This is a genomic window from Streptomyces sp. NPDC023573 (assembly GCF_055559735.1).
The window spans coordinates 284,233-339,827 of record NZ_JBVHKB010000010.1 but is presented as its reverse complement, the minus strand read 5'-3'; the positions used below and the strand labels follow the sequence as shown (position 1 = coordinate 339,827).

Annotated in this window: 55 protein-coding genes, 1 pseudogene and 1 riboswitch (2 of these 57 only partly in view); of the genes and pseudogenes, 31 read left to right on the top strand and 25 right to left on the bottom strand. The window is 71.1% G+C overall.

Annotated elements, in window-relative coordinates; genetic code table 11:
• From ACZ32T_RS29640 to ACZ32T_RS29615, 6 genes are all read left to right on the top strand, one after another.
• Nucleotides 1–527 carry the 3' portion of a DUF881 domain-containing protein gene (locus ACZ32T_RS29640; RefSeq protein ID WP_467370008.1) on the top strand. 343 nt of this gene lie to the left of the window's left edge, so only the last 527 of its 870 coding nucleotides appear in the window; the start codon falls outside the window, past its left edge; it ends in the stop codon at nt 525–527.
• Nucleotides 528–717: 190 nt separating this feature from the next.
• Nucleotides 718–1,491 carry an FHA domain-containing protein gene (locus ACZ32T_RS29635; protein WP_467274417.1) on the top strand — a complete coding sequence of 258 codons (774 nt, stop codon included), beginning with the start codon at nt 718–720 and terminating at the stop codon, nt 1,489–1,491.
• 41 nt (nt 1,492–1,532) lie between these two features.
• Nucleotides 1,533–2,267: a transcriptional regulator FtsR gene (gene ftsR / locus ACZ32T_RS29630; protein WP_467274416.1), complete on the top strand. Its 735-nt coding sequence runs from the start codon at nt 1,533–1,535 to the stop codon at nt 2,265–2,267.
• Between the two features lie 53 nt (nt 2,268–2,320).
• On the top strand, nt 2,321–2,794 hold the full coding sequence (locus ACZ32T_RS29625; RefSeq protein WP_006123076.1) for a bifunctional nuclease family protein: 474 nt from the start codon (nt 2,321–2,323) through the stop codon (nt 2,792–2,794).
• A gap of 167 nt (nt 2,795–2,961) precedes the next feature.
• Complete coding sequence (locus tag ACZ32T_RS29620) at nt 2,962–3,579, top strand: MerR family transcriptional regulator (protein ID WP_104790518.1); 618 nt, start codon at nt 2,962–2,964, stop codon at nt 3,577–3,579.
• A gap of 80 nt (nt 3,580–3,659) precedes the next feature.
• The gene (locus ACZ32T_RS29615) at nt 3,660–5,135 is read left to right on the top strand and encodes a DNA polymerase IV (protein ID WP_467370006.1); all 1,476 of its coding nucleotides are present in this window, start codon (nt 3,660–3,662) and stop codon (nt 5,133–5,135) included.
• On the opposite strand, the gene ACZ32T_RS29610 is transcribed toward ACZ32T_RS29615, so the two are convergent.
• Complete coding sequence (locus ACZ32T_RS29610; RefSeq protein ID WP_467274414.1) at nt 5,057–5,428, bottom strand: PRC-barrel domain-containing protein; 372 nt, start codon at nt 5,426–5,428, stop codon at nt 5,057–5,059. The genes ACZ32T_RS29615 and ACZ32T_RS29610 overlap by 79 nt on opposite strands.
• 133 nt (nt 5,429–5,561) lie before the next feature.
• Nucleotides 5,562–5,657, top strand: a riboswitch (glycine riboswitch).
• Between the two features lie 193 nt (nt 5,658–5,850).
• Between ACZ32T_RS29610 and gcvP the strand changes: the two genes are divergently transcribed.
• Nucleotides 5,851–8,736 (top strand): aminomethyl-transferring glycine dehydrogenase, encoded by a 2,886-nt coding sequence (gcvP, locus tag ACZ32T_RS29605; protein ID WP_467274413.1) that lies wholly within the window; start codon nt 5,851–5,853, stop codon nt 8,734–8,736.
• A gap of 66 nt (nt 8,737–8,802) precedes the next feature.
• Here the strand turns inward: gcvP and ACZ32T_RS29600 are convergent, their stop codons facing one another.
• Entirely contained in the window at nt 8,803–9,009 is a 207-nt protein-coding gene (locus ACZ32T_RS29600; RefSeq protein WP_467274411.1) for a DUF5999 family protein, read from the bottom strand.
• 288 nt (nt 9,010–9,297) lie between these two features.
• The gene (locus ACZ32T_RS29595; RefSeq protein ID WP_467370004.1) at nt 9,298–9,912 is read right to left on the bottom strand and encodes a hypothetical protein; all 615 of its coding nucleotides are present in this window, start codon (nt 9,910–9,912) and stop codon (nt 9,298–9,300) included.
• 492 nt (nt 9,913–10,404) lie between these two features.
• On the opposite strand from ACZ32T_RS29595, the gene ACZ32T_RS29590 reads away from it, so the two are divergent.
• Together ACZ32T_RS29590 and ACZ32T_RS29585 are read left to right on the top strand one after the other, a co-directional pair.
• Nucleotides 10,405–11,910: a glutamate-cysteine ligase family protein gene (locus ACZ32T_RS29590; protein WP_467370002.1), complete on the top strand. Its 1,506-nt coding sequence runs from the start codon at nt 10,405–10,407 to the stop codon at nt 11,908–11,910.
• Between the two features lie 64 nt (nt 11,911–11,974).
• Nucleotides 11,975–12,784 carry a CPBP family intramembrane glutamic endopeptidase gene (locus tag ACZ32T_RS29585; protein ID WP_467370000.1) on the top strand — a complete coding sequence of 270 codons (810 nt, stop codon included), beginning with the start codon at nt 11,975–11,977 and terminating at the stop codon, nt 12,782–12,784.
• Between the two features lie 22 nt (nt 12,785–12,806).
• Here the strand turns inward: ACZ32T_RS29585 and ACZ32T_RS29580 are convergent, their stop codons facing one another.
• From ACZ32T_RS29580 to ACZ32T_RS29570, 3 genes are all read right to left on the bottom strand, one after another.
• Nucleotides 12,807–13,628, bottom strand: coding sequence for a PhzF family phenazine biosynthesis protein (locus ACZ32T_RS29580; RefSeq protein ID WP_467369998.1), 822 nt, complete (start codon nt 13,626–13,628; stop codon nt 12,807–12,809).
• A 98-nt stretch (nt 13,629–13,726) separates the two neighbouring features.
• A complete protein-coding gene (locus tag ACZ32T_RS29575) occupies nt 13,727–14,386 on the bottom strand; it encodes a class I SAM-dependent methyltransferase (protein WP_467271325.1) in 660 nt (219 codons plus the stop codon).
• 512 nt (nt 14,387–14,898) lie between these two features.
• Nucleotides 14,899–15,468, bottom strand: a complete 570-nt coding sequence (locus ACZ32T_RS29570) for a DinB family protein (protein WP_467271323.1) — start codon at nt 15,466–15,468, stop codon at nt 14,899–14,901.
• A gap of 268 nt (nt 15,469–15,736) precedes the next feature.
• Here ACZ32T_RS29570 and ACZ32T_RS29565 point away from each other — a divergent pair, with 268 nt between their 5' ends.
• The 4 genes from ACZ32T_RS29565 to ACZ32T_RS29550 all read left to right on the top strand — a co-directional run bounded on the left by ACZ32T_RS29565 (nt 15,737) and on the right by ACZ32T_RS29550 (nt 19,299).
• Nucleotides 15,737–16,342 (top strand): PadR family transcriptional regulator, encoded by a 606-nt coding sequence (locus ACZ32T_RS29565; protein WP_467369996.1) that lies wholly within the window; start codon nt 15,737–15,739, stop codon nt 16,340–16,342.
• 209 nt (nt 16,343–16,551) lie between these two features.
• Complete coding sequence (locus tag ACZ32T_RS29560) at nt 16,552–17,100, top strand: peptidase (protein ID WP_467271319.1); 549 nt, start codon at nt 16,552–16,554, stop codon at nt 17,098–17,100.
• 67 nt (nt 17,101–17,167) lie between these two features.
• A complete protein-coding gene (locus ACZ32T_RS29555) occupies nt 17,168–18,187 on the top strand; it encodes an EamA family transporter (protein WP_467369994.1) in 1,020 nt (339 codons plus the stop codon).
• Nucleotides 18,188–18,342: 155 nt separating this feature from the next.
• A complete protein-coding gene (locus ACZ32T_RS29550) occupies nt 18,343–19,299 on the top strand; it encodes a DMT family transporter (protein WP_467369992.1) in 957 nt (318 codons plus the stop codon).
• A 9-nt stretch (nt 19,300–19,308) separates the two neighbouring features.
• Here ACZ32T_RS29550 and ACZ32T_RS29545 read toward each other — a convergent pair whose 3' ends face one another.
• Nucleotides 19,309–20,037 carry a pyridoxamine 5'-phosphate oxidase family protein gene (locus ACZ32T_RS29545; RefSeq protein ID WP_467369990.1) on the bottom strand — a complete coding sequence of 243 codons (729 nt, stop codon included), beginning with the start codon at nt 20,035–20,037 and terminating at the stop codon, nt 19,309–19,311.
• A 35-nt stretch (nt 20,038–20,072) separates the two neighbouring features.
• Here ACZ32T_RS29545 and ACZ32T_RS29540 point away from each other — a divergent pair, with 35 nt between their 5' ends.
• Entirely contained in the window at nt 20,073–21,404 is a 1,332-nt protein-coding gene (locus ACZ32T_RS29540) for an aminotransferase class I/II-fold pyridoxal phosphate-dependent enzyme (RefSeq protein ID WP_467271310.1), read from the top strand.
• Here ACZ32T_RS29540 and ACZ32T_RS29535 read toward each other — a convergent pair.
• Nucleotides 21,321–21,739 (bottom strand): annotated as a pseudogene (locus ACZ32T_RS29535) (DMT family transporter); the annotation flags it as partial. The gene ACZ32T_RS29540 and the pseudogene ACZ32T_RS29535 sit on opposite strands and share 84 nt — an antisense overlap.
• Nucleotides 21,740–21,871: 132 nt before the next feature.
• Between ACZ32T_RS29535 and ACZ32T_RS29530 the strand changes: the two are divergent.
• Nucleotides 21,872–22,795, top strand: coding sequence for a LysR substrate-binding domain-containing protein (locus tag ACZ32T_RS29530; protein ID WP_467271308.1), 924 nt, complete (start codon nt 21,872–21,874; stop codon nt 22,793–22,795).
• 135 nt (nt 22,796–22,930) lie between these two features.
• Here ACZ32T_RS29530 and ACZ32T_RS29525 read toward each other — a convergent pair whose 3' ends face one another.
• Both ACZ32T_RS29525 and ACZ32T_RS29520 read right to left on the bottom strand, forming a co-directional pair.
• Nucleotides 22,931–23,383 carry a Rieske (2Fe-2S) protein gene (locus ACZ32T_RS29525; protein ID WP_467369988.1) on the bottom strand — a complete coding sequence of 151 codons (453 nt, stop codon included), beginning with the start codon at nt 23,381–23,383 and terminating at the stop codon, nt 22,931–22,933.
• A gap of 173 nt (nt 23,384–23,556) precedes the next feature.
• The gene (locus tag ACZ32T_RS29520; RefSeq protein WP_467369986.1) at nt 23,557–24,132 is read right to left on the bottom strand and encodes a TetR/AcrR family transcriptional regulator; all 576 of its coding nucleotides are present in this window, start codon (nt 24,130–24,132) and stop codon (nt 23,557–23,559) included.
• Nucleotides 24,133–24,206: 74 nt separating this feature from the next.
• On the opposite strand from ACZ32T_RS29520, the gene ACZ32T_RS29515 reads away from it, so the two are divergent.
• A complete protein-coding gene (locus ACZ32T_RS29515; RefSeq protein WP_467369984.1) occupies nt 24,207–25,256 on the top strand; it encodes a zinc-binding dehydrogenase in 1,050 nt (349 codons plus the stop codon).
• Between the two features lie 92 nt (nt 25,257–25,348).
• On the opposite strand, the gene ACZ32T_RS29510 is transcribed toward ACZ32T_RS29515, so the two are convergent.
• Both ACZ32T_RS29510 and ACZ32T_RS29505 read right to left on the bottom strand, forming a co-directional pair.
• The gene (locus ACZ32T_RS29510; protein WP_467369981.1) at nt 25,349–26,839 is read right to left on the bottom strand and encodes a carboxylesterase/lipase family protein; all 1,491 of its coding nucleotides are present in this window, start codon (nt 26,837–26,839) and stop codon (nt 25,349–25,351) included.
• 21 nt (nt 26,840–26,860) lie between these two features.
• Nucleotides 26,861–27,775, bottom strand: a complete 915-nt coding sequence (locus tag ACZ32T_RS29505; RefSeq protein WP_467271299.1) for an MBL fold metallo-hydrolase — start codon at nt 27,773–27,775, stop codon at nt 26,861–26,863.
• Nucleotides 27,776–27,972: 197 nt separating this feature from the next.
• On the opposite strand from ACZ32T_RS29505, the gene ACZ32T_RS29500 reads away from it, so the two are divergent.
• Nucleotides 27,973–30,786 (top strand): helix-turn-helix transcriptional regulator, encoded by a 2,814-nt coding sequence (locus ACZ32T_RS29500; protein ID WP_467369979.1) that lies wholly within the window; start codon nt 27,973–27,975, stop codon nt 30,784–30,786.
• Between the two features lie 316 nt (nt 30,787–31,102).
• Here ACZ32T_RS29500 and ACZ32T_RS29495 read toward each other — a convergent pair whose 3' ends face one another.
• Nucleotides 31,103–31,924, bottom strand: a complete 822-nt coding sequence (locus ACZ32T_RS29495) for an SDR family NAD(P)-dependent oxidoreductase (RefSeq protein WP_467369977.1) — start codon at nt 31,922–31,924, stop codon at nt 31,103–31,105.
• A gap of 188 nt (nt 31,925–32,112) precedes the next feature.
• Between ACZ32T_RS29495 and ACZ32T_RS29490 the strand changes: the two genes are divergently transcribed.
• The 8 genes from ACZ32T_RS29490 (at nt 32,113) to ACZ32T_RS29455 (ending at nt 38,999) form a co-directional block, all read left to right on the top strand.
• Nucleotides 32,113–32,568, top strand: coding sequence for a MarR family winged helix-turn-helix transcriptional regulator (locus ACZ32T_RS29490; RefSeq protein ID WP_467369975.1), 456 nt, complete (start codon nt 32,113–32,115; stop codon nt 32,566–32,568).
• A 306-nt stretch (nt 32,569–32,874) separates the two neighbouring features.
• On the top strand, nt 32,875–33,756 hold the full coding sequence (locus ACZ32T_RS29485; protein ID WP_467271292.1) for a HipA family kinase: 882 nt from the start codon (nt 32,875–32,877) through the stop codon (nt 33,754–33,756).
• The gene (locus tag ACZ32T_RS29480; RefSeq protein WP_356717137.1) at nt 33,753–34,136 is read left to right on the top strand and encodes a DUF3037 domain-containing protein; all 384 of its coding nucleotides are present in this window, start codon (nt 33,753–33,755) and stop codon (nt 34,134–34,136) included. The genes ACZ32T_RS29485 and ACZ32T_RS29480 overlap by 4 nt, the downstream gene beginning before the upstream one ends.
• Before the next feature lie 202 nt (nt 34,137–34,338).
• Complete coding sequence (gene fabG / locus ACZ32T_RS29475) at nt 34,339–35,100, top strand: 3-oxoacyl-ACP reductase FabG (protein WP_037831334.1); 762 nt, start codon at nt 34,339–34,341, stop codon at nt 35,098–35,100.
• A 22-nt stretch (nt 35,101–35,122) separates the two neighbouring features.
• Nucleotides 35,123–35,878, top strand: a complete 756-nt coding sequence (locus ACZ32T_RS29470; RefSeq protein WP_356717139.1) for an SDR family oxidoreductase — start codon at nt 35,123–35,125, stop codon at nt 35,876–35,878.
• 117 nt (nt 35,879–35,995) lie between these two features.
• Nucleotides 35,996–37,576 (top strand): ABC transporter substrate-binding protein, encoded by a 1,581-nt coding sequence (locus tag ACZ32T_RS29465; RefSeq protein ID WP_467271289.1) that lies wholly within the window; start codon nt 35,996–35,998, stop codon nt 37,574–37,576.
• 90 nt (nt 37,577–37,666) lie between these two features.
• Nucleotides 37,667–38,386, top strand: coding sequence for a uracil-DNA glycosylase (locus tag ACZ32T_RS29460; RefSeq protein ID WP_467271287.1), 720 nt, complete (start codon nt 37,667–37,669; stop codon nt 38,384–38,386).
• 76 nt (nt 38,387–38,462) lie between these two features.
• Nucleotides 38,463–38,999 carry a hypothetical protein gene (locus ACZ32T_RS29455; RefSeq protein ID WP_467271285.1) on the top strand — a complete coding sequence of 179 codons (537 nt, stop codon included), beginning with the start codon at nt 38,463–38,465 and terminating at the stop codon, nt 38,997–38,999.
• 34 nt (nt 39,000–39,033) lie between these two features.
• Here the strand turns inward: ACZ32T_RS29455 and ACZ32T_RS29450 are convergent, their stop codons facing one another.
• Nucleotides 39,034–39,546, bottom strand: coding sequence for a DinB family protein (locus ACZ32T_RS29450; RefSeq protein WP_467271283.1), 513 nt, complete (start codon nt 39,544–39,546; stop codon nt 39,034–39,036).
• Nucleotides 39,547–39,587: 41 nt separating this feature from the next.
• Nucleotides 39,588–40,226, bottom strand: a complete 639-nt coding sequence (locus tag ACZ32T_RS29445; protein WP_467369973.1) for a TetR/AcrR family transcriptional regulator — start codon at nt 40,224–40,226, stop codon at nt 39,588–39,590.
• 81 nt (nt 40,227–40,307) lie between these two features.
• On the opposite strand from ACZ32T_RS29445, the gene ACZ32T_RS29440 reads away from it, so the two are divergent.
• Together ACZ32T_RS29440 and ACZ32T_RS29435 are read left to right on the top strand one after the other, a co-directional pair.
• Nucleotides 40,308–41,519: an FAD-dependent oxidoreductase gene (locus tag ACZ32T_RS29440; RefSeq protein WP_467369971.1), complete on the top strand. Its 1,212-nt coding sequence runs from the start codon at nt 40,308–40,310 to the stop codon at nt 41,517–41,519.
• A 33-nt stretch (nt 41,520–41,552) separates the two neighbouring features.
• Nucleotides 41,553–42,458: a Gfo/Idh/MocA family protein gene (locus ACZ32T_RS29435; protein ID WP_467369969.1), complete on the top strand. Its 906-nt coding sequence runs from the start codon at nt 41,553–41,555 to the stop codon at nt 42,456–42,458.
• On the opposite strand, the gene lnt is transcribed toward ACZ32T_RS29435, so the two are convergent.
• From lnt to ACZ32T_RS29400, 7 genes are all read right to left on the bottom strand, one after another.
• Nucleotides 42,382–44,010, bottom strand: a complete 1,629-nt coding sequence (gene lnt / locus ACZ32T_RS29430; protein WP_467271277.1) for an apolipoprotein N-acyltransferase — start codon at nt 44,008–44,010, stop codon at nt 42,382–42,384. The two genes, ACZ32T_RS29435 and lnt, sit on opposite strands and share 77 nt — an antisense overlap.
• 108 nt (nt 44,011–44,118) lie before the next feature.
• Nucleotides 44,119–44,589, bottom strand: a complete 471-nt coding sequence (locus ACZ32T_RS29425; RefSeq protein ID WP_467271275.1) for a nuclear transport factor 2 family protein — start codon at nt 44,587–44,589, stop codon at nt 44,119–44,121.
• Nucleotides 44,590–44,655: 66 nt separating this feature from the next.
• Nucleotides 44,656–45,519, bottom strand: a complete 864-nt coding sequence (locus ACZ32T_RS29420; RefSeq protein WP_467369967.1) for a universal stress protein — start codon at nt 45,517–45,519, stop codon at nt 44,656–44,658.
• A 109-nt stretch (nt 45,520–45,628) separates the two neighbouring features.
• Nucleotides 45,629–45,871 carry a hypothetical protein gene (locus ACZ32T_RS29415; RefSeq protein ID WP_467271271.1) on the bottom strand — a complete coding sequence of 81 codons (243 nt, stop codon included), beginning with the start codon at nt 45,869–45,871 and terminating at the stop codon, nt 45,629–45,631.
• Between the two features lie 158 nt (nt 45,872–46,029).
• Nucleotides 46,030–47,025, bottom strand: a complete 996-nt coding sequence (locus ACZ32T_RS29410; protein ID WP_467369965.1) for an alpha/beta hydrolase — start codon at nt 47,023–47,025, stop codon at nt 46,030–46,032.
• 88 nt (nt 47,026–47,113) lie between these two features.
• A complete protein-coding gene (locus ACZ32T_RS29405) occupies nt 47,114–47,896 on the bottom strand; it encodes an SGNH/GDSL hydrolase family protein (protein WP_467369963.1) in 783 nt (260 codons plus the stop codon).
• A 234-nt stretch (nt 47,897–48,130) separates the two neighbouring features.
• Nucleotides 48,131–49,039, bottom strand: a complete 909-nt coding sequence (locus ACZ32T_RS29400; RefSeq protein WP_467271265.1) for an aldo/keto reductase — start codon at nt 49,037–49,039, stop codon at nt 48,131–48,133.
• Between the two features lie 67 nt (nt 49,040–49,106).
• On the opposite strand from ACZ32T_RS29400, the gene ACZ32T_RS29395 reads away from it, so the two are divergent.
• Nucleotides 49,107–50,105: an ArsR/SmtB family transcription factor gene (locus ACZ32T_RS29395; protein ID WP_467369961.1), complete on the top strand. Its 999-nt coding sequence runs from the start codon at nt 49,107–49,109 to the stop codon at nt 50,103–50,105.
• A gap of 98 nt (nt 50,106–50,203) precedes the next feature.
• Here ACZ32T_RS29395 and ACZ32T_RS29390 read toward each other — a convergent pair whose 3' ends face one another.
• Nucleotides 50,204–51,076: an undecaprenyl-diphosphate phosphatase gene (locus tag ACZ32T_RS29390; RefSeq protein WP_467271261.1), complete on the bottom strand. Its 873-nt coding sequence runs from the start codon at nt 51,074–51,076 to the stop codon at nt 50,204–50,206.
• 171 nt (nt 51,077–51,247) lie between these two features.
• Nucleotides 51,248–51,994, bottom strand: a complete 747-nt coding sequence (locus ACZ32T_RS29385; RefSeq protein ID WP_356715082.1) for a TVP38/TMEM64 family protein — start codon at nt 51,992–51,994, stop codon at nt 51,248–51,250.
• A 409-nt stretch (nt 51,995–52,403) separates the two neighbouring features.
• On the opposite strand from ACZ32T_RS29385, the gene tuf reads away from it, so the two are divergent.
• The 3 genes from tuf to ACZ32T_RS29370 all read left to right on the top strand — a co-directional run bounded on the left by tuf (nt 52,404) and on the right by ACZ32T_RS29370 (nt 55,486).
• Nucleotides 52,404–53,573: an elongation factor Tu gene (gene tuf, locus ACZ32T_RS29380; RefSeq protein ID WP_467369959.1), complete on the top strand. Its 1,170-nt coding sequence runs from the start codon at nt 52,404–52,406 to the stop codon at nt 53,571–53,573.
• Between the two features lie 68 nt (nt 53,574–53,641).
• Complete coding sequence (locus ACZ32T_RS29375; protein ID WP_467369957.1) at nt 53,642–54,496, top strand: patatin-like phospholipase family protein; 855 nt, start codon at nt 53,642–53,644, stop codon at nt 54,494–54,496.
• Between the two features lie 144 nt (nt 54,497–54,640).
• Nucleotides 54,641–55,486: a spermidine synthase gene (locus ACZ32T_RS29370; protein ID WP_467369955.1), complete on the top strand. Its 846-nt coding sequence runs from the start codon at nt 54,641–54,643 to the stop codon at nt 55,484–55,486.
• Here ACZ32T_RS29370 and ACZ32T_RS29365 read toward each other — a convergent pair.
• Nucleotides 55,448–55,595, bottom strand: the end of a protein-coding gene (locus tag ACZ32T_RS29365; protein WP_467271252.1) for an MFS transporter. It continues 1,163 nt past the right edge of the window; 148 of the gene's 1,311 nt are visible here — the last part of the coding sequence; its start codon lies beyond the right edge, outside the window — the gene reads right to left on this strand; it ends in the stop codon at nt 55,448–55,450. The genes ACZ32T_RS29370 and ACZ32T_RS29365 overlap by 39 nt on opposite strands.

The window sequence follows — 55,595 nt, the reverse complement described above, 5'->3', positions numbered from 1 at the left end:
GGACCCAGCGCCTGGAGGACGAAAAGCAGCGTCTCGACGACCAGCGCACGGAACTGGAGAACAGCTCCGACCAGGCGGAGGAAGCCCGCAAGCAGACGCTCGAGAAGGAGCGGCAGCTCGGTATCCTGGCAGGTACCGTCGCCGCACACGGTCCCGGGATCACTCTGACCATCAGTGACCCGGCCGGTGCGGTGGAGGCCGACATGCTCCTCGACACCATCCAGGAGCTGCGCGCGGCAGGCGCCGAGGCCATCGAGATCAACGGCGTGCGGGTGGTGGCGAACACATATTTCTCCGGGGACGGGGGAGAGTTGAGAGTCGACGGCCGGAAGGTCGAGTCCCCCTACGCGTTCAAGGTCATCGGCAAGCCGCAGGACCTGGAGCCGGCTCTGAACATTCCCGGCGGTGTGGTGCAGACGCTCGAGAAGGAGCAGGCCACGGTGGAGGTGGCGCGCGCCGACGACATCGTCGTGGACGCCTTGCGACCCCCGAAGCAGCCTGATCACGCTCGGTCGTCGCCCCAGTGAGGCGGCGGTGCGTCGGAGTCGAAGGACACGGGCGCCGGGTTGCGGGGGGTCGGCGCAACGGATCGGTGACGTGTGGTGGAAACTGTCGGGTGGATACGGACGTTGTGAGGATGTCCGGGTCGGCAGGTGTGGTCATTCAGGGTTCGTCCTGCCCCACGGGCGGGTCTATTTCGGTCAAGGGGAAACGCCCGTGAAGTTGTTTGCGAAGTTGTTCGGAAAGAGCGCCCGCGAGGACAGCAACAGCGCTGCCCGTCACCGCGCTCCGCGTCAGGGCGCCGAGGAGCAGGGTGCGGAGCGCCCGCTCTTCCGCGACGAGGTCCAGGGAGGCGCCGGCGCGTCGTCCGTTGACCCTGGAGGTGCAGGGCGCATAGGTTTCGGGGAGCCATCGACCTCGAGTACGGGTGGAGGGTTCGCCCCCGCTCCGGAGGGCTCGTCCATGCCGGTTTGTACGAGGTGCGGGCATCGCAATGCCGAGGCCAGCCGCTTCTGCTCCAACTGTGGTGCGCCGCTGAGGGGCGGAGTGCCCGAGCGTGCCTCCGAGACGACCTCGACCATCTCGATCTCCGGTATCGAGGCGTACGAGGCGGAGGCGACAGGCCAGACGGCCGTTCCGTCGCTCTCCCCGGAGGCCCAGGCCGCCGTCGACGCCCTGCCGGCGGGTTCCGCGCTGCTGGTGGTGCGACGCGGCCCGAACTCCGGCAGTCGCTTCCTGCTGGACGGTGACCTGACGACGGCCGGCCGTCATCCGCAGAGCGACATCTTCCTCGACGACGTGACCGTGTCGCGGCGTCATGTGGAGTTCCACAGGAACCCGGACGGTAGTTTCACCGTGGGAGACGTCGGCAGCCTCAACGGCACCTATGTCAACCGCGAGCGCATCGATTCCGTCGCGCTGACCAACGGCGACGAAGTCCAGATCGGAAAGTACCGGCTGGTCTTCTACGCGAGCCAGCGGGGCGTGTGACCCTCCCCCGGGCAGTGTCCGGGGGGACCCCAGGAAGGTCCATGCTGCGAACACCGACAGGCGGTGCCGGTCACGGCACCGCCGCCGCCGGTCAGCGCGCGATGAGCATCGGCACGGTGCTTCTGCAGCTGCGCGACGAATTTCCCGAAGTCACCATCTCCAAGATCCGCTTCCTGGAGACGGAGGGGCTCATCGAGCCCCAGCGGACGCCGTCGGGCTACCGGAAGTTCAGCCCCGCCGACGTCGAGCGGCTGACGCAGGTGCTGCGCATGCAGCGCGACCACTACCTGCCGCTCAAGGTCATCCGTGAGCACCTGGAGGCCCTCGCACGCGGTGAGCAGGTGGCACTGCCGCACGGAGGCCCGGGTGATCCCGCCGACGCCCTCCGGGACCAGGGGCAGGCCACCGCCGCCCGTATCGGACGCTCCGAGCTCCTGGCGGCCACCGAGGCGACCGAGGAGCAGCTCGACGAGTGGGAGTCGTACGGGCTGATCGTGCCGGCCGCCGGCGGGAGCTACGACGCCGAGGCGGTGAATGTGGCACGGCTGGTGGCGGACCTGGGCAGATTCGGTCTCGAACCTCGGCATCTGCGGGCCGTCAAGGCGGCCGCGGAGCGTGAGGCAGGGCTGGTCGAACAGGTGGTCGCGCCGCTGCGCCGGCACCGGAATCCGCAGACCAGGGCGCATGCGGAGGCCACTGCGAAGGAGCTCGCGGACCTCTCCGTCCGGCTCCACGCCGCGCTGGTGCAGAGCGCTCTGAAGGCCGGCTTCCACTGAGGGCGGGGGAGCCCGACTATCCAAACATGGCGGGCACGTCCTAGGGTTGCTGTGTGAACGAGCTCGACGTTGTGGGTGTCCGGGTGGAAATGCCCTCCAACCAACCGATCGTGCTCCTGCGTGAAGTGGGAGGCGACCGGTACCTCCCTATTTGGATCGGCCCTGGGGAAGCGACCGCGATCGCCTTCGCCCAGCAGGGCATGGCTCCGGCCAGGCCGCTGACCCATGATCTCTTCAAGGATGTGCTCGAGGCCGTAGGCCAGGAGCTCACCGAGGTCCGCATCACGGACCTGCGAGAAGGGGTTTTCTACGCGGAGCTGGTCTTTGCCAGCGGGGTCGAGGTGAGCGCGCGGCCGTCCGACGCCATAGCGCTCGCCCTGCGCACCGGCACGCCCATCTACGGCAGTGACGGGGTGCTGGACGACGCGGGAATCGCCATCCCGGACGAGCAGGAGGACGAGGTGGAGAAGTTCCGCGAGTTCCTCGACCAGATCTCGCCGGAGGACTTCGGTACCAACAGCCAGTGACCTTCCGCGGAGGCTGTGTCAGCGCATCCGACAAGCCGTTCCCGTAAATCAGTCACGGGAAACCACCCTCAGGGTGATTATCACTCGGCGTGCCGAGTGTGGCGATCGTTGACGCACCCCTGGTGACTGCCTACCTTCGAGGTGGCAGGTCAAGGACGGAGGTCGGCGTGAGAAGCAGCGGCGACGGTACGGCTGCGGGTGGGCCGTACCGGCAGCACGGCAGTGCGGCCGACCACTCCATCAGACAGCCGGTTCAGCCGGCTGTGGTGGCAGCGGACGGTGTGGGAGTGGCAGGGGACATCGGCTATCGGGGGCCGACAGCGTGCGCGGCGGCCGGCATCACCTACCGGCAGCTCGACTACTGGGCGCGTACAGGGCTGGTGGAGCCGAGCGTGCGTCCGGCGTACGGGTCGGGGACGCAGCGTCTCTACAGTTTCCGGGACGTGGTCCTCCTCAAGATCGTCAAGCGGTTCCTGGACACGGGGGTCGCTCTGCAGAACATCCGGACCACCGTGCAGCACCTCAGGGCGCGCGGATTCACGGATCTCGAGCGGATGACGCTGATGAGCGACGGTGCGACGGTCTACGAGTGCTCCTCGCCCGACGAGGTCGTGAATCTCCTCCAGGGCGGCCAGGGTGTCTTCGGTATCGCCGTCGGTGTCGTCTGGCGGGATGTCGACGCGGCGCTGTCCCAGCTCCACGGAGAGCGTGTCGACACGGGGGAGACCCTGATCGGCCACAACCCCGCCGACGAACTGGCGCGTCGGCGCAATCGCGCGGGCTGAGTCACCGGGGCGGGACGGGACGGCACAGTGCGTGCGCCGGGCGGGGCGGTTGTCAGTGGCATAGGGCAGCATCGGTCCATGTGAGAGCCGCGCCCACCATTCTGCATCTGGACATGGATGCCTTCTACGCCTCGGCCGAGCAGGCGTCGAAGCCGAGCCTGCGCGGCAAGCCGGTGGTGGTGGGCGGCCTGGGGACGCGTGGCGTGGTCGCCACCGCGTCCTACGAGGCCAGGCGTCTCGGCGTGCATTCGGCGATGCCGATGGCGCAGGCGAGGCGCCTCGCGCCCAACGCGGCCTATCTGGTCCCGCGCTTCGCGCTCTACCGGACGGTGAGCGACCAGGTGATGGAGCTGCTCGGGCGGCTGTCACCGCTCGTCGAGCCGCTCAGCCTGGACGAGGCCTTCGTCGACCTGGAGGCCGGCGGGGTCGCCGACGACTCGGAGTCCGCGCGGGCGATCGGCGGGCAGTTGCGCACCGTTATCGGAGCCGTCACCGGACTCAGCGGTTCCGTCGGCCTGGCAGGATCCAAGATGCTGGCCAAGATCGCCTCCGAGGAGGCGAAACCGGACGGGCTGCTGCTGATCGAGCCCGGCACCGAGCGTGAGCTCCTGGCGCCCATGTCCGTGCGCATCCTCCCGGGCGTGGGTCCCGCCACAGGTGACCATCTCCGGCGCGCCGGAATGACCCTCGTCAGTCACCTGGCGGAGGCGGGCGAGGCGGAGCTCGTGCGGCTGCTGGGCAAGGCGCACGGTGTCGCGCTTCACCGCATGGCGCAGGGGTACGACGACCGTCCCGTCGTCGCGGAGAGGGACGCCAAGTCCGTGTCGGTCGAGGACACCTTCGACGTCGACCTGCACGACCGGGTGCGCGTGAGGGCGGAGGTCGAGCGGCTCGCGGACCGGTGCGTGCGGCGGCTGCGGGGCGCCGGCCGTTCCGGGCGCACCGTCGTCCTCAAGGTGCGCCGCTACGACTTCTCGACGCTCACCAGGTCCGAGACCCTGCGCGGCCCCACGGACGACCCCACGGTGGTCAGGGAGGCCGCTGCGCGGCTCCTGGAGGCCGTGGACACGACCGGCGGCGTCCGGCTGCTCGGCGTCGGTGTCACGGGGCTGGCGGACTTCACGCAGGAGGACCTCTTCGCGCAGGCCGCCGACGCGGAGCACGCCGCCGGGGAATCCGCCGCGGCCGCGGTCGCGGCGGACGCCGCGGCGGTCGAGGGGCGGCCAGGGGCGGAGGAGGAGCCCGGCGGGGAGACCGGGGGGAGCGAGGAGCATCTGGCCGCGCGGCGCTGGCCGGCCGGCCACGACGTACGGCACGAGGTCCACGGGCACGGCTGGGTGCAGGGCAGCGGCGTCGGCCGGGTCACCGTGCGCTTCGAGGAACCGTGGACGCCGCCAGGCCGGGTGCGGACCTTCCGGATCGACGATCCGCAGCTGCAGCCGGCCGATCCGCTCCGCCTGGTCCGGGAGCCGGCGGACTACTCCTCGTGGCCCGCGAGCCTGCCGAAGTCCCTGTCCGGAGCCGGGCCGGCCGAGGGGGAGGAGTCCAGTCCGTAATGGCGGTAGAGCTGCAACTCCTGCTCGGGAGAGAGATGGCGGCCCACGCCGAAGTCCGGCGCGTCCTTGATCAGGGCCCGGTCGAAGGGGATCACGAGTGCGCCGTCGACGAATTCGCTCGGTTCCAGCGGGACGAACGCGTCCCTGGTGAAGAGACCGGTGCGGACGGCGGCCCACTCGGGGACCCCGGTCGCGTCGTCGAGATAGACCTCGTCCACCGTTCCGATCTTGGCACCTTGGCGGTCGAAGGCCTTGCGGCCGATCAGGCTGCGCGGATCGATGTCGGTCTGCACGGTGCCTCCCACTGGTCACAACTGCATCAGGTGGTCGCGGCTGCTCCACAGGCACTACGAAATGCCAGATCCGGGAGCTCGGCCACTCGAGACGGCCCGCCCCGGCCCCGCTGGTAGGCTGGAGCACGGCTGCTGACCCTGTGCGGGAGAGTCCTCCGGAGCGATTCGGAGGCGCCGAAGGAGCAACTCCTCCCCGGAATCTCTCAGGCCCCCGTACCGCACGGACGAGGTCACTCTGGAAAGCAGGGCGGGATCCGTACGGCACATGCCGCGACGGGGACCACCCTCACCGACGGTGAAAGCCGGTATGCCCCGGGGCGTGCCGGTGAAGCTCTCAGGTCGAGATGACAGATGGGGAGGCCGTTCGGGCAGCCACGCCGTGGCGCCCCTCGCAGGTCGTGACAGACCAGGAGGCCTCCATCATGACCCCCCGTCGCACTCCGCTCTCCCAGCTGGAGCAGGGCATTCCGTTCGAGCAGCGCCACATCGGGCCCGATGCCGAGGCCCAGGCGAAGATGCTGGCCCAGGTCGGCTACGGCTCCCTCGACGAGCTCACCGCCGCGGCGGTGCCCGACGTGATCCGGAGTGCCGAGGCACTGAACCTCCCCGAGGCCCGCACGGAGGCCGAGGTCCTGGCCGAGCTGCGCAGCCTCGCCGACCGTAACCAGGTGCTCGCACCGATGATCGGGCTCGGCTACTACGGCACGTTCACCCCGCCGGTGATCCTGCGCAACGTCATGGAGAACCCTGCCTGGTACACGGCCTACACGCCGTACCAGCCCGAGATCTCCCAGGGGCGGCTCGAAGCCCTCCTGAACTTCCAGACGATGGTCGCCGACCTCACCGGCCTGCCGACCTCCGGCGCCTCGCTCCTGGACGAGGGCACCGCGGCGGCCGAGGCCATGGCTCTGGCACGGCGGGTCGGCAAGGTGAAGGGCGGCGTCTTCCTGGTCGACTCCGACACCCTGCCGCAGACCGTCGCCGTGATCGAGACCCGCGCCGAGCCGACCGGTGTCGAGGTGGTCGTCGCCGACCTCGCCGAGGGCATCCCCGCCGAGATCGCCGAGCGGGGCGTCTTCGGCGTGCTGCTCCAGTACCCGGGCGCCTCCGGCGCCGTGCGCGACATCAAGCCCGTCATCGACCAGGCGCACGAGCTGGGCGCGATCGTGTCCGTCGCGGCCGACCTGCTGGCCCTGACCCTGCTCACCTCGCCCGGCGAGCTGGGCGCGGACATCGCCGTGGGCACCACCCAGCGCTTCGGTGTCCCGATGGGCTTCGGCGGACCGCACGCCGGCTTCATGGCCGTGCGCGAGAAGTTCGCCCGCAGCCTGCCCGGACGCCTCGTCGGGGTCTCCGTCGACGCGGACGGTGACAAGGCCTACCGGCTGGCGCTGCAGACCCGCGAGCAGCACATCCGCCGTGAGAAGGCCACCAGCAACATCTGCACCGCCCAGGTGCTGCTCGCCGTCATGGCCGGTATGTACGCCGTCTACCACGGCCCCGAGGGGCTGCGGACGATCGCCCGGCGCACCCACCGGTTCGCCGCCATCCTGGCTGAAGGGCTGCGCGGAGCCGGGACCGAGGTCGTGCACGACGCGTACTTCGACACCCTCACCGTCCGCGTTCCCGAGGGAGCGGCCGGTGTGGTCGCCGACGCGCGTGAGCGCGGGGTGAACCTGCGGCTCGTCGACGCCGACCACGTCTCCGTCGCCTGCGACGAGACCACGACCCGCACCCAGGTGGCCGCCGTCTGGGCGGCCTTCGGGGCCGGGGGCGACATCGACGCCCTGGACGCCGGAACGGCCGACGCGCTGCCCGAGGGGCTGCTGCGCGACGACGAGATCCTCACCCACCCGGTCTTCCACCGGTACCGCTCCGAGACGGCGATGCTGCGCTACCTGCGCAAGCTCGCCGACCGTGACTACGCGCTGGACCGCGGCATGATCCCGCTCGGATCCTGCACGATGAAGCTCAACGCGACCGCCGAGATGGAGTCGATCACCTGGCCCGAATTCGGTGCGCTGCACCCCTTCGCGCCGGCCGAGCAGGCGCAGGGCTTCCTCACCCTCATCCGGGAGCTCGAGGAGCGCCTTGCCGAGGTCACCGGGTACGACGCCGTCTCCATCCAGCCCAACGCCGGCTCGCAGGGCGAATTCGCCGGCCTGCTGGCCGTGCGCGCCTACCACCGGGCCAACGGGGACCACGCACGCACGGTCTGCCTGATCCCGTCCTCCGCCCACGGCACCAACGCCGCGAGCGCCGTGATGGCCGGCATGAAGGTCGTCGTGGTGAAGACCGCCGACGACGGCGAGGTCGACATAGAGGATCTCCGGGCCAAGATCGCGACCCACCGCGACGAGCTCGCCGTCCTCATGATCACCTACCCCTCCACGCACGGGGTCTTCGAGGAGCACGTCGCGGACATCTGCGGGGAGGTGCACGACGCCGGCGGCCAGGTGTACGTGGACGGCGCCAACCTCAACGCGCTGGTCGGTCTCGCCAAGCCGGGCCACTTCGGCGGCGACGTCTCCCACCTGAACCTGCACAAGACCTTCTGCATCCCGCACGGCGGCGGCGGTCCGGGTGTCGGCCCGGTCGGAGTGCGCGCCCACCTGGCGCCGTACCTCCCCAACCACCCCCTCCAGCCCGCGGCGGGCCCGGAGACCGGCGTCGGGCCGATCTCGGCCGCTCCGTGGGGATCGGCGGGCATCCTGCCGATCTCATGGGCGTACGTACGCCTCATGGGGGGCGAGGGTCTCAAGCGTGCGACGCAGGTCGCCGTACTCGCGGCCAACTACATCGCCAAGCGCCTCGAACCGCACTTCCCGGTCCTCTACAACGGCCCGGCCGGCCTGGTCGCGCACGAGTGCATCGTGGACCTGCGGCCGGTCTCCAAGGCGACCGGGGTCAGCATCGACGACATCGCCAAGCGGCTGATCGACTACGGCTTCCACTCGCCGACCATGTCGTTCCCCGTGGCCGGGACGCTGATGATCGAGCCGACGGAGAGCGAGGACCTGGCCGAGCTCGACAGGTTCTGCGACACGATGATCGCCATCCGCGGCGAGATCGACAAGGTCGCCTCCGGCGAGTGGAGCGGGGACGACAACCCGCTGCGCAACGCCCCGCACACGGCGGCGGCGCTCGGTGGCGAGTGGACCCACGCCTACAGCCGCGAGGAGGCGGTCTTCCCCGCCGGCGTCACGCCTTCGGACAAGTACTGGCCGCCGGTGCGCCGGATCGACGGTGCGTTCGGTGACCGCAACCTCGTCTGCTCCTGCCCGCCCCTGGACGAGTACGACCAGTAAGCAGGGACGCGTCGGGGCCGGTGTGGAGACTTCTCCGGGCCGGCCCCCGTGTTCCGTCTGCCGCGGTCAGGCGGCCCTCACCACCTGACCGCTCTTCAGCGGGCGGTGAGGGGCGATGACCTGCCCGTCGGGGAGCAGCTCACCGGTGTCCTCGAAGAGCAGGACGCCGTTGCACAGCAGGCTCCAGCCCTGTTCCGGGTGGTGGGCCATCAGACGTGCGGCTTCCCGGTCGTTGGAGTCAGCGGTCGGACAGGGTGGCTGGTGCTGGCACATGGGTGGGTTCTTTCGCTGCGTCGATTCGAGTGTCCTGCGGCTGGACGAATGGCTCATGGCCGCCCCCGTATCAAGTCGGTCCGGTCCCAGTGTTGCCCTACGGGCGTCTCTCCGCAGGGATTTCGCGGCAGCTGCTGTTCTCCTCCCCTGACGCATCACCCGGCCGGACGGTTCGATCCAACTGGGCTGTCCGTTCGGATGGTTCGGGGGGACCTGACCGGACTAGTCCGGACGGGTGCGGGCGCGCCCCCGCCGAGCAGCTCGGCGGGGGCGCGTCGGTCAGGGGTGTCAGGCCGGCGACCCGAGGAGGCCGGGGAGTTCGGGAAGGTCCGGCAGAGGCGCCGGGGCGACACGCAGTGTCATGACCGGGAGCAGCTCCGCGACGTGGTGCGGACGGTGGGCCGTGATGCCCGGGGGAGCGGGTGCCAGGGGCACCAGCACATCGGTCGGAGCGAGCGTGCCGGCGCCGGCGTCGGCCTCGATGTCGTGGTGCAGCCACAGCGTGAACATGTAGAGCTCGGGCATCGACAGCAGCCGTGGCTGGTAATGCGTCGTCGCCGACTCCGCCTGGCGTAGGGCGAGTTCGGTGGAGACGATGTACGGGCCCTCGAAGAAGTGCGAGAAGGTCCAGCCGTCGGCGGTGAGCATGGTGTCCGCGGCGGCGACGGCACGCTCACCGCTGCGGATCAGGAAGCGCCAGCCGGCGAGGCGGGTGCGCGGTGCGGCGTCGTTCGGCACGATCCGGTCCAGTACATGGACGGGGAGCGGGAGTTCGGGGCTCAGCGGTCCCTGGACGGACCGGAGAGCGGGCGTATGGGCCTCGCGGACTGCGGTGGGAGAACCGAGTGCCGCGAGAACGCTGCGCAGTGCGGGCGCGGGGGCCGGAGAAACATGCAGCGGCATAGTGGGTCGCCTCTCACTTCGGAGACACGGTGGTGCGTGGGCGGGTGCAGACGGCGCTGTCGGCGTGCGGGGCCAGAGGAAGGCCGGTGACGGGGCGGACGGGCCGATGCGTCAACTCTCTGCCTCGTTCGCAGAGTTTATACGACAAATGTTCACACGATGTTTCGGCTAGCCGACCCGCATATTGCCCGCAAGGGGGATTCGAGACTTTGAATTGCGAGTTTTCTGTGGATTCGGGCCGCTCCCGACCCGCGTCGCCAGGTACTTTCCCGGCGCGGCGGTAGGCTGAAACGCGTCGGCGTTTCAGCCGGGCAACCCGATCGGGCAAACTGCATATGCCCCATGCCTTCGGAATGTGCCTCCGGCTCCAGTCACCAGACTACTGGGTGCCCATCGGTCGTGGGGACGTTACGGATCATCTCGTCGGGGCATTATCGATCGTGATACGAGCGGCCTGTGCCGCGGGCCGCCCACTCGAGGAGGGACCCTTCGATGGGCGAGAAGGTCGAGGCGGGCGCCTTTGCCGCGTCCGATCGGCAGACGTACCGCGAGAAGCTCACCCAGTGCCTGACGGGACTGGAGAGGCTCCTGTCGGAGCGGAGGTTCGATCGTCCCAGGAATCTCATGGGGCTGGAGATCGAGCTGAATCTCGCGGGACCGGACGGCATGCCGAGGATGCGGAATGCGGAGGTGCTCCAGCGCATCGCCAGCCGGGATTTCCAGACCGAACTGGGGATGTTCAACCTGGAAGTGAATATTCTTCCCCACCGGCTGAGCGGCCGGGTATTCGATCAGCTGGCCGAGGAGCTGCGCACAGGGCTCGCCTATGCCCACCGCAAGGCCGCGGAGGTCGACGCCGGGATCGTCATGATCGGCATCCTGCCGACCCTCGGCCGGGACGACGTGGTTTCTGCGAACCTCTCGGACGTCGACCGTTACACGCTCCTCAACGACCAAATGGCCGCCGCGCGCGGCGAGGAATTCGTCCTCGATATCGAAGGTGTCGAGCGATTGGTCTCGACCTCCGCCTCGATCGCCCCCGAGTCGGCCTGTACCTCGGTCCAGTTGCACCTGCAGGTGACGCCGGACCGCTTCGCCGACGTCTGGAACGCGGCGCAGGCCATCGCTTCCGTGCAGATCGCACTCGGCGCCAACTCCCCCTTCCTGTTCGGCAAGGAGCTGTGGCGCGAGTCGAGGCCGCCGCTGTTCCAGCAGGCCACGGACGTGCGGCCGCCCGAACTGCGGAACCAGGGGGTGCGCCCGAGGACCTGGTTCGGGGAGCGCTGGATCAGTTCGGCGTACGAGCTCTTCGAGGAGAACCTGCGCTACTACCCGCCTCTGCTGCCGATCTGCGACGAGGAGGACCCCCTGCGGGTCCTCGACGAGGGCGGTGTGCCGGCCCTGGCCGAGCTCGTCCTGCACAACGGCACGGTCTACCGGTGGAACCGGCCGGTGTACGGGCTGGCCGACGGCGTGCCCCACCTGAGGGTGGAGAACCGGGTCCTGCCCGCCGGCCCCACGGTCGATGACGTGATCGCCAATGCCGCCTTCTACTACGGGCTGGTGCGCGCGCTCGCCGACGAATCCCGGCCGGTGTGGTCCAGGCTGCCCTTCGAGGCGGCAGCCGAGAACTTCGACGCCGCATGCCGCCACGGGATCGACGCCGAGCTGCTCTGGCCGCGCCCCGGCCGCTCCGGCGGCGTGGCGAAGGTGCCGGCCGTCAAGCTCGTACGCGAGGAACTGCTGCCGCTCGCGGCCGCCGGGCTGGACGCGTGGAACATCGAGCCCTCGGACCGGGACCGCTACCTCGGCGTCATCGAGGAGCGCTGCAGGCTCAGGGTGAACGGCGCCTCCTGGCAGGTCGACACCTATCACCGCGCTCTGGACGCGGGGCTGGAACGGGAGGGCGCGCTGGCAGCCACCACCCGGCGCTACGGCGAGCTGATGCAGGTGGGTGAGCCGGTGCACACCTGGCCCGTCGGCTTCCCCGCGCCCTGAGAGGACGCCGCCCGGTGTCCCGCCGCCCCGGCCCCGTCGGGCAAGCTATGACGACGCATAGCTGATGGCAGGTGTACAGGTGGAGGCGGGGCGCGTGGCTGAATCCATTCCTCACGAGGGGGTGTCCCGGCGGACCCTCCGGTCGGAGACCCTCCTCGTGCTGGCTCTCTCGCTCGGGGCCAGCGGAGTCTCCGCCCTGATCAGCTTCATCGGGTCGCTGACGAAACCCGGGGGCCTCAAGGACCAGGCGGCGACGCTCAACGGCTCGTACGCCCCCGGGCGGCCCTGGCTGGACCTGGCCTGGCAGCTGTTCGGCATCGCCTCCGCCCTGGTGCCGGTCGCGCTGGTGGCACACCTGCTGCTCCGGGAGCGGGCCGGACTGCGGAGCCTCGGTCTCGACCGCACCAGGCCATGGCCCGACCTGGGTAGGGGGACCGTCGTCGCGGCGGGGATCGGCAGTGTGGGGCTGGCGTTCTACCTGGTGGCGCGGGCCGCGGGATTCAACCTGACGGTCGTGCCTGAGTCACTGCCCGACGTGTGGTGGAAGTTCCCCGTACTGATCCTCTCCGCGGTGCAGAACTCCCTCGTGGAGGAAGTCATCGTCGTGGGCTATCTCCTGCGCCGACTCGGGCAGTTGGGGTGGACGCCCATGGCCGCACTGGTGGCGAGCTCCGTGCTGCGCGGCTCGTACCACCTGTACCAGGGGATCGGCGGCTTCATCGGGAACATGGCCATGGGCGTCGTCTTCGTGCTGCTGTACCGGCGCTGGGGGCGGGTCGGGCCGCTGGTCGTCGCGCACGCCCTGCTCGACATCGGGGCGTTCGTCGGATACGCGCTGCTCGCCGGGAAGGTGGGCTGGCTGCCCACCCCGTGAGCGGGGCCCGCTGCCGCCGTTGTCAGAGCCCGGCGAGCAGTTCCCCGTCGATCACGGTGACCGCGCTGCCCGTCAGCAGGGTGCGCTCGCCGCGCAGTGAGGTGCGGACCAGGCCGGAGCGGGCGGAGGCCTGGAGGCCGATGAGATCGTCACGGCCGAGCCTGGCCGACCAGAACGGGGCCAGGGCGGTGTGGGCGCTGCCGGTCACCGGATCTTCGTCGATGCCGACCCGGGGGAAGAATCCCCGCGACACGTAGTCGTACGCCCCGGCGGGGTCCTCGGCCGCCGCCGTGGCGATGACGCCCCGCCGGGAGCAGGAGGCGAGTGCGGCAAAGTCGGGCTTCAGGGCCCGTACGGCCGCTTCGTCGGCGAGCTCCACCAGGAGGTCGCCGACGTGCTTCCCCGTGTCGTGGAGGGAGAGGGGTGAGGCGCCGAGTGCTTCCGCGAGCCCGGGCGGTGCCGTCGCGGGGGTGAGCGGCGCGGTCGGGAAGTCCAGCGTCAGGCTGCCGTCGTCATGGGCGGTCGTGCACAGGACACCGGAACGGGTGGCGTGGCGCACCGTGCCGCGCGCGACGTGGGTCGTGTCCAGGACATGGGCGGTGGCGAGTGTCGCGTGCCCGCAGAGATCGATCTCGGTGGTGGGGGTGAACCAGCGCAGCGCCCAGTCCGCCTCGCCGCCCGGCGGCAGGGGATGGGCGAAGGCCGTCTCCGAGAGATTGACCTCGGAGGCGATGCGCTGGAGGCGGTCCGCCTCCGGGAAGGGGCCGGAGTCCAGGATCACGACTCCGGCGGGGTTGCCGGCGAAGGGGCGGTCGGTGAACGCGTCGACGATGCGGATCTTCATGAAGCCGACCGTAGGCGGGGCCGTTCCGCGTCGTCCAAGGCCAATCGCGGGTGCGCGGCCCCGGCTGACAGGGGCCGGGCGCGGCGCCCGGAACCCGCTCAGTGCCCTTCGGGTTTACGGGCGAAGAACGTGCCGGCCGCCCTCTTCGACCCTGCGCCGGGCTCCTCCAGCAGGCGCGCGGTGACGACGAGGCCCGCCTGTTCCAGGAGGGCGACGATCTTTTCCGGCTCCACCAGATGGGACTCGAAGGAGACCGGATGGCCTCCGTACGCCTGCGTCGGACGCAGGCGCTCGCCGTTGCCCACGTGGCCGGCCATCATCAGGTGCCCGCCGGGCGCTAGCGTGCGCCGGAATTCGGCGAACACGACGGGCAGCATCTCCGGCGGCGTGTGGTGGGTCGAGTAGTAGGCCAGGATGCCGCCGAGCTCGCCGTCCCCGATCGGGGGCGCCGTCATCGAGCCGACCGTGAAGCGCAGACTCGGATGGGCCCGCCGGGCCAGCTCGATCATCTTCGGGGACACGTCGACGCCGAAGGCGGACAGCCCTAGTCCGGTCAGATGCGCCGTGACCTTGCCGGGCCCGCATCCCAGATCCGCGACCGGTCCGTGCCCGGCCGTCCGGACGACCTCGGCGAACGTGGCCAGCATCGCGCGTGAGAGCGGATCGAGCTCAGCGGGGGCTTTGACCTGCGCCGCGTAGTCGGCGGCGACAGTGTCGTAGGAGTCCCGGACCGCGGCGAGGTAGGAGGGCTCAGTCATGCGGGCGACCTTAGACCGTCCGGGGCACCCGGAACGGCACTGAGCTGTGCCAGTGATCGCTGATCTGAGGCGTCTTCGAACCCGGAGGACGACTCATCGTCGGTCTGTCCGGTCTGCGAAGGCTCCTTGACGCCGAGCCCCGCGAAGAGCCGATGACGCACGTGCTCGCAACGCTGTCGTCAGTCCGCCTACCGCTGGAGAACAAGACCACCCCGTCCCCCCGCCCCATCCCGGTTTCCGGGACCTGCGGCTCCACCCAAAACGGTCGGGGGAAGGGCTGACGCCCTCGCCCAGACCCGCAACGAACCCCTTGAAGCACCACGCTGCCCAGTCCGCTCAGGTCCTATGCCAGAAGGAAATCGCAGGTCACAGCGCCGGACATGCTCCCAGCGCTGCCGCCAGAATGCATATCGACGACGGGAGACGACGCTGTCCTGCCCCGAAGAGAACGTGGGGAAGGCTGAAAGGCCTCTCGGCGGCATTTCCGAAGCTCGATCGCCGGTTACCGAGAGTTATATTCGGCGCGGTCCGGCTCCGTCATGCCAGCGGTAGAGGTCGCGCAGCAGGGAAATCTCGGCGCCGTGATGGATCAGCTCCCTGTTGACGTGCAGGACCCTGTTCTCCATGGGAAACCGCTCGGGACCCACCGTGGGCGGATTGTCCAGGTCAGCGTCCGAGAGTTCGCGGACCCCCGCGTTCCATCGCCCGTACATCTCATCGAGCTGTTTCAGCGCCTCGTCAGCGGTCCCCGCGTAGGCGAACGCCTCGGAGTCGAAGTCCCGGCCGCCGAAGTACCACTCGACCCGATAGGCCAGGCACGAGACGATGATGTGCCCAAGGCGCCAGGCGATCGTGGTCACCGGCGCCGGCTCCGGCACCAGGTCGGGGGACGCGTAGTCCAGCGTCCATTCCCCCGAACCGTCCGACATCGGTGCGGCCGACGTGCCACGTGGGCGGATGCTCCAGCAGCCGCCCACCGGCTCCCAGAAGTACTCCTCGTCGGTGAGACCGTCCAGCCGTGGCCGCAGGTTCTTGCGCCAGTACCAGTGCAACTGCTCCGCGAGCCGCTCGCTTCGTGTCATCGCCGCACACTACAGACCCGTCGAGCAGAGTGATCGTCGCCTTCCGCGGTCATCCTCCACTGCCACAAACCACGCAGGCAGTCCTCCCTGATTGGCGCAGAAGCCAATCGATCGGCCTTCGCCGGCAATCGATCAGCACCCACTGACACAGGTCAACGGCACCGCTCGTCGAGATGCTTGCCAGGCGATAGCTTCCGATATATCGTTGAGGCATCGCGACCGTTCAATGAAGAGTCGCGGTGACAGCGACGCAGAGAGGAGCGCAGTCATGCGTTCACATGGACACGACCACGGAAACAACCACGGTTACGGCCCCGGGCGCCGAGGCGCCGGCAGGGGAGACTTCGAAGGTCGCGCGGCCTTCGGCCCGTTCGGGCCGCCGTTCGGCGGCGGGCCCTTCGGCGGCGGACGCGGCCGTGGAGGCGGTCGGGGAAGGGCCAGGCGCGGTGACGTACGCGCCTCCATCCTCGCCCTGCTCAAGGACCGCTCGATGCACGGCTACGAGATGATCCAGGAGATCGGCGAGCGCAGTGGAGGGGCCTGGAAGCCCAGCCCCGGCTCGGTCTACCCGACCCTCCAGCTGCTGGAGGACGAGGGCCTGATCGTCAGCGCCAGCGAGGGCGGCAAGAAGCTGTTCACCCTCACCGACCTAGGCCGCGGCGAGGCCGAGTCCGGCCCCGAGGCTCCCTGGGAAGAGGCGGGGCGCGGTGTCGACTGGGAGGGCGTCAACGAGATCCGGCAGGCCGGCTTCGGTCTGATGGAGGCGTTCGGTCAGGTCTGGAAGACCGGCTCGGCCGACCAGCAGCAGAAGGCGCTCACGGTGATCAACGACGCCCGCAAGAAGCTGTACCTGATCCTCGCCGACGAGAACTGAGCCGTGCGGTACGCGCAAGCGGAGAAGGGCCCCTCGTGGGGCCCTTCTTCCGTCCTCCGTACGGACCGGCGCACCGCTGCCTCACCGCGTGCGACGGTGCGATCTCATCCCCAGGGATGAGGAACCCGCCGCGGTCCCCGCCTTCCGCGGGATGCCGGATGGGCCGCGCCGGGGATGTTTTGGCTCCCCGGGACTGATGGGGTGGAGATGTGCAGAACCGGACATCAGGGATCCCCGAACAAGTGACTGTGACACCGAACCACCCGTGGGCCGGTGCCGGGCCGAGTGCCGCGATGGCCGCCGTGGTGACGGGGGCGCGCCGGCGGGCGGTGCGCGACGGCGACCGGCATGTCGACACGGCTCACCTCCTGCACTCCCTGATCGAGTCCGATCCCGAGGTCCGGCAGGCCTTCGACGGCGGTCCGCAGCTGGCCAGGGTGCTCGGATATCTCGTACAGCGCAGCATCGGGTACGGCCTGCGCTGGCAGGGGACGCAGGAGGATTCGGGTGCGTTCCCGGCCATACGGGAACCAGCGGGCGAAGGGTGGTCGCCCTCGGCGGAGGCAGCCATGGACCGTGCCGTCGGGAGCGCGCTGCTGCGCGGGGAGCTTCACGCCGACGGGCTCGATCTGCTGGCGGCACTCGTCGCGGACCCCCGGTGCCGTGCGGTCGAGGTGCTGGAACGGGCCGGGGTCACGGTCGAGCCACTGCGCGTCCGAGCGGCGGACCGTACGGCCGCGGAGGGCCCGCAGGGGTGATCATGAACACGCGGTGGACAGGTGTGACGGGGGTGACGCTGCTGACGCCTGCTGCCATGATGTGCCGATGCACGCGACTCAGGGGAGAAGTGCCGGTCTGGGCCTGGCCCTTGCCTCGGCCCTCGCATTCGGTGGTTCGGGGGTTGCGGCCAAGCCGCTGATCGAGGCGGGGCTCGACCCGCTGCACGTGGTGTGGCTGCGGGTGACCGGTGCCGCCCTCGTCATGCTGCCGGTCGCCTGGCGGCACCGGAATCTGGTACGGGAGCGGCCCGTACTCCTGGCCGGTTTCGGGCTGTTCGCCGTGGCCGGGGTGCAGGCCTTCTACTTCGCCTCGATCTCACGCATCCCGGTCGGCGTCGCCCTCCTCATCGAGTATCTGGCACCCGCCCTCGTCCTCGGCTGGGTGCGTTTCGTGCAGCGGCGGCCCGTCACCCGCGCCGCAGCGGCCGGTGTGGTGCTCGCGGTCGGCGGGCTCGCCTGTGTCGTCGAGGTGTGGGCCGGCCTGAGCTTCGACGCGGTCGGACTGCTGCTCGCCCTCGGCGCGGCCTGCTGCCAGGTGGGCTACTTCGTCCTGTCGGACCAGGGCGCCGGCCACGGGGACACGGCGGACGCCGAACCTCCGCACCCCGTGGGCGTGATCGCGTACGGACTGCTGGCGGGCGCGGCCGTACTCACCGTGGTCGCGGGTCCCTGGGCCATGGACTGGGCGGTGCTCGGGGGGACGGCGGACATGGACGGGCACGAGGTGCCCGCCTGGCTGCTCCTCGGATGGATCGTGCTCCTCGCGACCGTGCTGGCCTACGCCACCGGTGTCGTGTCCGTGCGACTGCTGTCACCCCAGGTCGCCGGCGTCGTCGCCTGCCTGGAGGCGGTCATCGCGACCGTGCTCGCCTGGGTGCTGCTGGGGGAGCACCTCTCCGCGCCCCAGCTCGTGGGCGGCGGCGTGGTGCTGCTCGGCGCCCTGATCGCGCAGTCGTCCGCGCCCAAGCCGCCGTCAGGGCCGGTGGCATCGGGGCCGGGGGTGCCGGCGGGCCGCGAGCCGGCCGGTTCCGGAAGTGAGTTGTCCCGGCCTCCCGCCTCGCCGTAAGGTGCCGATCATGCTGCTGACCGTACTTCCGCCTCCCGCCGCCTAGCGCGAGGCGGCCACTCCGGACGAAGACCGCGCTCGGGTACGCCCCGAGCGGTTCGTCGCTGCCCGCGCGCGGAGCCGAGCGACCACCACCCCTTCTTCTGGAGAGTCACGTGTCCCACCCTGTTTCCGGCCTGCCCGTCGGGCGGAGCCTCATCTATCTCGTCGTCGCCGGTCTCGCCTGGGGTACGGCCGGCGCGGCCGCCTCGCTCCTCTTCCGGATCAGCGATCTCGGACCGATCGCCCTGTCGTTCTGGCGCTGCGCCGGCGGACTCGCCCTGCTGGGCGGGGTGCTCGCGCTGCGCCCCCGCCGGCCGCGTACTCCCACCGAGCCGCACCGTCGGCGGCTGCTCCGCATCCTGGGGACCGGCATCGGCCTGACGGTGTTCCAGAGCGCGTACTTCGCGGCGGTCGAGGCGACCGGACTCGCGGTCGCAACCGTCGTCACGCTGGGCGCGGGCCCCGTCCTCATCGCGGTCGGTGCGCGGCTGACCGTGGGGGAGCGGCTGGGCGGGGGCGGGCTCGCCGCCGTGGCGGGCGCGCTCATCGGTCTCGCCGTGCTGGTGCTCGGCGGCGAGCCGGCCGAAGTGCGGCCCGTCGGACTGCTGCTGGCCGTGCTGTCCGCCGCGGGGTACGCGGCGATCACGCTGCTGACCCGGTGGCTCGGCCGGGACGGTGCGACCGGTGACTCCCTGTCCACCAGTGCGTGGGCCTTCGGTATCGGCGCCGTGTGCCTGCTGCCCATGGCGGCGGCCGAAGGCCTCGTGCCGCACACCGTCGAGACGGGGCAGGTCCTGTGGCTGCTCGTCTACGTGGCGGCGGTGCCGACGGCGCTCGCCTACGCGCTCTACTTCGCGGGCGCCGCGGTGGTCCGCTCGGCGACCGTGTCCGTGATCATGCTTCTCGAACCGGTGAGCGCCGCCGTCATCGCGGTGACCGTGCTGCGGGAGCGGCTCACCGCGGCCACGGTCATCGGCACGCTGCTCCTGCTCGCCGCCGTGGCCGGACTGGCCTTCTCGGAGACGCGTGGTGCCGCCGCCGCCCGTCGGCGGGCCGCCGTGGCGGCCTGACCGACGAGGTCACCGGCGGGGGGCAGGCGGCTGCTCCGGAGGCCGGAGAGCGGTGAGGTAGTCCGGCACCTGGACCGACGGGTCCAGGTCGCCGGACGGCACCGGCGCCGCGTATCCGTGGTTCAGGGGAACCACGCCCGCCCAGTACGGCAGCGAGAGGTCCTCGGGGTCGTCGTTCGGCCCGCCCGTACGGGACTTGGCGGAGACCTCGTCGAGGTCCAGTCGGATCACCGCGGTCGCGGCGAGCTCCTTCGCGTCGGCGGGGCGGGAGTCCTTCGACCTGCCCGGCACGACCTGGTCGACGATGGCGTCGAGCGCGATACGCCGCTCCTCCGGGTCGGTCACCGTGCGGGCGGTGCCGTGGACCACCACGGAGCGGTAGTTCATCGAGTGATGGAAGGCCGAACGGGCCAGCACCAGGCCGTCCACGTGCGTCACGGTCAGGCAGACGGCGAGACCCGGATCGGCCGCGCCCGTCGCGCGCAGCGGGCGTGATCCGGTCGAGCCGTGCACGTACAGCCGCTTCCCGACCCGGGCGAAGAGGGTCGGGAGGACGACGGGCGCGCCGTCGCGGATGAAGCCGAGGTGGCAGAGGTAGGCCGTGTCGAGTATCGAGTGGACCGTCTCGTGGTCGTACGAGGCGCGCTCCCTGGACCGGCTCGGGACCGTGCGCTCGGTCCGCTCGTAGGCAGCGGCTCCCGGGAGGCCGGTGCTGTCGGGCGTGGCGGTGTCCGGCATTGCGTACTCCATTGCACTAGTGCATACTCTTGTTTGTGCTAGGAGAGTATCGGATCAGTGGGCGGCGTGCATCCGACATCGCCGCGAGTGTGGAGCGAGGCGTCGCGTCGGGTGATCTCGCGCCCGGCCATGTCCTGCCGCCCATGCGGGAGTTGGCCACTCTGCTGGGAGTGAACCCGAACACGGTGGCCGCGGCCTACCGGACCCTTCGCGAGCGTGGAGTGATCGAGACCGCGGGGCGCCGGGGCAGCCGGGTGCGGCCGCGGCCCGCGAGCACGGCGCGTGGATCGCTCCGGGTGGAGGCCCCTCCGGGTGTCCGTGACCTGGGTGACGGCAACCCCGACCCCGCCCTGCTGCCCGGCCTCGGGGAGGCGCTGGCCGCGGCGGCGGAGGCGTACGCGCGAGAGCCCGGTCTCTACGGGGACACGGCGGTGGTCCCCCGCCTCGGGGACCTCGCGCGGGCGGGACTGGACGCCGACGGTGTTCCCGCCGGGCCGGTGGCGGTCACCTCGGGGTCCCTCGACGCGATCGAGCGTGTGCTCGCCGCGCACCTCAGGCCCGGTGACGCGGTTGCCGTCGAGGATCCGGGGTGGGGCGCGTTGCTCGATCTCGTCCCGGCGCTCGGAATGCGCGTCGTCCCGGTCGCCCTGGACGACGACGGCCCTCTTCCCGGCGAGGTGGAGCGTGCCCTGCGGGCCGGTGCCAGGGCCCTGGTGGTCACCGACCGGGCGCAGAACCCGACCGGTGCGGCGGTGGGCGCCGGGAGGGCCGCAGAGCTGCGGTCGGTCCTCGCGGAGCACCCTGGTGTGCTCCTGATCGAGGACGACCACGGCCACGCCATCGTCGACCTGCCGGTGTACCCCCTCGCCGGCGTCACGGAGCGCTGGGCCTTCGTGCGGTCGGTATCCAAGGCGTACGGACCCGACCTGCGTCTCGCGGTGCTCACCGGTGACGGGCTCACCGTCGACCGGGTGACGGGCCGCCAGCGGCTGGGGCCGGGCTGGGTCAGCGGACTGCTGCAGCGGACCGTGGCGCACCTGTGGACGACCGGAGCCGTCGACACGGCGGTGGTCGCCCGCTCGTACGGGCAGCGCAGGGACGCGCTCGTGCGGGCCCTGGGGGAGCGGGGGATCGCGGCGACCGGTCGGACCGGGATGAACGTGTGGGTGCCCGTGAGTGACGAGACCGGCGCGGTGACCCGGATGCTGCGCTCCGGCTGGGCCGTGGCTCCGGGAGCCAGGTTCCGGATGACCTCGCCGCAGGGGGTGCGCCTGACCGTCTCGTCACTGTCCGCCGCCGACATCGGGCCGCTGGCCGACGCGGTGGCGGCGGCGGTACCGCCCGCCCGCCCGGTCAGTCACGGCTGAGCGGCCCGACGGCAGGGGGTGCGCCGGGCGCCCGGCTCCGATGAGGGCCGCGCCGGCGAGGACCACCAGGACCCCCACCTGGGTGTTCCGGCTCAACTGCTCGCCGCGCAGGGTCGCTCCGGCGGCCGGGGCGATCACCGGGATGTCTGCGCCGTCGTGGGCCCGACTTCCTGGACGAGGCCGCATCGCAGGAGTGCGGCGAGTCCGGTCCCGAGCGCTCCCAGGGCGACCAGCGCTGGGATGGGCAGCAGGGGAAAGGGTCCGGGAACCGAGGTGAACAGCGCGACGAACAGTGCGAGTTGCGTGGTGCCGAGAAGTAGCTGGCTGCCCGTCAGGATCCGGGGGCGGAGGTGACGGAGGCGGGCGTGGCTCTCGGTGTGGTGGGAGCGTTCATGAGGCGACCATGCCGGGCGCGACCTCGTAGAAAAACTGAGATTTCGTTGAATGATTGACGTAGCATTGCTTACATGTTGAATCTCGAGCGCCTTCGGACGCTGGATGCCCTGGCCAGGCACGGCTCGGTGAGCGGAGCAGCCGACGGTCTTCACGTCACCACCTCGGCTGTCTCCCAGCAGATGTCCAAGCTGGAGCGCGAGGTGGGTCAGCAGCTCCTGGCCAGGAACGGACGGGGGATCCGTCTCACCGATGCCGGCCGGCTCCTGGCGGACCATGCGGCGAAGATCCTTTCGCAGGTGGAGGTGGCCCAGTCCGACATCGAGGCGCAGCGGGGCCAGGTGGTGGGCGAGGTGCGGCTCGCGGCCTTCCCGACGGCGGCCCGCGGGCTGTTCCCCGCCGCTCTCACCTCCCTCCGTGCCGACCACCCCGAGCTCAGGCTGCGTACGACGGAGATGGAGCCGGAAAGCGGAATCCGCGCGGTGCTGCGGGGGGATGCCGACCTCGCGGTGGTGCTCGACTGGAGCAACAAGCGCCTGCCGGTGCCCGGAGGCCTGGCCAAGGCGGAACTCCTCGACGACGCGCCGGACATCGCCATGCCCGCCGGTCATCCGCTCGCCGGCCGGCCGGAGGTGGACATCGAGGACTTCGCCGAGGACGACTGGGTCTCCTGGCCCGAGGGCGAATTCTGTTACGACTGGCTGATGTTCACCCTGAGGTCCAAGGGCATCGAGCCCCGCATCGCGCACCTCGCAGGTGAACACCACACCCAACTCGCCCTGATCGCAGCCGGATTCGGTGTGTGCGTGGCACCACGGCTGGGCAGGGGGCCGGTGCCCGGCGGGGTGAGCCTGGTGCCGGTGCGACAGCCGATGCGGCGTCACGTTCACGCGGTGTGGCGCGCGGACGCCGACCGGAGGCCGTCGATCAGGGCCGCCGTGGAGGCGTTGCGCGCGGCCGGCCGGGCTTTTCACGCCCCGGTACCCGGGGGCCCGTGACGGCCGGAACCTTCGTGAGGCGCCAGGGCCCGACGGGCTGTGATGTGGGCCGCAGCCAGGAATCAGCCGTCCCGTTCCGCGGCGGTCGTCATGATTCCGACCGCCGCGGCGCCGGGCAACAGCCGGTGCGGCCCCTCACGCCAGCGTGATGGAGCCGCCCTCCACGCGGATCTGTTTCTCCGGCAGTGGCATCGTCGCCGGGCCGCCCGTGGCCTCGCCGGTCGCCGCGTCGAACGTACTGTTGTGGCACGGGCAGGTGATGACGCCGTCGGCGATCCCCTTCACCGCGCAGCCCTGATGGGTGCACTTCGACGAGAACGCCTTGAACTCCCCGGCCTTCGGCTGTGTCACCACCACGCCCTGGTCGGCGAGGACGACGCCTCCCCCCTCCGGGATGTCGGCTGTCCGGGCGAGGGGCGCGCCGCCGCTCGCGCCGTCCACCTCCCCGGCCGGTTCGGCCGTGTCCGAAGCGCCGGAGTCCTTGGATCCGCCGCCGCACGCGGTGAGAGCGACGGCCAGTCCCGTCGCCCCGACCGCGACGACGGCGCGACGCCCCACGTGGACCTGGCTCTCCTGCGATGCGCTCATGCCCGCTTCCCTTCCTCGGAGTACGAGACGCCGGGTGAGGACGGCGTCAGGTGTGGATACGGAACCTCGCGGCCGCGCGTTCAGTCGCGGGGCTGATTCTTCCGCACGGGCCCGGCGGGGAGCACGCGGAGGTCCATGGCGTCGGCCATAGCGGGGCGCTCGGCGTCCGGTTCCTACGGGCGCGGCGGTGTGCCGGCCCGGACCAGGGCTCGCGCCAGGTCGATGCTCGCCGAAAGGGTGTCGAGCGGGAGTGGCCGCGTGGCGAGGGCGCCCTCGTGGATGACGAGGAGCTGGGTGGCGAGAGCAGCGGGGTCCGGGCAGCCCGCCGCGGTGGCCAGCTCGCCGAACAGGTTCAGCAGCCAGAGCTTCTGGTCCGCGGCGATGCGGTGCGCGGGGTGCGAGGGGTCGGGGAGCTCGGCCAGCGCGTTGGTGAACGCGCATCCGCGGGCGTTGGTCCCGCTCCAGGTCCGCAGCGCGGCGAAGGGTGCGGTGACGGCCTCCACGGGCCGGTCGCAGGCGTCGACGGCGGCGCGGACGAGTGACCGCCAGCGCCGGTCCCGCTCCGCGAGGTAGGCCGCCACGAGGTGGTCCTTCGAGCCGAACCGGTTGTAGAGGGTCCGCTTCGTCACGCCTGAGTGCTCGGCGATCAGATCCACACCGACCGCCGTGATCCCGCGGTTGTAGAACAGCTCCTCGGCGGCCGCCACGATGCGGCGGCCGGCCGGTGTCATGGGCTGTGCTTCCGGCATCGTGCGCCTCTTCACTGATCGGTGTACCGTACGTTGGGTATACAGATCAGTGTACCGATGAGGAGGTTCGAGCGATGGGTGTATCGGAGACCATGCGCGCGGTGCGGATCGCGCGGCACGGAGGGCCGGAGGTTCTCGAGCCGACGGAGGTGGCCGTGCCCTCCCCGCAGGCGGGAGAGGTGCTGGTCCGGGTGAGCGCCGTGGCGCTGAACAACACCGATCTGTGGACCAGGGAGGGCGCCTACGGCCGGCCGGGAGACCCGAAGGCGCTCTCGGGCTGGCGAGGCTCCATCGCCTTCCCGCGCATCCAGGGCGCCGACGTGGCCGGCCGGGTAGTGGCGGTCGGCGCCGGCGTGGACGGGAGCCTGGCCGGGTGCCGCGTGGTCGTCGACCCGGCGATCTACGACACCGAGGGGCCGGACGCGAACCCGGTGGGCCTCATGGGGAGCGAGCGCGACGGCGGTTACGCCGAGTACGTGACCGCGCCGGCCGCCCAGGTGCACGACGTCACGGAATCCCCGCTCACCGACGAACAGCTCGCGACGCTGCCGACGGCCTACGGCACGGCGCTGGGCATGATCGAACGGGGCCGGCTGCTGGAGGGGGAGACCGTCCTCGTCTCCGGGGCGTCCGGCGGTGTCGGCCTGGCGCTGATCCATATCGCCCGCGCACGCGGTGCGCGGGTGCTCGCCATCAGCAGCGGCTCCAAGATCGACGCGGTACGCGAGGCGGGCGCACACGACGTCATCGACCGCGCGCACGACGTCGCGGGGCAGGTCCGCCGCGCTGCGCCGGGGGGCGTCGACGTCGCACTCGACGTGGTCGCCGGAGACCTGGTGACCGAGTGTCTGCCGCTGTTGCGTGAGGGCGGCCGATGGGTCGTCGCCGGCGCCCTCGGCGGGTTCGAGGTGGCCTTCGACGTGCGCCGCCTCTATCTGCACAACGCGCAGTTGATCGGCTCCGCGATGCACACACCCACCCACTTCGGCCTCCTCATGGAACTCGCCCGCCAGGCCGCTGTCCAGCCCGTGGTCGCCGCGACCTTCCCGCTGGACCAGGCCGCTCGGGCCCAGGAGGAGCTCGCCCGCCGGGAACACGTGGGAAAGATCGTCATGCGCCCCTGACCGCCGGCTGCCGGCCCCGGCCATGAGGCCCGGCAGACACCGCGCTGCCGGGCGGGTTCGTGTGTGACGGGACGGTCCCGTGCCTGCGAGGGTCAGCTCCAGGCCTGTCGTTCCTGGCTGCGCGGGTCCTCGACCTCGGTCCACTCGGTGTCGATGCGCATCGTGGTCCGGCGTGTGGTGTCGTACCGGCCCCAGCCGGGGTCGCCGGTCCTGGCGAACCTGACCCAGGACTCGTGCGTACGGGCGACGGCTTCCGCGGGGGGACCGCTGGGGCCGAGCAGGGCGGCCTGGCCGTGCAGTTGGGGCAGGTGCGCGACGTCGAAGACGAAGGGCAGCTCCATGGCGTGGGTGGCGCCGAGCTGTCCGTCGAGGGCGTGGGACCGCCAGGCGAACTCGTAGCTGAAGGTGGCGGACCGGGGGTGGGCGGCATGTGCGCCGGCCAGGGCCCAGCTGCCCGCGCCGAACAGGGCGTCGCCCATGATGGCGGAGCGCAGCTCGCCGAAGGACGCCTCGGGGCGGGCCTTGCGGTACGTCTCGATGAGCTGCTCGGGCTCCGGGTGCGAGCGTGCCGCCGTGTCGTCGACGTCTGCGGCGGTCGAGGTGGCGTACTTGTCCACCGGGACCAGATAGAGGTTGCCCTCCTCGGTGTTGGTCCCTATGAGCAGGTCGACATCGGCGCTCAGGCCGGCAGCGACGGATTCGGCGGGCTGGGCGTCCAGGACCAGGCTGAAGGGGCTGAGCCCGATCAGCGGGTCGTGGTGTGTGTCGGTCCGCAGGTCGATGCCCGCGAGCCGGGAAGCGGCCTCCACCAGGCGCTCGTCGGAGACCTCCGCGAAGGAGTCGGTGTGCGGCTCGATGTCCAGGGCCTCGGCCGCGGCCTCGGTGACTCGGGCGGCCTGTTCGGTGGTGAACGCCCCCAGGCCGCTGCCGCTCTGGACGATCGCCCGGCGGAAGAGGCCCGCGGCGTCGGGGGTGGCCAGGACGCCACCGACGATGGTGGCCCCGGCCGACTGGCCGAAGAGGGTGACGTTGTGCGGGTCACCGCCGAAGGCGGCGATGTTCTCACCCACCCAGCGCAGTGCCTCGACGACGTCGAGCAGGCCGCGGTTGGCGGGCGCACCGGGGATGTCGAGGAACCCGGCGATGCCGAGCCGGTAGTTGAGGGTGACCAGGACGACGCCGTCGCGGGCGAACGCGGAACCGTCGTACAGCGCGGACCGCGTCGATCCGGCGACGAATCCGCCGCCGTGGACGAACACCATGACGGGCAGGCTGCCGCCGGCGGCCGGCTTCCAGACGTTGACGGTGAGGTAGTCCTCCCCACGGCTCCAACCGGTGCCGAAGTACGGGGCCATGTCCACGCTGCCGAGTCCGCGCTCGGACTGGGGAGCGTTGGGGCCGGGCACGGTGGCGTCCCGTACGCCGTCCCAGGGATCGTGCGGCCGGGGCGGGGCGAACCGGCCGGCGCCGCGGGGAGGGGCGGCGTAGGGGATGTTCAGGAAAGTGGCGGTGCCGTCGTCCTGACGGAGACCGCGGACGGCTCCCCGTGCGGTGGTGACGACGGGTTCGGGTGCGTGGCTCACAGCTATGCCTTTCCGGGGGCTTCAGCCCTGCTCGGTGTACGGGGCGAAGGGAGCCCAGCCCTTGATGGCGAACGCGCTTCCCTCACGCACCACTTCGACGGCGCCGTGGCCGCCCAGATGCGCGGGGATCACCAGTGCCGTGTTGTCGGCCGCCCAGCCCAGCACCTTGCGACGGGTGGCGCGGGCGCCCGCGGGGTCCTCGCAGAAACAGCTGTTGGCGTCCGGTTCGAGGATCTGCACCGGGTTGTGCAGCATGTCGCCGACGAACACCGCGCGGTCCGTCCCGGAGGTGAGGGTCAGTACGGAGGAGCCGGGGGTGTGCCCGGGAGCCGCGTCCAGGCGCAGGCCGGCGTCGATCCGGTGGCTGTCCTCCCACAGCAGCGTCTGGCCGGCCTGGTGCACCGGGGCCACGCTGTCCTCGAAGACGTTCTGATTACCGCGGCCGAGCAGGGGCTGGTGACCGTTCTCGGGATTCCAGAAGTCGAAGTCGTCCTTCGGCATCAGATAGGTGGCGTTGGGAAAGGTGGGCACCCAACTCCGGCCGTCCAGGTGGGTGTTCCAGCCGACGTGATCGATGTGGAGGTGTGTGTTGATCACGATGTCCACGTCCTCGGGCTCGACGCCGGCCCGGGCGAGGTTGGCCAGGAAGCCTGTTTCGAGGCGGTTCCAGACCGGGGCGTACGGGCGGTCCTTGTGGTTGCCCACACCGGTGTCGACCAGGATGTTCCTGCCCTCGCTGCGCAGCAGCCAGGTCTGGATCGCGGAATTCACCATCCCGGTGGCAGAATCCAGGAAATGGGGGCTCAGCCATGAGTCGCCGCCGTTCCACGCTTCCTTCGTGCTGTCCGGGAAGAAGACCTCGGGCGTCATGTCGACGGAGCCGAAGTATTCCCATACACGGGTGATGGTGACGTTGCCCAGCGTGATCTGTTCCATGAGGCTTTCCTGGGAGTTCGGGGGCTTCGGGGGCTTTCCTGGAAACCTACGAGGGGACTCGGCCGCGCGGTATCCGTAACGTGACTGCACCTGCCTGCCGCTGCGCGTGCCGCGGGGACCGGGCCCTGCCGCTTGTAGCCTGGACGGAGCAAGGCAAGGCGGCTCCCGTTCGAAGAGCCACAGTTTCTGGAGAGTCCGTGGACGAGCACGCAGGCGGCCGCGGTGCGGTCATGGGACCGGAGCCGGATCCGGGTGAGCCGTTCGTCGGGCGGGAGGCGGAGCTGACACGCCTGTTTCACGCGGTGGACCCGGCGTCGGCGAATCCGGTGGTCCTGCTGGCCGGTGACATGGGCACGGGGAAGAGCGCCATGCTGGACCGCGCGGTGCGCAGGGCAGAAGCCGGCGGTGCTCGCGTACTGCGGGCCGAGGGCAGCGAGTCGGAGTCCAGCCTGGCGTTCTCCGCGCTGCACCAGCTGCTGCGGCCTGTGCCGGCCGCAGTGAACGCGCTGCCGGAGAGGCAGCGCGCCGCTGTCCATGACGCCTTCGGCGCGGCGCCGTCCGCGCCCGGGCATCCAGGTGCGCCCGACCCCATGCTGATCGGGGTCGCCGTCCTGAGTCTGCTGTCGGACCTGGGGGACCATCGTCCGGTGCTCGTGGTGCTGGACGAGGCGCGGTGGCTCGACCGTGCTTCCCTGAACGTGCTGTCCTTCGTCGCCCGACGGTTGGCAGGGGAACCGGTCACGATGCTGATCGCGGTCCGTGGCGGCGATCACCTCCCGGGATTCGACCGTCGCGTGCCGACGCTCACCTTGGAACCGCTCGACGACGCTGCCGCCGGCCGGCTCCTCGACCTGCAGCCGAAGTGCCCCTCCGGCCGCACCAGGTCGCGCATCCTCGAACAGGCCGGCGGCAACCCACTGGCACTGGTGGAGCTGACGAGGGCAGCCGTCGCGCACGACGCGGCCACGAGGATGCCGTCCGCCGGCCCGCTCCCGCTCGCCGATCGCCTGGAGCGGATCTTCGCCGCCCGCCTGGAAGGCCTCCCCGCCGCCACGACGCGGGCCCTGCTGCTCCTGGCCGCCATGGACGGCGTCGACACCGCGATCGCCGTCCCGGCCGGGCTTCCGGAAGCCGAGGACGAGGTCTGGCTGCCCGCCGAGGAGGCCGTACTGGCCCGGCGGACCGGCCGGGACGTCCGGTTCCGCCACCCGCTGGTCCGGTCCGCCGTGTATCACGCCGCGTCCGCGGCGGCCCGGCGCGAGGCTCACCTCGCGCTCGCCGAGATGCTGCGGGACGAACCGGACCGGCGCGCCTGGCATCTGGCCGCCGCCTGCCCGGGCCCGGACGAGGCCGTGTCCACGGAGCTGGAGCGGACCGCCGCCCGGGCCCGCAGACACGGCGGCCACGCGGCCGCGGCCAAGGCCCTCCAGCGTGCCGCGGAACTCGCGCCGCGGCGTGAGGACAGCGCCCGGCTGATGGTCGAAGCCGCTTCGGCGGCGGTGTTCACCGGTGACCTCGCCTGGGTCGAGGAACTGGCCGCCGCGGCGCGTGCCCGCACGGATGACGCGTCGCTGCTTGCTTCCGCCGCGGTGCAGACGGGACGGCTGGCGATCCTGACCGTGCGCCACACCACGGTGTTCTCCCGACTTGTCCATGCCGCCGGAGAGCTGGCGGTCTCGCAGCCCGCCGCGGCGCTCGACCTCCTGGCCGGCGCCGCCGTGGTCCGCTTCTACTCCGGAGAGGACACCCAGCGCCACCGCATCCAGGACATCCTGGCGCGCCTTCCCGCGGACGCCTCGCCCGCAGGCCCGCGCACCTGGGTGAGGGCCGTGACGGACCCCTACGACGGCCGCGCCCAACTCGTCTCGCTGCTCCCGCAGATGGCCGCCGACGCGGAAGCCCGGCCGGAGCAGCTCACCACCGTCGGGATCATGGCATGGCTCCTGGACGAGATTCCGCAGGCCGTCCGCGCCTTCGACGAGGCCTTCGACCGCTGGGAACTGCAGGGGCCGTTGCCGGAGGGGCTCGGCGGCGCGGTCGCCTGGGCCTATGTGGAACGAGGAAGGTGGGACCAGGCCCGTGAGGTCTGCGCCCGTACCACCGCGGTCGGCCGGGTGACCGGCCTCGACCACGCCGTGGCCTGCGCGGCCGCTGTGGATGCCATCGTGCTGGCCTACCAGGGGCATGCCTCTTCGGCCCGGGCGCGGGCCGAGGAGGCGCTCACCCTTACCGACCCACTGGAAAGCCGCTCGGTCCACGTCTATGCCCGTCGTGCGCTCGGCGCCGCGGCAGCCGCGGAAGGCGGGTACGAGAGGGCCTACGACCAACTCCGCATGATCTTCACGGCGGACGGCGGCCCCGTGCACTACCACGCCTCCTTTCCGGCTGTCGCGGAGCTGGCCGCCGCCGCCGCGCGCAGCGGCAGGCGCGAGGAGGCCACCTCGATCGTCGAGCGTTCCGCACGCACCCTCGCGGACAACGCCTCACCGCGCCTGCGCGCGCTGTTCAGCCGGGCCCGTGGCCTGCTGGCGGACCCCGAGGATGCCGAGCCGCACTTCCGGGCGGCCCTGGCCGACCCGGTCCTTGAGCACTGGCCCTTCGAACGTGCCCAGGCCCTGCTCGAACTCGCCGAGTGGCTGCGGCGTCGCCGGCGCATCGCGGAGTCGCGTGAGCCGCTCACCGAGGCCCTGGACATCTTCCGGCGCCTGGGCGCGCATCCCTGGATCGAGCGCGCCCAGGCCGAATCGAGGGCAGCCGGCCTCGGCGTCACGGACACGGCCCCCGACGTGCTCGCCGAACTCTCCCCGCAACAGCAGCAGATCGTCCGTCTCGCCGCCCGGGGGCTCACCAACCGCGAGATCGGCGAGAAGCTCTTTCTTTCCCCCCGCACGGTCGGTTCGCACCTCTACCGCAGCTTCCCCAAGCTGGGCATCGCCGCCCGCTCCCAGCTGCGCGACCTCGTCAAGGACGCCCTCGCGACAGGCGGCGGATCACCCGTCGCGCGGCCCTGAGAGCTGTCCCCTCCGCATATTCCACCGGGCGAGGCCGGTACGGGCGCGGATCGTCTCCGGATGGTCCGGACCCAGCACACGTATCTGTTCCGGCAGCAACGAGGTGAACGCGGCCATCCCCCCCCCGTAAAGGGGCAGCTCATGCCGCTGACCGACGCCGTCCCACCCCTCAGGGGCCGGGTCGGGCACCCGCGACGCGCCTCCGCATCCGCTGGGAGCGGCGAGCGGACATCCGTCAGGCCTTCCTCGAACTCGCCTGCCGCCTCATCACCCACCGACAGATGCCGTGTTCGTTTCCGCGCCGCAGGTTCTGACGTCACGAGGTGGCGGGGCCGAGGTCGCTCACGTCGCCCAAGCCGGCCTTGCGGTTGAGGTTGCCGGTGATGCGGGTGACCGTGGTCCGGGGAAGCAGGCGCGACGCCCAGGTTCCGGCGCGGTTGGTGGCGCGTCCGGGGAAGGAGACGGACCGGCCGCGTGCGAAGTCGTCGAGTGTGCCGGCGGCGACGTCGGCGGGGGTGTCCGTGGTCTTCGGGTCCATGGACACGGTCGTACGGTCGAAGAATCCGGTGTCGGTGGCTCCCGGGTGGGCCGCCATCACGCGTACGCCGGTGTTGCGGACCTCCTCGGCGAGCGCCTCGGTGAACGAAAGCACGAACGCCTTGGTGGCGGCGTAACTGGCCTGATACGGCATGGGCTGGAAGGCGGCGGTGGAGGCGACGTTGATGATGCCGCCACGACCGCGTCCGACCATGCCGGTGCCCAGGAGGTGGGTCAGGCCGATCAGCGCGGTGACGTTGACGTCGACGGACCGGAGGTTGGGTTCGAGGGGACGGCCGAGGAAGGGCCCCACCGACCCCGACCCGGCGTTGTTGACCAGAAGGTCCACGTCCAGGCGGAGTTCCCCGATGGCGTCGACCACCGACTGCGGTGACCGCCGGTCCGCCAGGTCCGCGGCGATCACATCGACTCGTACGGAATGAGCCTTCCGGAGCTCCCCGGCAAGGGCGTGGAGTGCGTCGGCCGAGCGGGCGACAAGGATGAGATGTGCGCCCCGGGCGGCGAGTTCCCGTGCGTAAGCCTCACCCAGCCCTTTCGAAGCGCCGGTGACCAGGGCGGTGGTGTCCGTGTAGTCGTGCATGAGTGAGTGCTTCCTGTTCGGCTGGGCGCCAGGCCTCGTCGGAGCGGACAGGCCTCGGGAAAGACGGGACGGGGGAGCGTCTCGCTCCGGCTACGGCCTCGTATCCACGGCGGGAACGAGGAGCAAGTACTTCGAGTCTCGAATGAATATACACTTCGAGGCTCGAAGTAAAAGGCTAGGATGAGCCCATGACGAGAAGCACCCTTGAGGCGGCGGTGGTGGCGAACCATGAGGTCTTCATGCGGACCGGCGACCGGATCGGGACCGTCCTGGCCGAACACGGTCTGACGCACGCAACCGCCCAGGCCCTCTGGGTGATCGACCCTTCCGGGACGCCGCCCTCGATGAAGGAACTGGCTGGCCGGCTGTACTGCAACGCGCCCAATCTCAGCTTCGTCATGAATCAGCTCACCGATCGGGGACTCGTCGAACGTTCGGCCGACCCCGCCGACCGCCGTTCACGCGTCGTCGCGCTGACGGAAGACGGCCGGCAGGTGCGGTCTGCGGTGATCGAGGCGACGCTGGCCCTGAGCCCTTTCGCTCGGCTGGCCACCGATGACCTGTGTGACCTGGTGAGTCTTCTGGGGAAGGTGCTCGAACCGACGGCAGGTCCGGCATCGGATACGGCGGACGCCGAGACGTAGCAAAACCGCGGTCGACCCGGGCTGCGGGGCGGGGATCTCCCGGGAGGCGGCAAGGTCGTGACCCTGGCTCGGTGGCTCGGCCACTCCTCGTCGGCGATCACCCTCGGTTACTATGCTCACTTCCTGCCGGAAGCCGGTAGCAAGGGGCGCGGCACCGTCGATGGTCTGCCGGGGGAGCGGGAAGACCGACTTGCCGGCCGGAACTCCCCGGATTCTCCCCAGGCCGTCGAGCGGTGATTCCCGCCTCTGCACCCCGGGGAGGTCGTCCGTGGATTGCAAGGTTGAAAAGATGGGTGGCCTGGGAAAGTGCTGGAAGAAGTCGTAGCGACTCGCTATGTCACGCCTCTGCGTGAGGGGGGCTCGCTCCCCGGAATCGTCGAGGCCGATGACCTGGGCACGTACGTCATGAAGTTCACCGGGGCGGGACAGGGCCGCAAGACCCTGGTCGCTGAGGTCATCTGCGGGGAACTCGGCCGGCGGCTGGGGCTGCGGGTGCCCGAGCTGGTGACCATCCAGCTCGACCCCGTCATCGGACTCGCCGAGCCGGACCAGGAGGTCCAGGAGCTCCTCAAGGCCAGCGCCGGGCTGAACCTCGGGATGGACTTTCTGCCGGGCTCGCTCGGATTCGACCCGCTCGCTTACGAGGTGGGCGCGGCCGAGGCCGGGAAGGTCGTCTGGTTCGACGCGTTGATCAACAACGTGGACCGGTCGTGGCGGAATCCCAACATGCTCGTCTGGCACGGGGAGCCGTGGCTGATCGACCACGGGGCCACCATGATCTGGCACCACAACTGGCCGGGAGCGCAGGCGTCCGCGGCCAAGCCGTACAACGCCTCGGACCATGTCCTCGCGCCGTTCGGGCCGGACATCGCGGCCGCGGCCGCCGAGCTCGCCCCGCTGGTCACGGAAGAACTCCTCACCGAGGTCGCCGCCGAGGTGCCGGACGAGTGGCTGGCGGGTGAGCCGGGCTTCGAGACCACGGACCAGCTGCGCCGGGCGTATGTGGAGCCGCTGCTCGCGCGTGCCGGAAGCATCCACGAGCGCGTCGTCATGGAGGGGCCCACGAAGACCCGGCCCAGCCAGGCCCCCGGATGGCTCACCGAGCGACTGGCCCCCCGGCCGCGTCACACCGAGAAGGACCGGGACGCGCAGGCGGGTGCCGGGAACAGCAAGGACGGCGGCCGATGAGCGAGCGCGATGTCTTCGAGTACGCGGTCCTGCGTGTCGTGCCGCGCGTGGAGCGCGGTGAGTGCTTCAACGCGGGCGTGCTGGTGTACTGCCGCGCCAAGTCGTTCGTCGCCGCGCGGACCCACCTGGACGAGCGCAAGCTCAGGGCGCTGGACCCGAGTGCCGACGTACTCGGTGTACAGGCCGCCCTGCGGGCGGTCGAGGGGGTGTGCGGCGGCGGTGATGCCGCGGGCCAGGCTGCCGGTGACGATCCGGGGCGGCGCTTCCGCTGGCTGATCGCGCCCCGCTCCACGGTCGTCCAGCCGGGCGTCGTGCACAGCGGCCTGACCACGGACCCGGCCGCCGAGGTCGAGCGGTTGCTCGACCTGCTGGTGCGCTGATCCGGGGAGGGTGCCGCCGCCCGGGAAGCCGCCGGGCGGCGGCACCCTCCGGTGTGACATGCGCCCGGGCCCCCGTGTGCCGTTGACACCGGGTGCCAGGGCTTCTAGCGTCTCGTCTGCTGAAGGTACTAAGCGGTTGCTCAGTTATCGGGAACTTCCTGACGTCCGCTGAGCCGCGATCCAAGGGCGAGGAGAACCAAGCATGTCCACCACCGAGCAGCGCGTCGCCATCGTGACGGGAGCGGCACGGGGCATCGGCGCCGCCACCGCCGTACGCCTGGCGGCCGAGGGCCGCGCCGTCGCCGTACTCGACCTCGACGAGGCGGCGTGCAAGGACACGGTCGAGAAGATCACCGCCGCCGGGGGCAAGGCCCTCGCCGTCGGCTGCGATGTGTCGGACAGCGCGCAGGTGGAGGCCGCCGTCGCACGCGTCGCCGCCGAGCTCGGCGCACCCACGATCCTCGTCAACAACGCGGGCGTGCTCCGCGACAACCTGCTCTTCAAGATGAGCGAGTCCGACTGGGACCTCGTGATGAACGTCCACCTCAAGGGTGCGTTCCTGATGGCCAAGGCAGTCCAGTCGCACATGGTGGAGGCCAAGTTCGGCCGCATCGTCTCCCTCTCCTCCTCCTCGGCGCTGGGCAACCGGGGGCAGGCCAACTACTCCGCGGTCAAGGCCGGCCTCCAGGGCTTCACCAAGACGCTCGCCAAGGAGCTCGGCAAGTTCGGCGTGACGGCCAACGCCGTGGCCCCCGGCTTCATCGTCACCGAGATGACCGCCCAGACGGCCGCGCGGGTCGGTATGGGCTTCGAGGAGTTCCAGGCCGCCGCCGCGACGCAGATCCCGGTGCAGCGTGTGGGGCGTCCCGAGGACATCGCCAACGCGATCGCCTTCTTCACCGGCGATGACGCGGGCTTCGTCTCCGGGCAGGTCATGTACGTCGCCGGCGGACCGCTCAACTGACCCCGGAAGGGCAACGGACACCATGACTGTGCAGGACAGTGGAAAGGTCGCGCTCATCACGGGCGCGAGCCGGGGCATCGGCTACGGCATCGCGGAAGCTCTTGTCGCCCGGGGTGACCGGGTCGTCATCACGGGCCGCGGCGAGGACGCCCTGAAGGAGGCCGTGGAGAAGCTCGGCGCCGACCGGGCTGTCGGCATCGCGGGCAAGGCACACGACGAGGCGCACCAGGCCGCGGCCGTCGAGCGTGCCATGGAGGCGTTCGGCAGGGTCGACTACCTGGTCAACAACGCCGGTACGAACCCCGTCTTCGGGCCGATGGCCGAGCTCGATCTGAACGTCGCGCGCAAGGTCTACGAGACCAATGTGATCTCGGCGCTCGGGTTCGCCCAGCAGACCTGGAAGGCGTGGCAGCGGGACAACGGCGGGGCGATCGTCAACATCGCCTCCGTCGCCGGTGTCTCCGCGTCACCGTTCATCGGCGCCTACGGCATGAGCAAGGCCGCCATGGTCAACCTGACCCTCCAGCTGGCGCACGAGTTCGCGCCGGTGGTGCGGGTCAACGCGATCGCCCCGGCCGTGGTGAAGACCAAGTTCGCCGAGGCGCTGTACGAGGGCCGTGAGGCCGAGGCCGCGGCGGCCTACCCGCTGGGCCGGCTCGGTGTCCCGGAGGACATCGGAGGGGCGGCCGCGTTCCTCACGTCCGAGCAGTCCGCTTGGGTCACCGGGCAGACTCTCGTGGTCGACGGAGGTATTTTCCTCAACGCGGGTGTGGCCTGAGAAGCCTGCGCCGGTTTGGCCCTGATTGACTCAAGTGCCCCGCCGGGCCAGGGGATTGATCCGGTGGGGCGCTGCGGTATGGTCTGCCGACCCCAAGGCTGATCGAGGAGCGTGCACGTGTTCTACCGGGCCAGTCTGCAGGCCGCTGCAGCCCTTGCTTCCCTTTCTGTGCTGGCCGGCTGCGGTCTGCTGTCCGACGGCAGTTCGGAGACGGACCAGCGGATATCGGTCGGAACGACGAGCTCGCCCTCGACCCTCGATCCCGCGGCGGCGTGGGACGGCTCATGGGAGCTGATGAGGAACGTCTTCCAGACCTTGGTCAGCTTCCCGACCGGCAGCACCAGCCCCGAGCCCGACGCGGCGGAGGAGTGCCGGTTCACCGACGCCACGAGCATGGCCTACCGGTGCACCCTGCGGTCGGGCCTGAAATTCTCCAACGGCGAGAAGATCGACGCCGAGGCCGTGAAGTACTCCATCGACCGGATCACGAAGATCAAGGTCAAGGGCGGCCCGGCCGGCCTCCTCGGCTCCCTCGACCGGGTCGAGACCAAGGGGGACGACACGGTCATCTTCCACCTCAGCAGGGCGGACGCGACCTTCCCGTTCATCCTGGCCACCCCGGCCATGTCGATCGTCGCCCCCGGTGACTATCCCGAGGACAGCATCCGTGACGACGGCAAGGTCACGGGTTCGGGGCCGTACGTCATGGATTCGTACGAGCCGGGCAAGCAGGCCGAGCTGACCAAGAACCCCAGCTACAAGGGGTTCGCCGACCGGAAGAACGAAGCGGTCACGATCCGCTACTTCAAGGACTCCACCCCCATGGTGAAGGCGCTGAAGAGCAAGGAGATCGACGCCACCTACCGCGGCCTCACCGCCGAGGAGGTCATCGGTCTCGAGGACAACAAGAAGGACAACGACGGTCTGCAGATCGTGGAGTCGGTCGGTGCCGACATCCGCTTCCTCGTCTTCAACCCCGAGGACCCGGCGGCCGGAAAGCTTCCGGTCCGGCGGGCCATCGCCCAGGTGGTGGACCGCGACGCCCTCGTCGCCAAGGTCTACCGGGGCACCGCCGAACCGCTCTACTCCATGGTCCCGAAGGGCATCGCCGGCCACGCCACCAGCTTCTTCGACTCCTTCGGCGACCCGGATGTCGCCGAGGCCAGGGCGATACTCTCCGAGGCGGGTATCACCGAGCCGGTCGAGATGACCTTCTGGTACACCACGGACCGCTACGGTTCCTCCACCGCTCCCGAATTCGCCGAGCTGAAGCGCCAGCTCGAGGCGTCCGGCCTGTTCCGGATAACGCTGAAGAGCGCGCCGTGGAAGACCTTCCAGGAAGGCTTCACCAAGGGGGATTACCCGGTCTTCGGCCGTGGCTGGTTCCCCGACTTCCCGGATCCGGACAACTTCGTGGCTCCCTTCGTCGGTGAGGACAGCGTCACCGGGACCCCGTATCTGTCGAGCGAGATCACCCAGGAGCTGCTGCCCTCCTCCCGCAAGGAGAGCGACCGGGGTGCGGTCTCCGACCAGTTCAAGCGGGCCCAGGAGATACTCGTGAAGGACGTGCGGCTGCTGCCCCTGTGGCAGGGCAAGCTCTACGTGGCCGCGGGTGAGGACATCGGCGGCGGCGAGCGGGCGCTCGACCCGCAGACCGTCATGCAGATGTGGGAGCTGTACCGCAAGGCCAGCTGGTAGGAGGGTGACGAGGGGCTCGGCGGGCCGGTTGTCAGTGCTCCCCGGTAGGTTCTGTGGTCAAGAACCGATTGCTTACCGGAGGTTGTGGACGTGACCGACACCGACCTGCTGCCCGAGTCGTGGCGCGGCGTCCTCGGCGAAGAGCTGCAGAAGCCCTACTTCAAGGAGCTCATGGACTTCGTCGAGGAGGAGCGGGCCAGGGGGCCGGTGTATCCGCCGCGCGAACAGGTCTTCGCCGCGCTGGAGGCCACGCCGTACGACCGGGTGAAGGTGCTCATCCTCGGCCAGGACCCCTACCACGGCGAGGGGCAGGGGCACGGCCTCTGCTTCTCGGTCCGGCCGGGCGTGAAGACGCCCCCCTCGCTGCGCAACATCTACAAGGAGATGAACGCCGAGCTCGGTCTGCCGGTTCCGGACAACGGATATCTGATGCCATGGGCCGAGCAGGGCGTCCTGCTCCTCAACGCGGTGCTGACGGTCCGCGGCGGCGAGGCGAATTCGCACAAGGCCAAGGGCTGGGAGAAGGTCACCGACGCAGTGATCCGCGCCGTGGCCGAGCGGCCGGACCCGGCCGTCTTCGTCCTCTGGGGCAACTACGCCCAGAAGAAGATCCCGCTGATCGACCAGGACCGTCATGTGGTGGTCAAGGGTGCCCATCCGTCGCCGCTCTCCGCCAAGAAGTGGTTCGGCTCCCGCCCCTTCACGCAGATCAACGAGGCCGTGGCCGCGCAGGGTCACGAGCCCGTCGACTGGCAGATCCCGGACCTGGGCCTCGGGACGACCCGGCCGACCGCCGGGGCCCGCGCCTGAGCGCGATCGACCGTGGCTGCCGCTAGCGTCTGAGCCACCGGAACAGGCCGGGCGGTGATCAGGGGAGACCTCTGTAGTGGAGCAGCGGGAAGTGCCGGGGGACGCCGTCATGACCAGGATCGGCCAGGCGATCATGCTGCTCCACGCGGGGGACAGGGAGGAGGCCCGCAACCGGTTCGGGATCATCTGGTCGGAGATCGGTGAGCGCGGCGCCGCCCTGCACCGCTGCACCCTCGCCCACTACATGGCCGACACCCAGGACGATCCCGGGGACGAGCTCGCCTGGGACCTCCGGGCGCTGACAGCCGCGGAAGGCCTGGCCGGAGCGGCGGCCACGGGCCCGGCCGAGGGCGAGGACCCCGGCCCGGGCGCGGAGCCGGAGCCGGGCAGTGAGCGCCGGGAGGCCACCGCCGTACGGGCCCTCGTCCCCTCCCTGCATCTCAATCTGGCGGCGGACTATCTGAAGCTGCAGCGTTACGAGGCCGCCCGCACCCACCTGGACCGGGCCTGGGACGCCGTCGGGGTGCTGGAGGGCGACGGATACGGCGAAGGGGTCCGCGCCGCCATCGGGCGCATGGAGCAACGGCTGCGGGGGAGCGCGTCGGGGGAATGACGCGGCGTCGCACCGCTGCGCGCCGCCCCGGGCGTCACTCGCCGGTGGACCCGTCGATCCGTTCCCGTACGAGGTCGGCGTGGCCGTTGTGGCGGGCGTACTCCTCGATCATGTGCGTGTAGATCCAGCGGAGGCTGAACGGCTTGCCGCGCCTGCCCATGCCGACGGACAGGTCGTCGAGCCCGAGCTTCGCGGCGTTCGCCCGGGCGATCTCGATCTCGCCCAGCCAGGTGGACCTGGCCTCGTCCCAGGTGTCCGCCTCGGTGAGGTGGAACTCTCCGTCCGGGTCCTCGTCCGTCCCGTAGATCGGCGGCAGCTCCTCACCGGCCAACACCTCGCGGAACCAGCCGCGCTCGTTCTCGGCCAGGTGCCGCACGAGGCCGAGGAGGGTGAATTCCGAGGGAGGTACGGACGCCTCCCGGAGCTGGGCGTCGGTCAGGCCCTCGCATTTCATGGCCAGAGTCGCGCGGTGGTAGTCGAGCCACCCCTCCAGCATCTGTCGTTCGGCCGCGTCGAGCGCCGGCTCGGACCGTTCCTCTGTCGTCATGCGGTGCATCCTCGCGCAGTGGTGATCGGCGGCGCCATGGCTTATCCGGTGGCGTCCGCGCCGAGCATCCCCCGCAGCAGTTCGGCGCAGCCCCTGCGCAGCTCCTCCTCGGCCGGTACGGCCCGGTGGTAGGAACCGACGGCGCACGCGAACATCATCCCCTCAGCCCAGGCCACGACGGACAGCGCGTGGCGCTCCGGGTCGGACGATCCTCCCGCGGTCATCAGGGCCACCAGCGGTTCCCGGAACCGGCGGCCCGCTTCGTCGTAGAAGTCCCGGAGGGCGGGGCGCCGTGTCGCCTCCAGGGCCAGTTCGTAGCGGCAGATCAGGAGATCGGTGGAGCCGGTCAGATAGCGGTGCAGCGCGTGTGCCAGTCCGGCGGCGGCCCCGGCCGGATCGCTGCTCGTGAGCAGTTCCCCCGGTGCGAGCACCCGTGCCTCCAGCTCGGCGAGGCGGCGGACGGCGGCTTCCAGCAGGGCCTCGCGCGTGCGGGCGTGGTTGGACGTCGACCCCTGGGGGAGTCCGGCCCGCTCGTCCACCGCCCGATGGGTGAGACCTCTCATCCCGCGCTCGGCGAGAAGGGTGAGAGCGGTGTCGGCGATCAGTTCGGCGCGGGAGGGGGCGGGCGGCCGGGCGCCGTCGGCGGAGGCGGCCCCTGCGGGCGTGGAGCGTGTGGGCATGGAATCAATCTACCGCCCGCACTACACCTGTAGTACGGTGAAACCATCTACTACAGATGTAGTTCCGAGGAGGAGTCAGTCATGACGACGTCCCGCGCGGTGGTCATCGGCAGCGGAATCGGCGGACTCACCGCCGCGGCGGCGCTGCACCGGAGTGGGTGGCAGGTCACGGTGCTCGAGCGTGCCGCCTCACTGGAACCCGTCGGCGCGGGCATCAGCCTCGCCCCCAACTCCCAGCGCGCCCTCGACGTCATCGGACTCGGTGACGAGGTCAGATCGCTCGCCGCCTGGCAGGGGGACGGCGGCATGCGCACGCCCTCGGGACGCTGGCTCGCCCGCACGGACAGCGCCGCCGCGGCGGAACGGTTCGGCGGGCCGCTCGTCCTGCTGCGCCGCTCCGCGCTCGTCGGCCTGCTGCGCGCACGGCTCCCCGAGGACGCCGTGCGCACCGGGACACCGGCGCGAGTCGTGGATCCGGGCCGCGCGGGCGGGGGTCCGGCCTTCGTCAGGACGGCCACCGGTGACATCGAGGCCGATCTGGTGGTCGGTGCCGACGGCATCGGCTCGGCCGTGCGCACCGAACTGTTCCCCAGCCACCCCGGCCCCTCGTACAGCGGCTTCACCACCTGGCGCGTCCTCGCCCCCGGGCCGGTCCCCGCCTTCAGCTCGCACGAGACCTGGGGCCGCGGCGCGCTCTGGGGCAGCCACCCCATGAAGGACGGCGGCGTCTACGCCTACGCCGCGGCAGCCGTCCCCGCCGGAGCCCGGGCCGCCGACGACGAGAAGTCCGAGCTGCTGCGCCGCTACGGCGACTGGCACGACCCGATCCCCGCGATCATCGACGCCGTCGAGCCCGGTCAGGTCCTGCGCCACGACGTGTACCACCTGGCCGATCCGCTGCCGTCCTTCCACCGGGGCCGCACCGTCCTCGTCGGCGACTCGGCGCACGCCATGGTGCCCTTCCTCGGCCAGGGCGGTAACCAGGCCATCGAGGACGCCGTCGTCCTCGCCCACCACGTCACACCGGACGGTGACCTGGGAGCGGGCGTGGCCGCTTACAGCGCCGCCAGGCACCCCCGTACGACCGCCATGGTCCGCAAGGCGGCGCAGGTCTCCCGGATGACGGGGCTGACCGGTGCGCCGGCCGTGGCCCTCAGGAACGCGCTGATGTCCGCCGTCTCCAGGCTGGGTCCGGGTCTCGTCCTGCGCACCTTCGACGGGATCTGCGACTGGCAGCCGCCGCAGCGCACGTATGCTGCCGGGACCAGGGAAGGACAGACCACGCGACCGTGACAAGGCCCTGGTCAAGGCGACAGGGAGAACCTCGTGAAGGTCGGCTGCATCGGACTCGGCGACATCGCGCAGAAGGCGTACCTGCCGGTACTGACGACCCTGCCCGGTGTCGTACCGCATCTGCAGACCCGCACCCCGGCCACGCTGGCGGCTGTCGCCGGGGCCCACCGGATCCCCGAGGAGCAGTGCCACGAGAGTCTCGGCTCGCTGCTCGACAGCGGGCTGGACGCCGCCTTCGTGCACGCGCCGACCGCCGCCCACGCGGAGATCGTGGGGCGGCTGCTCGAAGCGGGCGTCCCCACCTTCGTCGACAAGCCGCTCAGTTACGAACTCGGGGAATCCGAGCGGCTGGTGGCCCTCGCGGAGGAGCGCGGTGTCTCTCTCGCGGTCGGATTCAACCGCAGGTTCGCTCCGTCGTACGCGCAGTGCGCCGAACACCCGCGCGAGCTGATCCTCCTGCAGAAGAACCGGGTGGGCCTCCCGGAGGACCCGCGCACCATGGTGCTGGACGACTTCATCCATGTCGTCGACACCCTGCGTTTCCTGGTCCCCGGCCCCGTGTCGAACGTCGTCGTGAGGGCACGGATCGCCGAGGGGCTCATGCACCACGTGGTGCTCCAGCTGTCCGGCGACGGATTCACGGCCATCGGCATGATGAACCGGCTCAACGGTTCGACGGAGGAGATCCTGGAGGTCTCGGGACAGGACACCAAGCGGCAGGTCCTCAACCTCGCGGACGTCGTGGACCACAAGGGGCAGCCGACCCTGCGGCGGCGTGGGGACTGGGTGCCGGTCGCCCGTCAGCGCGGAATCGAACAGTGCGTGCTGTCCTTCCTGGACGCGGTGCGGGCCGGCGAGGTGCTCAGCGCCCGGGACGCCCTGGAGACCCACCGGCTGTGCGAGCGCGTGGTGCTGGACGCCTCGGAGCAGGCGTCCTGAGAGACCTCAGACCCGCCGCTCCGAGGAAGGCGGCCAGGGCCGCCAGCGCGCCGTACACGGGCCAGGCCCCCAGCCGGACATAGAGGGTGGTGCCCCGGGCGAGCGGTACGTCGTAGACGGCGGCGCCGCTCGCGTCCGTCCCCAGCGGTGCTCCCACCCGCTCGCCCCGGGGGCCGTACGCCGCGCTCATCCCCGTCAGCGTGGCGTGCACCATCGGGCGGCCCGTCTCCGCCGCCCGCAGCGCACCCAGCGAGGCGTGCTGCTCGGGGGCCCAGCTCTGCTGGAACGTGGAGGTGGAGGACTGGGCGACGATCAGCTGCGCCCCGTCCTTCGTCAGCTGCCGGCTCATGTCGGGGAACGCCGACTCGAAGCACACCACGGGGCCCACCCGCAGCCCGTCCGGCAGGTCCATCACCACGGGCTCACTTCCCCGTAGCCGGTCCTCACCCGCGGCCCTGCCGACCGAGGTCGCCCAGCCGAGCAGTGCGCGGGCGGGGACGTACTCACCGAACGGCACCAGGCGCATCTTGTCGTAGCGGTCCCCGGTCGGGCCGTCCGGGCCCACCAGCACCGCGGACTTGAAGATTCCGGCGTGGTGGGGGCCGTCCGTGCGCCGGGCGTCCATGTTGACCAGCACCTCGGCCCCGACCAGACGCGACAGCGCGGCCAAACGGTCCGCCGTCGCCTTGTTGCGGGACAGATCGACGGCAACGCTGCTCTCGCCCCACACCACCAGGTCCACGTCCCGGCCCGCGAGCTCCCGGGTCAGAGCCTCGCCACGGGCGAAGCGGCGTTCGATGCTGCCGGGCCCCTCGACCACACCCGGCTGCACGACCGCGATCCGGGTCGTACCGGTCTCCTGCGGCCGGGGCGCCCAGAGCGCCGTCGCGCCCACGCCCAGCGCACCCGCCACCAGACACGCGGCCCCGGCCCTGCGGGCCGCCGGTACGGCCAGGAGCAGCACGACCGCGGTGTTCACGGCCACGAGCCCCAGACTCACCAGCCACACACCCCCCACCGAAGCGACGCGCAGCGCCGGCGGGACGTCCCACTGGCTGGCGCCCAGCAACCCCCACGGGCCGCCGAGTCCTTCCCAGGAGCGGACGAGCTCGACCATCAGCCATCCGGAGGGCACCACGGCCACCGCGGCCACCGAACGCCGGACGGACGGCGAGCCCCCCAGAAGCCGGGCCACGAGGACGCCCCAGGGGGCCCAGAGCAGCCCCAGAAGGGCGGCGAGCAGCAGAATGAAGACATGGAGGCTCGGCATCAGCCAGTGGTGCGCCGCGAGCATGAAACCCGTGCCGCCGAGCCAGCCGTCGGCCGCCGCTCGGCGGCCCGTACCCGCCGAGCGGATCAGCAGCAGCCAGGGCACCAGCGCGACGTACGCGAACCACCAGAGCGACGGCGCGGGAAACGCCAGGGCGGGCAGGGCGCCCGCGCACAGAGCCACGGCACCGCGGCCGCTCCTGGACCGCAGCAGCCGCTCGTACGGCCGTGCGCCGCCCTCACCGGCCGGCCCGTCGCGAAGCCGCCCGCGCAGCATCGGCATGCATGCCCTCCTCACCGGTCGTGCGCCTGTTCCCAGTGTGGTGCAGAAGATCAGCAGCGCACAGGGGGCGTGCCGCGGCCACCGGACGGGCGCCCCACCTGCCGCGGATCAGCCGGCTGCCGCCCCCGGCGCGTACCGCCACTTCCGGTGCGCCGCGACGGTCAGGATCCGCCAGCCCGGTTCCGTACGCACCAGTTCGAAGACGTATCCGCCACCGGTGACCAGGGACGGAGCCGCCTCCCCGTCCCAGGCCGTGGGTGCCGCCGGGCTGAGATAGTCGGCCCGCACCTGCGCCCGGTCACCGGGGTAACCTCCCAGATCCTGGAGATCCAGGCGCCTGTTGACGATCAGGTGGTGCCGGGCGGGGTAGGGCCGGAGGCTCTCCGCCAGCCACCCAGCGGCCTCGTCGGCCGGACCTTCGGCACCGCCCGCGTCGCGGTAGTCGGCGCGCCCTTCCGGGGCGAACAGGGCGCCGTAGTCCTCCCAGGCGCCGCCGCCCCACGCCACGGCGTAATCGGTGATCACTGCATCGATGGAGAGCCGGTCCATCACCGTCGCGAGAGCCACGCGCTGTGTCATCGCCCAAGTCTCGGCGGTCGCGCGCCGCACGCCAAGTGGCCGGGCTCGCCCGGCCGGAAGCAAGTGTCAGGTGGGGACGACGGCCACCGGGCCGAGGGCGTGCGTCACCGTCGTCTGGGTGACGGGGGAGAGACCGAGCCCGAGGGCCTCACCGCCCCTGCGCCGCCCGACCACGGTCAGAGCGGCGGTGGCGGATGCCGTGACCAGGGTGCGGGACGCCGAACCCCGGACCGGTTCGGGCACGACCTCCAGCCGCGGGTACTTCTCACGCCGGCCCGCCGTGAGTTCGGCGAGCACCCGCTCGGCCGACTCCGCCGCCGCGTCGCTGTCGAACACCGGGCCGCCGGACAGCATCGAGGAGAACATCGTCCACCCGTGCACCAGCCGCAGCCGCGCACCCGGCCTGGAGGCGGCGGCCGCGTACGCGAAATCGAGGACCGCGCCGCTGCTCTCGTCGGCGGCGACCCCCGCGACCACGTCCGGGAAGGCGTCCGACGGCTCCACCTCGCCCTCATCAGTCCTGCCGGTGTGCGCGACGACGACCGGACAGTGCGCCATCGAGGCGGTGGCCAGGCTGTTCGATCCGATCATCAGCGAGCGGAATCCGCCGAGACCGCGCGAGCCCACGACCACCAGCGAGGCGTCACGGCTGAGCGAGGTCAGCGCCGCGGAAGGGAAGTCCAGCGGCGCCAGCGTCGAGGTGGGCAGCTCGGGGGCGAGCCGGGAGGTCCGCAGCACGGCCTGCGCGAGCAGCTCCTCGGCCTCCCGCAGCCCTCTCTCCTCCTCCGCACGCCGGGTGGGCGGCCTGACATGCACGATCAGCAGCGGCAGACCGGTGCGCACAGCCTCGGCGGCGGCCCAGGCAAGCGCCTCCCAGCTGTGGGCCGAGCCGTCCACGGCGGCGATCACGGGAAGGTCGTCGGCGGTCATGCACGCCTCCCACGGGGGCGGAGAGCTTCGGGCCGGGCGAAACGGCCCCGCATCGTGATCATGACCCGGGTGCGCGCAGGAGGCCCGGCGGCACGGGGGCCGTCACCGGTCACTCCGAGCCGTCGGACAGTCGTTCCTGTACCGCTTTTTCGACTGCGGAACGCGTGAGGCCCTCGGTTCCGGCGTGGTCCGTGACCGCTTCCTGAAGATCTCGTTCCAGGTCTCGCCACGCCCGCCACGCGGTCTCGTGAGCGGCGTTCTGCGCCTGCGTCCACGGCTGTACCGTCGGCGGCCCGAACCTCGCGCGCAGCTCGACGACGCGGGCGTGCGCCTCGTTCACAGCACGTTGCATCTCGACAAGCTCGTTCAGACTGTGAGGCATAAGCCTGACACTAGGCCCCCGGGAGGGAACGCGCCGACGGCGCGCACGACATCGTTCGCGCTGCCGTGACCCGGCTCGGCACCGTCTGATCCTTCTGAGCCGGTGCACGGCGGCCGGCCGCACGGGCGTCACCGGCGTAGCGCCGCCGTCAGCATCGGCAGGGCGTGGCGCAGTTCCCTGTGGCCGTAGGTGCCGCTGTGCCCACCTGGATAGATGTGGGTGGTCACGGGCGCACCCAGGGACGTGAGACGGTCGCTGAGCATCCGGGTCTCCTCACCGCACACGGCCTCGGTGACGGACACAACGTCCTTGTCGGCGAGCGCCACCCATTTCTCGGTGCCGGGGATGTGGGGATCGGGTTCGTCACCGTCGAGCGGACCGGGCGTTCCGTCACCGGAGGCGAGGTAGACGGGCGTGTGACGCAGTCCCCGGGAGTGGTGGTACGGATCCCAGGCGAGCCAGGTCCTCCACTGTTTCCACGGGTCGCCGAAGACCGCGTAGCCGTCCACGCCGACGTACTTCGCACCCGAGAGCCACATCTCCGGGTGCCGGACCGGATGTACGGGAGCCCCGAAGGCGGCGACAGCGCCGAACAGCCCCGAGACGCGGGCGGCGAGTCCCAGGGCGCCGAATCCGCCCTGGGACTCACCGGCCGCCGCTCTGCAGGGCCCGGCGCCGTACCCCTTTTCCACCAGGGGCATGACCTCACGGAGAAAGTACGTACGTACCTGAGGGGCGCCCCCCTTGCCGTGGTTCCACCAGTCGGTCCAGAAGCCGAACAGGGGCATCCCCGGCATCACCACCAGGACGTCGCGCAGTTCCGCCAGGTCCTGCACTTCGAACAGGCTTGTCCAGGCCGTGTGGTCGCCGTCTCCGCCCGCGAACAGATAGAGCGTGGGCCAGCGGTCACCCGGGCGGCGCCGATCCCAGCCGCGTGGTGTCAGCAGGGCCACCGTGCTCCGGCCCCCGAGAGCCGGGGAGTCCACGGTCAGTTCGACCAATCGGTCGTCCAGGCGGCGTTCCGCGAGGACTTTGCTGCTCGCGCTGCTCGGGGCGGCGCCGAGGAGAGCTCCGGCGCCCAGCAGGGCCCCGGTCGTAAGAACGGTACGGCGTGTGCGCGACATACCCGAGTCATCGGCCGGCGTCCCCGCCACCTTTAACTCGCGGTCCGCACGCCGCCGGCGAACGGTATGCGCGTGGCGTGCACCGAGCTCAGATGCCCGGCACGGCGGCGCTGAAGGCCGGCAGGTACGCCGACTCGTGGCCCTCGGCTGTCGGGTGGACGTTCGAGCTGCTGATCCAGGCGTCGCTCGTGCAGATCTCGTGCCCGGAGAACGCCGGCCGGCCGTCCGCGAACGCGAACCCGGCCGCCGCCGCGCGGCCCGCGATCGTCTCGTTGAGCAGATCCGAACCCTGGTTCACGGCCGTGCGCTTGGCGGAGCTGAGCCCGCCGAGGCAGAGGCCGCCCTCCTTGTAGAGGTGCGGATAACCGATGACGACGACCTCGGCGTGGGGTGCCCGGGCGCGGACGGTCGCGTAGAGGCTGTCCAGCTCGCCCGGCAGCTCGTTCACGACGTACTCCCCGGCCGTCTCCAGGGCCCGCTCGCAGGCCGACCTGGTGGAGAACTGACAGCTGAGCATGGTCGAGGCGAAGCCCGAGTCGTTGCCCCCGATGCTCAGGCTCACCAGGGTGGTGTCCTCGTCCAGATCGTCCACCTGGCCGCTGAGCACGTCGGGGATCGTGGCACCGCCGCACGCGGCGAACGTGAACGAGGCCGGGTCGTTGGCATCGGCCCAGAGAGCGGGGTAGGCGTTGCGGCTCCTGGTGCAGGCGAGGTCGGAGTAGTCGTCGGCACCGGTGCCGGAGGCATAGGAATCGCCGAGGGCCACGTAGTTCACCTCGGCGGCCTCCGGGGCGGCTGCCGCCGGGGACATGGTGACCGACGCCACTGCGAGGGCGAGCAGTGCGGCACCGGCGTAACGGGACAGAGGCATGGGGCATCTCCGAGGTGTGGGAGGGAACACGGCCGGCGCACGGCTGCCGCGCGAGGCCGGCGGCCGTGACCACGCCCAACCTCCCGCCCCGGCGCGCCCACGTCATCGGCGAAATGACCCACACTCCGGCGCCGCCTCGGCGCCGCGGCCGGCCAGGGCCATGGGGCGGGCGGCGGGAATTTGCAAGGCGGACAGGCCGATCAGCGGAAGTGGGTCAAGACCCTGGAGGCTTGTTCACCCGGTCTCCTGGTGGAGGGAGTCCAGCTCGGCGACCTCCTCCTCTGACAGGTGCAGGGAGCCGACGGCCACGTTCCGGGCGAGGTGGCCGAGGTCGCCGGTGCCGGGAATCGCCAGGACGTGGGGGCCTTGGTGGAGGATCCAAGCCAGCCGGACCTGGGCCGCGCTCACCCCGTGTGCGTGGGCGACGGCGTGCTCCTGCGGGCTGGGGCCGGTGGTCACACCGGCGGTGCGTCCCGTGCCGGCGATCGAGTAGAACGGCACGAACGCGACGCGTTGTTCACCGCAGACGCGCAGGAACTTCCTCTGTTCGGACGACGCGCCGATGCCGTACATGTTCTGGACGCAGACCACCGGCGCGATGCTCTGAGCCTCGGCGAGGTGGTGGGGACGGACGTTGGACAAGCCGAGGTGACGGATGAGTCCGGCCTCGCGCAGTTCGGCGAGCGCGCCGAAGCGTTCGGCGATGGAGCCGGTGCCGACGATACGCAGGTTCACCACGTCGAGGTGGTCACGGCCGAGCTGGCGGAGGTTCTCCTCGACCTGGCCGCGCAGCTGTCCGGGGGTGGCATGCGGCAGCCACCGGCCCGCGGGGTCGCGGCCAGGGCCGACCTTGGTGGTGATGACGAGATCGTCCCCGTAGGGGGCCAGGGCCTGGTTGATCAGTTCGTTGGCCGAGCGCAGTGGCGAGAAGTAGAACCCGGCGGTGTCGATGTGGTTCACGCCGAGCTCGACCGCGCGGCGCAGCACGCTGATCGCCTGGTCGCGGTCGCGTGGCACGGCGTCGGCTGCGAATGCCTCGCCGTGCTGGGGCAGGCGCATCGCGCCGAAGCCGATCCGGTTGACCGTGCGGTCGCCGAGCTTCCACGTGCCCGATGCGGCTGCGGTGATCGTCTGTGAGGTCATGGCGGGATGATCTCCGCGCGGTAGGCTGGCCCGCCATTGATTCACCTATACCTGAATCCGTCGAGGAGTGGTCGTCCTGGCAGAGCTGGCGTTCTCGACGAACGATCTGGCGCAGGTGCGATTCGCCGTCTCACCGATGTGGGAGGTCGCGCCCAGCTTCCGGCTGCTGAGGTCCGGCACTGCGCACCCGGTCCACCGGCCCTGGGCCGACCGGGCGCGCCCACGCATGGTCGCCGCCGGGCTGGACCGGGGTTGGCTCTGCGAGCTGATCCCGCCCGCCGGCGGCTACGTCCCCGACTTCCTCAACCCGGCCCCCGCCGGGCCCACCCCCACTCCGGAAGCCGAGCGGGACGCGATCCGAGCCTCGCCCGCCGACCGGGTGCGCCAGGACCTCGACCACTTGGCCCGCCACCAGGGCAGACTCGGTCCCCGGCTACGAGCTCTGCACAGCGACCCGCAGGGCCTCCTGGCCAAGGTCGCAGAAGAGCTCGAAACGTACTGGGAGCTGGTACTCGCCCCCTACTGGGCACGAATCCGGGCAGTCCTGGACACAGACATCCTCTACCGGGCCCGCATGGCCGCCGAGCACGGCACCGGCCACCTCCTCAATGACCTGCACACGTCGCTGAGCTGGGACGGCAACGCGCTGCGGATGGCACGCCGAAAGCAGCCGCTGACCCGGACGACGGCAGGGACAGGCCTGCTGCTGATCCCCTCGGCCTTCACCGGGCCCGGACTGCGCACCCGGTCGACGCCGCCCGATCCACCTCAGCTCGCGTATCCGGCGCGCGGTATCGGCACCCTGTGGGAGCCGGGCTCCGTAACCCGGGCGGACACCCTCTCCGCCGTCCTGGGCCGCTCGCGGACCCTGCTGCTGACCGAGTTGGAGTTCCCGGACTCCACCACACAGCTGGCCCACCGCACCGGACTTTCCCCCGCCGGGGTGTCCCAATGCCTCACCGCGCTGCGCGACGCGGGCCTGGTCAGTGCTCACCGAGCCGGCCGCTCCGTCCTCTACGCCCGCACCGCCGCAGCCGAGGCCCTCCTCCGAGCCGCCTCCGCCTGACCGCACGTCAACCCTCGAAGGAAGACGGAACCGGCCACCGAGCCCAGCGGCGCCGGTTCACACACGCGCGCGCGTGAACCACACGGCGATGAAGTCCGTCAGCCTGCGGACTCGCCCGCGTGAGGGCTCAGCACGCCCGCGCCGATCAGGATGAACAACACGACGCCCAGGATCACGCGGTAGATGACGAACGGCATGAAGCTCTTCGTCGTGATGAACTTCATGAACCAGGCGATCACGGCATAACCGACCACGAACGCGATGACCGTCGCGAAGATCGTCGGCCCCCACGAGACGTGGCCCTCGCCCGCGTCCTTCAGCTCGAAGGCGCCCGAGGCCAGCACCGCCGGAATCGCCAGCAGGAAGGAGTAGCGTGCCGCCGCCTCGCGCGTGTACCCCATGAGCAGGCCACCGCTGATCGTCGCGCCCGAGCGGGAGACACCCGGGATCAGGGCCATCGCCTGGCAGATGCCGAAGATCAGGCCGTCCCTGACACCCAGTTCCTTGAGGGACTTGCGCTCCTTGATGGCCCGGTGTTTGCCGCCGGCCTCGTCGCGGGCCGCGAGGCGGTCCGCGATGCCGAGGACGATGCCCATGCCGATCAGCGTCGTGGCGATCAGACGCAAGTCACGGAACGGACCCTCGATCTGGTCCTTGAAGGTCACCCCGAGCACACCGATGGGAATCGAACCGATGATGACCAGCCACCCCATCTGCGCGTCGTGGTCGCCGCGCATCGAGGAATTGGTCAGCGACCGGAACCAGGCCGAGACGATCCGGACGATGTCCTTGCGGAAGTAGATGAGGACCGCGGTCTCCGTGCCGATCTGCGTGATCGCGGTGAACGCGGCTCCCGGGTCGTGCCAGCCCGCGAACGCCGCGGTCAGCCGCAGATGCGCGCTGGAGGAGATCGGCAGGAACTCGGTCAGTCCCTGAACGAGGCCCAGGACGAATGATTCGAACCAGCTCATGGGGCTTAGGCCATCCCGGAGGTACTCATGCAACGGCCGACGGACGCGAAGGCCGTCGGCGGCGTGCGGATGCGGTCAGAAAAGGGGACGGGACGCCACGGCCCCGGACATCCTCTGTCGGTTGCGCGCAGCGTATCGCCTACAGGTGAACAGACTCCCGCCTGCCCCTGGCTATGCCGCGTCGCCCGCCCCGGGCGACGGCGCACCGTCCGTGCCGCCCAGCTTGTGCCGCCTGCGCCAGGCCACGAGCGCCGCACCCGCCCCCGACAGCACGATGAAGCCCATCGCGGCCAGGAACACGGGTGACGTGGGGGAGGAGGCCGAGCTGCCCGCGATGACGTACGCGGCCGTGTTCGGGATCGAGCCGAGCCCGGTGGCCAGCAGGAACGGCGGGTAGCCCATGCGAGAGGTCGCCGCGCAGTAGTTGGCCGCGGCGAACGGCACCCCGGGGAAGAGCCGCAGCGCCAGCATCGACCTGAACCCGTGCCGGCTCAGCAGACCGTCCGCCGCCTTCAGGTACTTGCCGCGCAGCAGGGTCCGGAGCGCGTCCTGCCCCAGCACCCTGCCGAGCAGGAAGGAGACGCCCGCACCGAGGACGGTTCCGGCGAGCGCCGCCGCGAGACCGGTCTGGGCACCGAACAGCGCACCGGCGGCCAGGTTGAGGAGCGGACGCGGTACGAACGCCACGGTGCACACGCCGTAGGCGAGCCCGAACAGCATCGCCGCGGCGGAACCCGTGAGTTGAGGGGGCCAGCCGGAGGCCAGCAGCCGCTGTGGTTCGAACAGCAGCATGGTGGTGGCAGCGGCCAGCAGGACCGCCACGAGCAGGGAGAACCGGGACCAGGGGGACAGGAGCGCCCTCGTACAGCGCACTGCGAGGCCACCGGAGGGCCGTGTTGCGGGGACGGGGTCGAACATCTGGGGAGCGTAACCGAAACAGGTGTGTGATCGCCGTAATGTCCGTGCGGGGGCGGAGAGTCACTCGTCACGCCGGCCGACTGCTCCGCCCGGCCGCGGGTGGGGCGGGCCCGCGCGTAAACCATTCGACGCGGATGCCCCGCTCCGCCATGATCAGGGCATGTTCCGGTACGCCTTCCTCGCAGCGCGGTCCGCAGTCGCGGACGCGCCGAAGGCTGCCGTGAGCCTCGCGGCCGCTCGCACCGCAGTGGTCGCAGCAGCAACTGACGCGGCGTTCGCCGCTGCCGCAGCGCCCTTCGGCGGCGCCCGAAGCTGACCCTCCCCCGACAGTCCGGCGGACCCCGCAAGGGGAGGGTCGGCAGGGCCCCGGGGTCTTCTCGTCCCAGCTTCGAAATCCAAGGATCGAGCCATGCCCAAGACGGCATACGTGCGCACCAAGCCGCACCTCAACATCGGCACCATGGGCCACGTCGACCACGGCAAGACCACTCTGACCGCCGCCATCACCAAGGTGCTCAGCGACCGCGGCACCGGCACCTTCGTGCCGTTCGACCGGATCGACCGGGCCCCGGAGGAGGCCCAGCGCGGCATCACCATCAACATCGCGCACGTCGAGTACGAGACGGACACCCGGCACTACGCGCACGTCGACATGCCCGGACACGCCGACTACGTCAAGAACATGGTCACCGGAGCGGCGCAGCTCGACGGGGCGATCCTCGTCGTCTCCGCGCTCGACGGCATCATGCCGCAGACCGCGGAGCACGTGCTGCTGGCCCGTCAGGTCGGCGTCGACCACATCGTCGTGGCCCTCAACAAGGCCGACGCCGGCGACCCCGAGCTCACCGACCTGGTCGAGCTGGAGGTCCGTGAGCTGCTCTCCGCGCACGGTTACGGCGGGGACACCGTGCCGGTCGTACGGGTGTCGGGGCTCGGCGCGCTCCAGGGGGACCCACGCTGGACGGCGTCCATCGAGGGGCTGCTGGACGCGGTCGACACGTACGTGCCGATGCCGGTGCGCTACACCGACGCGCCGTTCCTCCTGTCCGTGGAGAACGTGCTCACCATCACCGGCCGCGGCACCGTCGTCACCGGAGCCGTGGAGCGCGGGACGGTGCGTGTCGGGGACCGGGTGTCGGTGCTCGGCGCGGACGTCGAGACGGTCGTCACCGGCCTGGAGACCTTCGGGAAGCCGATGGAGTCCGCCGAGGCCGGCGACAACGTCGCTCTGCTGCTGCGCGGGGTCGAGCGCGACCGTGTCCGCCGCGGACACGTGGTGGCGGCGCCCGGCAGCGTGACGCCGAGCCGGCGTTTCACCGCCCAGGTGTACGTCCTGTCGGCTCGGGAAGGGGGCCGGACCACTCCGGTCGCCACGGGATACCGGCCGCAGTTCTACATCCGTACGGCGGACGTCGTCGGTGACGTCGACCTCGGCGAGGCGGCGGTGGCGCGGCCCGGTGACACGGTCACCATGACCGTCGAGCTCGGCCGTGACGTCCCGCTGGAGTCCGGGCTCGGCTTCGCGATCCGCGAGGGCGGCCGCACGGTCGGCGCCGGCACGGTCACCGGTCTGCTCTGACGGCCCGGGCGCGCCCGTCTCCCCACCCCGGGGAGGCGGGCCGCGCGCGGTGCATCAGACTGGGTGTCATGGCAGACACAGCTCTCGTACTGGGTGCCGGAGGCGTCACCGGCACCGCCTGGGAAACCGGCCTCCTGCACGGCCTCGCCAAAGCGGGCGTCGACCTCTCCACCGCTGATCTGATCGTCGGAAGCTCGGCGGGGGCCATCGTCGGAGCCCAGCTCGCATTCGGCCCCGCCGGAGTCGACGACCTCTACGAGCGGCAGTTGGCCTCTCCGGAGAACGAGAAGAAGGGAGCGGCGGGCCGGCTCGGACCGGTCACCATCCTGCGGTACGCGAGAGCCGTGCTCTCCTCCCGCACGCCCGACGAGTACGGCCGCAGGCTCGGCGCCCTGGCCCGGGACAGCCGTCTCGCGGCGACCGCGGACGAACGGCGCGAGTCGATCGCGAGCAGGCTTCCGTCCCCCGAATGGCCCGAACGGCACCTCCTGATCACCGCCGTGGACGCGCTGACAGGCGCTCTGCACACCTTCGACAGGACGGGCACGGTCGCGCTCACCGACGCCGTCACCGCGAGCTGCGCGGTCCCAGCGGTCTGGCCCGTGGTCAGCGCCGGCGGCGGGAGCTGGATCGACGGGGGCGTGCACTCCCCGGCCAACGCCCACCTCGCTTCCGGTTACGAACGCGTCGTCGTGATCGCACCCACCGCGAGTGGCAACAAGGTGATCGCCTCGCCCCGCGCACAGGCCGCCGAACTGGAGGCCGCGGGCGCCCGCGTCGAGGTCATCACCCCGGACGCCGCGACCCGGAAGGCCATCGGCCGTAACTCCCTGGACCCCGCACGACGGGCCGCGGCAGCCAGGGCCGGCCTCGCCCAGTCCGCCGCCCACACCGAGGCGGTCGCCGCTGTGTGGAACGGCTGACCCCGCGGGGGTTCGGGGCCGGCGCCCGCCGTCACAGGGGCTACCCGCCCATCACCACCGGGGATCCGGCTCCGTTCCCGTCACCACCGGGATCCGGCTCCACTTCCGTCACCACAGGGGCTCCACGCCCGTCACAATGAGGGCGTGAACGAGCCGATACCCGTCATCCGCGAAACCGACTGCGGCACCGCGAGACTGCTGCCCGACGTCGACCGGGACCGTGCCTGGCTGCTCACGGTCGACGGCGCCCCGCAGTCCTACGTCGATCTCGACGAGCCGGAGCACCTCGAATTCGAGTACGTACGCCGGCTCGGCCATGTCATCGACCGGGCCGGTACACCGGGAACGCCGCTGGACGCCGTGCATCTCGGTGGCGGCGCGCTCACGCTGCCGCGGTACCTCGCGGCCACCCGGCCCGGCTCGCGGCAGGACGTGGCCGAGGCGGACCGGGGACTCGTCGACCTGGTCCGCGAGCATCTGCCGCTGCCCGAGGGCGCCGGTGTCACGGTGCACGGCACGGATGCCCGGAGCTGGCTGGAAGAGGCTCCGGAGGACTCCGCCGACCTGTTGATCGCCGATGTCTTCGGTGGCGCGAGGGTGCCCGCCCACCTCACCTCCGTGGAATGCGCGCGGGCGGCCGGACGCGTCCTGCGCAAGGACGGCGTCTACGCGGCCAACCTGGCCGACAGCGCTCCCTTCACCTTCCTGCGGTCCCAATTGGCCAACTTCGCAGAGGTCTTCGACGAGCTCGCCCTGATCGCCGAACCGGCTGTGCTGCGCGGCCGGCGCTTCGGGAACGCCGTGCTGATCGCCTCCCGCTCCCCGGTCGACGTCGCTCCGCTCACCCGGCTGTGCGCCGCCGACGCGTTCCCCGCGCGGGTCGAGTACGGAGCGGCGCTCACCCGGTTCATGGGCGATGCGAAGCCGGTGCGGGACAGTGAGGCCGTGGCCTCACCCGAGCCCCCCGAGGGCGCCTTCGGCATCGGCTGATTCCCGGGGCCGCTCCGGCACGCTGACCTGCTTCACCGAGGTGCGGCGCTTCAGATTCCGCACATCCGGGACGAACAGCACACCTGCCGTCACCAGCACGATCAGCGCG

Coding starts and splice junctions, on each gene's coding strand:
- ftsR (WP_467274416.1), top strand. CDS start 1,533: ATGCTGCGAACACCGACAGGCGGTGCCGGTCACGGCACCGCCGCCGCC.
- ACZ32T_RS29525 (WP_467369988.1), bottom strand. CDS start 23,383: ATGAGCGCATCGCAGGAGAGCCAGGTCCACGTGGGGCGTCGCGCCGTC.
- ACZ32T_RS29570 (WP_467271323.1), bottom strand. CDS start 15,468: ATGACACGAAGCGAGCGGCTCGCGGAGCAGTTGCACTGGTACTGGCGC.
- fabG (WP_037831334.1), top strand. CDS start 34,339: ATGTCCACCACCGAGCAGCGCGTCGCCATCGTGACGGGAGCGGCACGG.
- ACZ32T_RS29410 (WP_467369965.1), bottom strand. CDS start 47,025: ATGTCGCGCACACGCCGTACCGTTCTTACGACCGGGGCCCTGCTGGGC.
- ACZ32T_RS29415 (WP_467271271.1), bottom strand. CDS start 45,871: ATGCAACGTGCTGTGAACGAGGCGCACGCCCGCGTCGTCGAGCTGCGC.
- ACZ32T_RS29530 (WP_467271308.1), top strand. CDS start 21,872: ATGTTGAATCTCGAGCGCCTTCGGACGCTGGATGCCCTGGCCAGGCAC.
- ACZ32T_RS29565 (WP_467369996.1), top strand. CDS start 15,737: ATGCGTTCACATGGACACGACCACGGAAACAACCACGGTTACGGCCCC.
- ACZ32T_RS29520 (WP_467369986.1), bottom strand. CDS start 24,132: ATGCCGGAAGCACAGCCCATGACACCGGCCGGCCGCCGCATCGTGGCG.
- ACZ32T_RS29555 (WP_467369994.1), top strand. CDS start 17,168: ATGCACGCGACTCAGGGGAGAAGTGCCGGTCTGGGCCTGGCCCTTGCC.
- ACZ32T_RS29590 (WP_467370002.1), top strand. CDS start 10,405: ATGGGCGAGAAGGTCGAGGCGGGCGCCTTTGCCGCGTCCGATCGGCAG.
- ACZ32T_RS29450 (WP_467271283.1), bottom strand. CDS start 39,546: ATGACGACAGAGGAACGGTCCGAGCCGGCGCTCGACGCGGCCGAACGA.
- ACZ32T_RS29595 (WP_467370004.1), bottom strand. CDS start 9,912: ATGCCGCTGCATGTTTCTCCGGCCCCCGCGCCCGCACTGCGCAGCGTT.
- ACZ32T_RS29470 (WP_356717139.1), top strand. CDS start 35,123: ATGACTGTGCAGGACAGTGGAAAGGTCGCGCTCATCACGGGCGCGAGC.
- ACZ32T_RS29515 (WP_467369984.1), top strand. CDS start 24,207: ATGGGTGTATCGGAGACCATGCGCGCGGTGCGGATCGCGCGGCACGGA.
- ACZ32T_RS29390 (WP_467271261.1), bottom strand. CDS start 51,076: ATGAGCTGGTTCGAATCATTCGTCCTGGGCCTCGTTCAGGGACTGACC.
- ACZ32T_RS29405 (WP_467369963.1), bottom strand. CDS start 47,896: ATGCCTCTGTCCCGTTACGCCGGTGCCGCACTGCTCGCCCTCGCAGTG.
- ACZ32T_RS29425 (WP_467271275.1), bottom strand. CDS start 44,589: ATGACACAGCGCGTGGCTCTCGCGACGGTGATGGACCGGCTCTCCATC.
- ACZ32T_RS29580 (WP_467369998.1), bottom strand. CDS start 13,628: ATGAAGATCCGCATCGTCGACGCGTTCACCGACCGCCCCTTCGCCGGC.
- ACZ32T_RS29575 (WP_467271325.1), bottom strand. CDS start 14,386: ATGACTGAGCCCTCCTACCTCGCCGCGGTCCGGGACTCCTACGACACT.
- ACZ32T_RS29440 (WP_467369971.1), top strand. CDS start 40,308: ATGACGACGTCCCGCGCGGTGGTCATCGGCAGCGGAATCGGCGGACTC.
- ACZ32T_RS29490 (WP_467369975.1), top strand. CDS start 32,113: ATGACGAGAAGCACCCTTGAGGCGGCGGTGGTGGCGAACCATGAGGTC.
- ACZ32T_RS29420 (WP_467369967.1), bottom strand. CDS start 45,519: ATGACCGCCGACGACCTTCCCGTGATCGCCGCCGTGGACGGCTCGGCC.
- ACZ32T_RS29400 (WP_467271265.1), bottom strand. CDS start 49,039: ATGACCTCACAGACGATCACCGCAGCCGCATCGGGCACGTGGAAGCTC.
- tuf (WP_467369959.1), top strand. CDS start 52,404: ATGCCCAAGACGGCATACGTGCGCACCAAGCCGCACCTCAACATCGGC.
- ACZ32T_RS29585 (WP_467370000.1), top strand. CDS start 11,975: ATGGCAGGTGTACAGGTGGAGGCGGGGCGCGTGGCTGAATCCATTCCT.
- ACZ32T_RS29505 (WP_467271299.1), bottom strand. CDS start 27,775: ATGGAACAGATCACGCTGGGCAACGTCACCATCACCCGTGTATGGGAA.
- ACZ32T_RS29375 (WP_467369957.1), top strand. CDS start 53,642: ATGGCAGACACAGCTCTCGTACTGGGTGCCGGAGGCGTCACCGGCACC.
- ACZ32T_RS29480 (WP_356717137.1), top strand. CDS start 33,753: ATGAGCGAGCGCGATGTCTTCGAGTACGCGGTCCTGCGTGTCGTGCCG.
- ACZ32T_RS29495 (WP_467369977.1), bottom strand. CDS start 31,924: ATGCACGACTACACGGACACCACCGCCCTGGTCACCGGCGCTTCGAAA.
- ACZ32T_RS29600 (WP_467274411.1), bottom strand. CDS start 9,009: ATGTGCCAGCACCAGCCACCCTGTCCGACCGCTGACTCCAACGACCGG.
- lnt (WP_467271277.1), bottom strand. CDS start 44,010: ATGCCGATGCTGCGCGGGCGGCTTCGCGACGGGCCGGCCGGTGAGGGC.
- ACZ32T_RS29445 (WP_467369973.1), bottom strand. CDS start 40,226: ATGCCCACACGCTCCACGCCCGCAGGGGCCGCCTCCGCCGACGGCGCC.
- ACZ32T_RS29385 (WP_356715082.1), bottom strand. CDS start 51,994: ATGTTCGACCCCGTCCCCGCAACACGGCCCTCCGGTGGCCTCGCAGTG.
- gcvP (WP_467274413.1), top strand. CDS start 5,851: ATGACCCCCCGTCGCACTCCGCTCTCCCAGCTGGAGCAGGGCATTCCG.
- ACZ32T_RS29545 (WP_467369990.1), bottom strand. CDS start 20,037: ATGCCGGACACCGCCACGCCCGACAGCACCGGCCTCCCGGGAGCCGCT.